At 71.1% G+C, this 54982-nt stretch carries 52 protein-coding genes and 4 tRNA genes (2 of these 56 cut by a window edge); 24 read left to right on the top strand and 32 right to left on the bottom strand.

The annotated features are described in order from the left end of the window. Together PV682_RS19345 and PV682_RS19340 are read right to left on the bottom strand one after the other, a co-directional pair. A protein-coding gene (locus tag PV682_RS19345; protein ID WP_319731448.1) for a hypothetical protein crosses the window boundary here: on the bottom strand, window positions 1–140 show its 5' portion. 55 nt of this gene lie to the left of the window's left edge; only the first 140 of its 195 coding nucleotides appear in the window; it begins with the start codon at window positions 138–140; its stop codon lies off the left edge, out of view. 8 nt (window positions 141–148) lie between these two features. Next, on the bottom strand, window positions 149–1000 hold the full coding sequence (locus PV682_RS19340; protein ID WP_319731446.1) for a helix-turn-helix domain-containing protein: 852 nt from the start codon (window positions 998–1000) through the stop codon (window positions 149–151). A 272-nt stretch (window positions 1001–1272) separates the two neighbouring features. Here PV682_RS19340 and PV682_RS19335 point away from each other — a divergent pair, with 272 nt between their 5' ends. From PV682_RS19335 to PV682_RS19325, 3 genes are all read left to right on the top strand, one after another. Further along, the gene (locus tag PV682_RS19335; protein WP_319731444.1) at window positions 1273–1932 is read left to right on the top strand and encodes an ATP-binding protein; all 660 of its coding nucleotides are present in this window, start codon (window positions 1273–1275) and stop codon (window positions 1930–1932) included. After that, window positions 1929–2324, top strand: a complete 396-nt coding sequence (locus PV682_RS19330; RefSeq protein ID WP_319731442.1) for a hypothetical protein — start codon at window positions 1929–1931, stop codon at window positions 2322–2324. Before PV682_RS19335 ends, PV682_RS19330 begins: the two co-directional genes overlap by 4 nt. A 79-nt stretch (window positions 2325–2403) precedes the next feature. Beyond that, window positions 2404–3366 (top strand): NaeI family type II restriction endonuclease, encoded by a 963-nt coding sequence (locus PV682_RS19325; protein ID WP_319731440.1) that lies wholly within the window; start codon window positions 2404–2406, stop codon window positions 3364–3366. Here PV682_RS19325 and PV682_RS19320 read toward each other — a convergent pair. The 5 genes from PV682_RS19320 to PV682_RS19300 form a co-directional block, all read right to left on the bottom strand. Beyond that, complete coding sequence (locus PV682_RS19320; RefSeq protein ID WP_319731438.1) at window positions 3363–4478, bottom strand: DNA cytosine methyltransferase; 1116 nt, start codon at window positions 4476–4478, stop codon at window positions 3363–3365. The two genes, PV682_RS19325 and PV682_RS19320, sit on opposite strands and share 4 nt — an antisense overlap. A 132-nt stretch (window positions 4479–4610) precedes the next feature. Next, a complete protein-coding gene (locus tag PV682_RS19315) occupies window positions 4611–5519 on the bottom strand; it encodes an NgoMIV family type II restriction endonuclease (RefSeq protein WP_319731436.1) in 909 nt (302 codons plus the stop codon). A 68-nt stretch (window positions 5520–5587) separates the two neighbouring features. After that, window positions 5588–5980 (bottom strand): very short patch repair endonuclease, encoded by a 393-nt coding sequence (locus PV682_RS19310; protein ID WP_319731433.1) that lies wholly within the window; start codon window positions 5978–5980, stop codon window positions 5588–5590. Window positions 5981–6265: 285 nt separating this feature from the next. Further along, window positions 6266–7282: an SEC-C domain-containing protein gene (locus PV682_RS19305; RefSeq protein WP_319731431.1), complete on the bottom strand. Its 1017-nt coding sequence runs from the start codon at window positions 7280–7282 to the stop codon at window positions 6266–6268. A gap of 185 nt (window positions 7283–7467) precedes the next feature. After that, complete coding sequence (locus PV682_RS19300) at window positions 7468–8943, bottom strand: glycoside hydrolase (protein ID WP_319731428.1); 1476 nt, start codon at window positions 8941–8943, stop codon at window positions 7468–7470. A gap of 263 nt (window positions 8944–9206) precedes the next feature. Between PV682_RS19300 and PV682_RS19295 the strand changes: the two genes are divergently transcribed. The 4 genes from PV682_RS19295 (at window position 9207) to PV682_RS19280 (ending at window position 12259) form a co-directional block, all read left to right on the top strand. Further along, window positions 9207–9992 carry a class E sortase gene (locus PV682_RS19295; RefSeq protein ID WP_319731425.1) on the top strand — a complete coding sequence of 262 codons (786 nt, stop codon included), beginning with the start codon at window positions 9207–9209 and terminating at the stop codon, window positions 9990–9992. 120 nt (window positions 9993–10112) lie between these two features. After that, on the top strand, window positions 10113–10424 hold the full coding sequence (locus PV682_RS19290; RefSeq protein WP_319731493.1) for a DUF6412 domain-containing protein: 312 nt from the start codon (window positions 10113–10115) through the stop codon (window positions 10422–10424). 130 nt (window positions 10425–10554) lie between these two features. Then, window positions 10555–11265: a YidC/Oxa1 family membrane protein insertase gene (locus PV682_RS19285; protein WP_319731423.1), complete on the top strand. Its 711-nt coding sequence runs from the start codon at window positions 10555–10557 to the stop codon at window positions 11263–11265. A gap of 136 nt (window positions 11266–11401) precedes the next feature. After that, window positions 11402–12259, top strand: coding sequence for a fumarylacetoacetate hydrolase family protein (locus PV682_RS19280; protein ID WP_319731421.1), 858 nt, complete (start codon window positions 11402–11404; stop codon window positions 12257–12259). 4 nt (window positions 12260–12263) lie between these two features. Here the strand turns inward: PV682_RS19280 and PV682_RS19275 are convergent, their stop codons facing one another. Further along, window positions 12264–12755 carry a heme-degrading domain-containing protein gene (locus PV682_RS19275; RefSeq protein WP_319731419.1) on the bottom strand — a complete coding sequence of 164 codons (492 nt, stop codon included), beginning with the start codon at window positions 12753–12755 and terminating at the stop codon, window positions 12264–12266. Beyond that, on the bottom strand, window positions 12755–13834 hold the full coding sequence (locus PV682_RS19270) for a Gfo/Idh/MocA family oxidoreductase (RefSeq protein WP_319731417.1): 1080 nt from the start codon (window positions 13832–13834) through the stop codon (window positions 12755–12757). Before PV682_RS19270 ends, PV682_RS19275 begins: the two co-directional genes overlap by 1 nt. Before the next feature lie 56 nt (window positions 13835–13890). Between PV682_RS19270 and PV682_RS19265 the strand changes: the two genes are divergently transcribed. The 5 genes from PV682_RS19265 to PV682_RS19245 all read left to right on the top strand — a co-directional run bounded on the left by PV682_RS19265 (window position 13891) and on the right by PV682_RS19245 (window position 18633). Further along, window positions 13891–14958 carry an ROK family transcriptional regulator gene (locus PV682_RS19265; RefSeq protein ID WP_319731415.1) on the top strand — a complete coding sequence of 356 codons (1068 nt, stop codon included), beginning with the start codon at window positions 13891–13893 and terminating at the stop codon, window positions 14956–14958. A 161-nt stretch (window positions 14959–15119) separates the two neighbouring features. Beyond that, entirely contained in the window at window positions 15120–16010 is an 891-nt protein-coding gene (locus PV682_RS19260; protein ID WP_319731490.1) for a hypothetical protein, read from the top strand. A gap of 257 nt (window positions 16011–16267) precedes the next feature. Next, entirely contained in the window at window positions 16268–17047 is a 780-nt protein-coding gene (locus PV682_RS19255) for an HAD-IIA family hydrolase (RefSeq protein WP_319731413.1), read from the top strand. Between the two features lie 143 nt (window positions 17048–17190). Further along, window positions 17191–17964, top strand: a complete 774-nt coding sequence (locus tag PV682_RS19250; protein WP_319731411.1) for a hypothetical protein — start codon at window positions 17191–17193, stop codon at window positions 17962–17964. A gap of 3 nt (window positions 17965–17967) precedes the next feature. Beyond that, window positions 17968–18633, top strand: coding sequence for a class F sortase (locus PV682_RS19245; RefSeq protein WP_319731409.1), 666 nt, complete (start codon window positions 17968–17970; stop codon window positions 18631–18633). A 306-nt stretch (window positions 18634–18939) separates the two neighbouring features. Here the strand turns inward: PV682_RS19245 and PV682_RS19240 are convergent, their stop codons facing one another. Together PV682_RS19240 and PV682_RS19235 are read right to left on the bottom strand one after the other, a co-directional pair. Beyond that, window positions 18940–19839 carry an ANTAR domain-containing protein gene (locus PV682_RS19240; protein WP_319731407.1) on the bottom strand — a complete coding sequence of 300 codons (900 nt, stop codon included), beginning with the start codon at window positions 19837–19839 and terminating at the stop codon, window positions 18940–18942. A gap of 115 nt (window positions 19840–19954) precedes the next feature. After that, a tRNA-Lys gene (locus PV682_RS19235) sits at window positions 19955–20028 on the bottom strand. A 185-nt stretch (window positions 20029–20213) separates the two neighbouring features. On the opposite strand from PV682_RS19235, the gene PV682_RS19230 reads away from it, so the two are divergent. From PV682_RS19230 to PV682_RS19215, 4 genes are all read left to right on the top strand, one after another. Further along, the gene (locus PV682_RS19230; RefSeq protein ID WP_319731405.1) at window positions 20214–21494 is read left to right on the top strand and encodes a peptidoglycan-binding protein; all 1281 of its coding nucleotides are present in this window, start codon (window positions 20214–20216) and stop codon (window positions 21492–21494) included. A 73-nt stretch (window positions 21495–21567) separates the two neighbouring features. Next, on the top strand, window positions 21568–22761 hold the full coding sequence (locus PV682_RS19225; protein WP_319731403.1) for an SPFH domain-containing protein: 1194 nt from the start codon (window positions 21568–21570) through the stop codon (window positions 22759–22761). A 208-nt stretch (window positions 22762–22969) separates the two neighbouring features. Then, window positions 22970–23488, top strand: a complete 519-nt coding sequence (locus PV682_RS19220) for a DUF3592 domain-containing protein (protein WP_319731401.1) — start codon at window positions 22970–22972, stop codon at window positions 23486–23488. 40 nt (window positions 23489–23528) lie between these two features. Beyond that, complete coding sequence (locus PV682_RS19215; protein ID WP_319731399.1) at window positions 23529–25220, top strand: AMP-binding protein; 1692 nt, start codon at window positions 23529–23531, stop codon at window positions 25218–25220. Here PV682_RS19215 and PV682_RS19210 read toward each other — a convergent pair. The 3 genes from PV682_RS19210 to PV682_RS19200 form a co-directional block, all read right to left on the bottom strand. Next, window positions 25186–25259, bottom strand: a tRNA-Lys gene (locus PV682_RS19210). The genes PV682_RS19215 and PV682_RS19210 overlap by 35 nt on opposite strands. A 114-nt stretch (window positions 25260–25373) precedes the next feature. Then, window positions 25374–26132 carry an IclR family transcriptional regulator gene (locus PV682_RS19205; protein WP_319731397.1) on the bottom strand — a complete coding sequence of 253 codons (759 nt, stop codon included), beginning with the start codon at window positions 26130–26132 and terminating at the stop codon, window positions 25374–25376. 264 nt (window positions 26133–26396) lie between these two features. Beyond that, entirely contained in the window at window positions 26397–27344 is a 948-nt protein-coding gene (locus PV682_RS19200) for a D-2-hydroxyacid dehydrogenase (protein ID WP_109363547.1), read from the bottom strand. 288 nt (window positions 27345–27632) lie between these two features. On the opposite strand from PV682_RS19200, the gene PV682_RS19195 reads away from it, so the two are divergent. Then, window positions 27633–28286, top strand: a complete 654-nt coding sequence (locus PV682_RS19195) for an aspartate racemase/maleate isomerase family protein (protein WP_319731394.1) — start codon at window positions 27633–27635, stop codon at window positions 28284–28286. A gap of 142 nt (window positions 28287–28428) precedes the next feature. Next, the gene (locus PV682_RS19190) at window positions 28429–29511 is read left to right on the top strand and encodes an LLM class flavin-dependent oxidoreductase (RefSeq protein WP_319731392.1); all 1083 of its coding nucleotides are present in this window, start codon (window positions 28429–28431) and stop codon (window positions 29509–29511) included. Between the two features lie 866 nt (window positions 29512–30377). Here the strand turns inward: PV682_RS19190 and PV682_RS19185 are convergent. Together PV682_RS19185 and PV682_RS19180 are read right to left on the bottom strand one after the other, a co-directional pair. After that, window positions 30378–30530, bottom strand: coding sequence for a hypothetical protein (locus tag PV682_RS19185; protein WP_319731390.1), 153 nt, complete (start codon window positions 30528–30530; stop codon window positions 30378–30380). A 127-nt stretch (window positions 30531–30657) separates the two neighbouring features. Beyond that, a complete protein-coding gene (locus PV682_RS19180) occupies window positions 30658–32532 on the bottom strand; it encodes a putative bifunctional diguanylate cyclase/phosphodiesterase (RefSeq protein ID WP_319731388.1) in 1875 nt (624 codons plus the stop codon). Between the two features lie 330 nt (window positions 32533–32862). On the opposite strand from PV682_RS19180, the gene PV682_RS19175 reads away from it, so the two are divergent. Then, window positions 32863–34137, top strand: coding sequence for a M6 family metalloprotease domain-containing protein (locus tag PV682_RS19175; RefSeq protein WP_319731386.1), 1275 nt, complete (start codon window positions 32863–32865; stop codon window positions 34135–34137). Between the two features lie 91 nt (window positions 34138–34228). Here PV682_RS19175 and PV682_RS19170 read toward each other — a convergent pair. The 7 genes from PV682_RS19170 to PV682_RS19140 form a co-directional block, all read right to left on the bottom strand. Next, a tRNA-Lys gene (locus tag PV682_RS19170) sits at window positions 34229–34302 on the bottom strand. Then, window positions 34293–34871: a bifunctional DNA primase/polymerase gene (locus PV682_RS19165; protein WP_319731384.1), complete on the bottom strand. Its 579-nt coding sequence runs from the start codon at window positions 34869–34871 to the stop codon at window positions 34293–34295. Before PV682_RS19165 ends, PV682_RS19170 begins: the two co-directional genes overlap by 10 nt. Before the next feature lie 198 nt (window positions 34872–35069). After that, a complete protein-coding gene (locus tag PV682_RS19160) occupies window positions 35070–35450 on the bottom strand; it encodes a hypothetical protein (RefSeq protein WP_055719337.1) in 381 nt (126 codons plus the stop codon). Between the two features lie 130 nt (window positions 35451–35580). Further along, window positions 35581–36915 carry an AAA family ATPase gene (locus PV682_RS19155; RefSeq protein WP_319731381.1) on the bottom strand — a complete coding sequence of 445 codons (1335 nt, stop codon included), beginning with the start codon at window positions 36913–36915 and terminating at the stop codon, window positions 35581–35583. Further along, the gene (locus PV682_RS19150) at window positions 36912–38501 is read right to left on the bottom strand and encodes a hypothetical protein (RefSeq protein WP_319731379.1); all 1590 of its coding nucleotides are present in this window, start codon (window positions 38499–38501) and stop codon (window positions 36912–36914) included. The genes PV682_RS19155 and PV682_RS19150 overlap by 4 nt, the downstream gene beginning before the upstream one ends. Continuing rightward, window positions 38492–39655 carry a hypothetical protein gene (locus PV682_RS19145; RefSeq protein ID WP_319731377.1) on the bottom strand — a complete coding sequence of 388 codons (1164 nt, stop codon included), beginning with the start codon at window positions 39653–39655 and terminating at the stop codon, window positions 38492–38494. The genes PV682_RS19150 and PV682_RS19145 overlap by 10 nt, the downstream gene beginning before the upstream one ends. Continuing rightward, window positions 39606–40547, bottom strand: a complete 942-nt coding sequence (locus PV682_RS19140) for a phosphatase PAP2 family protein (protein ID WP_319731375.1) — start codon at window positions 40545–40547, stop codon at window positions 39606–39608. The genes PV682_RS19145 and PV682_RS19140 overlap by 50 nt, the downstream gene beginning before the upstream one ends. 189 nt (window positions 40548–40736) lie before the next feature. On the opposite strand from PV682_RS19140, the gene PV682_RS19135 reads away from it, so the two are divergent. After that, a complete protein-coding gene (locus PV682_RS19135; RefSeq protein WP_319731372.1) occupies window positions 40737–41330 on the top strand; it encodes a histidine phosphatase family protein in 594 nt (197 codons plus the stop codon). A 559-nt stretch (window positions 41331–41889) separates the two neighbouring features. Here PV682_RS19135 and PV682_RS19130 read toward each other — a convergent pair. Beyond that, window positions 41890–43350: a hypothetical protein gene (locus PV682_RS19130; RefSeq protein ID WP_319731370.1), complete on the bottom strand. Its 1461-nt coding sequence runs from the start codon at window positions 43348–43350 to the stop codon at window positions 41890–41892. Window positions 43351–43634: 284 nt separating this feature from the next. Here PV682_RS19130 and PV682_RS19125 point away from each other — a divergent pair, with 284 nt between their 5' ends. Both PV682_RS19125 and PV682_RS19120 read left to right on the top strand, forming a co-directional pair. Beyond that, window positions 43635–44024, top strand: coding sequence for a hypothetical protein (locus PV682_RS19125; RefSeq protein WP_055725090.1), 390 nt, complete (start codon window positions 43635–43637; stop codon window positions 44022–44024). Between the two features lie 121 nt (window positions 44025–44145). Continuing rightward, the gene (locus tag PV682_RS19120; protein WP_319731368.1) at window positions 44146–45009 is read left to right on the top strand and encodes a spermidine synthase; all 864 of its coding nucleotides are present in this window, start codon (window positions 44146–44148) and stop codon (window positions 45007–45009) included. 119 nt (window positions 45010–45128) lie between these two features. On the opposite strand, the gene PV682_RS19115 is transcribed toward PV682_RS19120, so the two are convergent. From PV682_RS19115 to PV682_RS19100, 4 genes are all read right to left on the bottom strand, one after another. Beyond that, window positions 45129–46580, bottom strand: a complete 1452-nt coding sequence (locus PV682_RS19115; RefSeq protein ID WP_319731366.1) for a GH1 family beta-glucosidase — start codon at window positions 46578–46580, stop codon at window positions 45129–45131. Window positions 46581–46812: 232 nt separating this feature from the next. After that, window positions 46813–47721, bottom strand: coding sequence for a carbohydrate ABC transporter permease (locus PV682_RS19110; RefSeq protein ID WP_319731364.1), 909 nt, complete (start codon window positions 47719–47721; stop codon window positions 46813–46815). Window positions 47722–47731: 10 nt separating this feature from the next. Then, a complete protein-coding gene (locus PV682_RS19105; RefSeq protein ID WP_319731362.1) occupies window positions 47732–48745 on the bottom strand; it encodes a carbohydrate ABC transporter permease in 1014 nt (337 codons plus the stop codon). A gap of 5 nt (window positions 48746–48750) precedes the next feature. Further along, window positions 48751–50088, bottom strand: coding sequence for an ABC transporter substrate-binding protein (locus PV682_RS19100; protein ID WP_319731360.1), 1338 nt, complete (start codon window positions 50086–50088; stop codon window positions 48751–48753). Window positions 50089–50438: 350 nt separating this feature from the next. Here PV682_RS19100 and PV682_RS19095 point away from each other — a divergent pair, with 350 nt between their 5' ends. Further along, a complete protein-coding gene (locus PV682_RS19095; RefSeq protein ID WP_319731358.1) occupies window positions 50439–51485 on the top strand; it encodes a LacI family DNA-binding transcriptional regulator in 1047 nt (348 codons plus the stop codon). Between the two features lie 20 nt (window positions 51486–51505). Here PV682_RS19095 and PV682_RS19090 read toward each other — a convergent pair whose 3' ends face one another. Next, window positions 51506–51736 (bottom strand): hypothetical protein, encoded by a 231-nt coding sequence (locus PV682_RS19090; protein ID WP_319731356.1) that lies wholly within the window; start codon window positions 51734–51736, stop codon window positions 51506–51508. Between the two features lie 249 nt (window positions 51737–51985). Here PV682_RS19090 and PV682_RS19085 point away from each other — a divergent pair, with 249 nt between their 5' ends. After that, on the top strand, window positions 51986–52771 hold the full coding sequence (locus PV682_RS19085; RefSeq protein WP_319731354.1) for a serine/threonine protein kinase: 786 nt from the start codon (window positions 51986–51988) through the stop codon (window positions 52769–52771). Between the two features lie 24 nt (window positions 52772–52795). Here the strand turns inward: PV682_RS19085 and PV682_RS19080 are convergent. The 3 genes from PV682_RS19080 to PV682_RS19070 all read right to left on the bottom strand — a co-directional run. Further along, window positions 52796–52868: transfer RNA gene (locus PV682_RS19080), tRNA-His, on the bottom strand. 111 nt (window positions 52869–52979) lie between these two features. Then, complete coding sequence (orn, locus tag PV682_RS19075) at window positions 52980–53582, bottom strand: oligoribonuclease (protein WP_319731352.1); 603 nt, start codon at window positions 53580–53582, stop codon at window positions 52980–52982. A gap of 202 nt (window positions 53583–53784) precedes the next feature. Beyond that, a protein-coding gene (locus PV682_RS19070; protein WP_319731350.1) for a helix-turn-helix domain-containing protein crosses the window boundary here: on the bottom strand, window positions 53785–54982 show its 3' portion. It continues 47 nt past the right edge of the window; the window shows 1198 of its 1245 coding nt (coding positions 48–1245); the start codon falls outside the window, past its right edge; the stop codon is at window positions 53785–53787.

Here is a 54982-nt window from a genome sequence, read left to right as displayed (position 1 = left end):
AGTGCGTCCCGGCTGTCCGTGATGAAACGGTCCTCTTGGCCACGCACGGCGACATATGCGTTCCCTGAGCGATCGGTCCCTATACGGAAGCAGGCGTTTCCTTCTCCGCAGAACGGCTCTTCCCACTGGATCTCGGGCATGCTGACTCCTACAGCTCGCGTACGACGGTTCGGATGAAGGCTCTTGTGTCGTCGGGAGACAGCGCAAGCTGCTCCATCCGTTCCAAGTGGGAACGATATTTTGCCAGTTCGTCTTCCCCGTAAAGGAAGTCCGGGCCGTGGGAGTTGTCAATCTGCACGGTGTCCAGTTGCTCTGTCGGACCTTCGGCGTACAGAACAGTTTGCCCAGCACCGGGGAAGGCACCGTGTGTGAAGGGAATCGCCAGCAGGGTCACGTTGCTTTTCTCGGACTGGTCCAGCAGGTGCTGGAGCTGTGCGCGTGCGACGCGGGGGCCACCGAACTGCATGCGCAGTGCGGCCTCGTGGACGATGCCGATGTAGGGCACAGCGGTCCCACCGGCTAGTACTTCCTGGCGGCGGCTGCGATGCGCGAGCCGTAGCGCCACTTCGTGCTCGGGCAGGTTGGGGAGGACGGCGCGGAACACCTCCAAGGCGTAGTCCGTGGTCTGAAGGAGCCCGGGGATGTGCACCGTGCACGCCGTTTGCATCCGGATCGCTCGTGCTTCGAGCTCGGCGATGTCCATCAACCCCTGAGGCAGGGATCCTCGGTACTGCTCCCACCAGTTCTGAGATCCGGTGTCGGCCAGTTCGACCAGCGCGTTCACGTAGGTGGGGTCGGTGTGGTGGCAGTGCTGTGCAAGGATCCGCAAACGTTCTTCACTGATGTTTCGGACGCCGGACTCCATGTTGGAGATCTTCCCTCGGTCCACGCCGAGGAGGTTCGCCGCCCGCTCAGCGGACATGCCGGCGGTTGCCCGCATCTTGCGCAACTCGTGGCCGAGGCGCTTTTGCCGCTGGGTGGGTACTGCCTTCGGGGGCATGCCGTTCCTTCCATGTGCGCTCAGACGCAGTCTGCCTTGCGGCTCGCACCGGAGCCACGATCTAGCTAATTTATCGAAGTCGATGGCAATTTTACCAAGACGGCTCTACGTTGGGCACTGAGCTGCTCACGGGCAGCGAGCAGAAGTGCATCGCGCATGCCTGCCTGGTTCCTCTTGCCCTGGAGGAGGTGGGCTTGCGTCAGGGAGACAGGCCACTGCTCGCCTGCACGATCGGCGGCGGGAGAACTGCTGTGCACCCAAGGAGGTCGCTCATGGATCACGACAACTGTTTGCCGCGCTCGGAGCTCCGGATTCCCTTCGAGGCGACACCGAGAGAGGTTCCCGCTCTGCGCCGGATCCTGCGCCAGCATCTGACCCACTGGGGCCTGCTCGGTGTGGCGGAACCCGCCTTGCTGTGCGTCAGTGAGCTGGTCACGAATGTGATCAAGCACGTGGGCGTCGGAGTGTCCGGTCTACTCGCTGTCTCGATGAGTGACACGAACCTTCGTCTGGAGGTGCAGGACCCGTCAGTTGACAAACTTCCGGCGCTGCCCGGCCGAGTGGAGGACGAATCCGAGGGAGGGCGCGGCCTGGCGCTCATCGACATGATGTGCGAGAAGTGGGGTGTTCGTCTGACGGAAGCCGGAAAGGTGACGTGGTGTGAGCTGGCCACGGCACTCACATCTCCGCATGGGCATGTGCGTGATCACCATGTTTCACGCGCTGATGAATTGCTGACGTCCTACAGTGCGCGAACTCCCCGCTACGTCGGAACGGTGGAAACCTCCGTGGTCCGATCGGCAGAGGAGGCGGTAAGGATCATCGCTGACCTTTTGCACTGGATTCGGGCACATGGGTTGGACCCGGAAAGCACTTTGGAAAAGGCGCAGGAGTGCTTCGAAGGGGCAGCCTTGATGAGGCGATCAGGATGAAGCGCAACAACGATTCCGGTTCCTTCGGAACTGCGAGTGACTTCAACATCGGGTGGCGTGACCCTGATTCGCTACGGGTGCTCTGCCAAGTGGCGGGAGAAAAGGGAATCCTGAGCGGGGTGGAGGTACTTCCTCTCGCGACTGGCATTTTGAAGAGGGAATTCCTCGTGACAGTGACCGTTGAGGAGGGGCTTGTTCTGGCATCGGCCCGGTTCACCTGGGATGAAGTGAAGCCCCCCGATGACCTGAGGGGCATCGAGGCTGCTCGCTACGTACTCGACCGAGTCGACGGGATTGCGCGGCGTACGACGACCGAGCTGAAGGCGTACACGTGGCTGCGCGTGGCGTCGGAGCTGGAACAGGTGCGCATGCTTCTCGAACGGAGCGAGTGAGCCGAACGCTCCGTCCGACGGGGCATCCTGTAACTCGAAACTATGGAGGTGGGCCACCCCGGCGACTTAGGGTGGTTGCATGCCAGTTGTTGAGGATGCCCTGTTCGACGAGCCGAACGACTTTAAGGCCCACGATCCCAGCTCGACGCGGGAGAGCGACGAGGGCGGAGCGGTTGAGCGCGTTGCGCTGTGGTTCGAGGGACATGCTGACCTGGAGAACCGGTTTTCATCTGCCCTCAGACAAGCCTTGGACGAAGTATTGGACGGTCAGCGGACCGGAAGGTACGACGTCGACGCTTTGGAGAAGACAGAAAAAACCTATCTAGGTACTAAGGTCGAGATCATCTGCCGCACTGCATTTGACCTTGGTTTTGGGAACAAGATGGATTATCGAGTGTGTGGTCATGAAGTGGACGCGAAGTTCTCCCTGGACGGCAGATGGATGATTCCCCGCGAAGCGATGGGGCATATCTGTCTCCTTATGGCGGCGAACGACAGGAGATCCAGCTTCAAGGTCGGCCTGGTCCGAGTTTCGGAGGATGTTCTCACACAGGGCGGCAATCAGGATGGAAAGCGAAATATATCCTCCTCGGGCAAGAGGATGATCAGATGGATAATCGAAGAGGGGAAATTGAAGCCTAATCTACTTTTGGGTCTCGACCCGACTGTTCGCGAGGCGCTGAGTCGGGAGCCCGCCGGGCAGAACAGAGTCGATCTTCTGTTCGGAATGGTACACAGACGCATTATTGACAGGAATGCGGTTCTGACGGTTGCCAAGCAACTGGATGCGGCGAAGCGTGTGCGGGATGCTCGAAAGAGGCTTGCGCCAGATGGCGTAGTGATTCTGGGACATCAGAAAGAAAGCCCGAGAGTGGCGAAAGCGCTAGGTCTGGAGGTGCCGGAAAAGGGGACTTGGATTGCAACCCGCTTGATTCCGGCACCAATCGACGACGGTCGCCCACAGGTTTGGATCGATGGCGTTTCTTATGTGGAGGCGAGGTCGGACGAAAAACCACAACCGGCCCCTGCCGTCGACTGTTAAGCGCTCAAGATGTATGGCTTGATCTGGCGTGCGATTGCCTCAGCGAGAACAGTTGGGACGGCATTTCCGATCTGCTTGGCGATCTGGATCTTTGTGCCACACCATTGATAGGAATCGGGAAAAGTTTGAAGCAAGGCTGCTTCTCTGTGTGTGATCGGGCGATCGACGCGATATCCGTTCGGCCCTGGCTCCCATTGGGGGTGCAGGTATTGCCCCTTCTCGGGCTTGTAGAATTCAGTTCGAATGGTGAGCGAAGGCTCGGTCCATTGCATGCGGCCCATGACGTCGGTAGTGCCGGTGGGCTTGTTCTTCCAGCAGTTGGGAAGAAGTTCTTCCGGTAGGTTGAACCGCCCACCGCCCGGAGGGATCTGAGCGTATCGGAGCAATGAAATATCGGTCGGGGTCCGTCCGATGTGCAAGTCCTCGCTCTTGTAGATGCCCGGTACTGTTTGGCCGAAGAATGACACAGTTGACTCGGGCAGTGCCTTGACGGCGGGTACATCGAGCAGTTGCTTCCCTGCGAAAGCCTCACGAACGGTACGCCAACTCTTCAGACCGATGGGGTTTCCCTGGCCGTGCGTCGCCTCGGGCAGGGGAATTTTTCCGATCCGAGATCCGATCACGATGGTTCGTTTGCGACGCTGAGGCGCACCGTAGTCGGCTGCCAGCAGCAGTCCGTAGGACAGTTCGTAACCTTCGAGCAGGCCGCCGCGGCGGACCTCGGCCTGGAGGAGGGAAAACTCGGAGGACTTGAGGAAGCGATCGACGTTCTCGATGACGAAGACCATGGGGCGGGCATGCCTGACGAACCGGATGTACTCCTTCCACAGCTTGTTGCGCGGATCGTTCACATCCCGGGTGCCCAGGTTCGAAAAGCCCTGGCAGGGGGGGCCGCCGATGATCACGTCCGCGTTCGGGATCTCACGATCCTTGATCTCTTGGATGTCGCCCCAACGCATGTGAGATTCACCGAAGTTGGCGGCGTAGGTAGCAGCCGCATGAAGGTCCCATTCGACAGCCATGACCGGTTTGTACCCCTTTGCGGCCATGAAGCCGGAGGTCATACCACCGCAGCCTGCGAACAGGTCGATCATGGAGATGCGCTTAGCCATGCTGGACAGGTTAATCCCAGGTGCTGACAGTGGGTGTTGATGCGGGTGGTGAAATTGAGCGCGCCGGGTGGTAGAGGCGTGCGACGGAGCATCCGGCCGACTGGAGTGGGAGTGTGAGAAGAACCACGCTCGTCACAGTGTCGCGATGTACCTACGCAGCTCGTCGTAGTCACGGATCCGCCGCTGATCGCGCAGGCGCCTGAAGTTGTCGCGGATGGCCAGCCGAGACTTGTGAGTCGATCCGGAGCAGTACTCGTCTATTGCGTCGGACAAGGCGGGCAGGTGCAGGTGGTAGACGCAGTCGATGTCGCCTGATCCGCGCCCCAGCAGTGCCAGCATGGCAGGGCGGGGCTCCATGGTGACTGCGGCGAAGTGAGGCATCCGGCCCCTTCTCAGGGCGGCCATCTTCACTCCCTGGCTTCTGCAGTCCTGGGCCCTGTCGGTCCGGAGAGTCCACTTCAGGGACAGGCCCGCTACCAGGTGTCGCATCGGTGTTGCCTCGTCGAGGCCGTTGGTCAACTTGCGAGCGATGGTTACATCGAGTTTGAGTAGGGATTCTTCGCCCTGGAGATTAAGAAGCTCAATTCGACGCTCTTCCGATGCCGCAACTTGTTGACGAATCGATTCGAGGTGTCCCATCAGCTTGGTCAGTACCGCCTCGTCGAGTCCTGCGCTTGCGGAGTATGCTTCAAGTTCCTTTACTGCTTTTGTCACCTCTTTGGTCATGTCGCTTCGGAGGTCGCGTGCAGCGGTCAGGTGTGTGAATTGCTCGAATTCTGAAAATGACTTCTCCGGTTCGACAGTGAGATGAGGAGAATCCGCCTTGAGGGATTCTTCGAGGTCGGCGGACAGGAGGCTATTCATCAAGGTGCCCACGGCCGTTTTCTGGTCGCGCTGATCAGGGGGAATCGCGTCGGGGGAAATTCCCATTACCTCGAAGAAAATTTTTCCCAAGGCGATCGATCCGGGATCATTTTTGTCCGATGTGTTCGGCCTTCCGTCGCGATATCCGCAAAGTGAATCGATGAATGGAGCGGGCATGATCCCTCTGTCGTGATCTTTAGGAGTGCGATTTTTCCGGACTTTTGCTTTGCGACTTCTTGGGCGACCTATTTTGCGTGCTTGAGATCTGAATTAACTCTCCATTCTTCCGTGATGATGGATGCGATCGAATCGGGAATTTCGTGCTCCCAAAATCGAAGGACGACCCATCCTGATGATCTCAGGTGTTCAGTCGTTTCGTGATCACGCATCATGTTCTTGTTCAACTTTGCGCGCCACCACTCGGCATTTGACTTCGGGTGAGTCGCATGCTCGGGGCACCCGTGCCAGAAGCAGCCGTCGAGGAAGACGGCGACCTTCGCTCGACTGAAGGCAATGTCGATGCTTCGCCGAGGCATGCCGGGTACGGGAAAGTTGACTCGATAGCGCAGCCCTGCTGCATGAAGCAACTTGCGCACCGCGACCTCGGGCGCGGTGTCGCGCGAACTCTGTCTGCGCATTCGGGCAGAGACGGCGGGAGAGGAGGGGACAGCACCATGCACAAGGACAGTGTGCCGGCGTGCCCACTCTTGTCGTGAGCGGCTTTGACGTTGCGCAAAGGGGCCCAACGAGCCGTGTCACGGGCTCTGCGCATCGCTGCGGCCGTGGCCTTGCGCGCTGCCCTCGACTCGGCTCACTTCGGCACGAGGGAGAAGTGAGCCGATGGAGTGCGTGTGTTTGCGCAGTGGGGACACGCCGAGCGGGCTTAGCGGGTAGCCGGTCAGAGTGTGTTGTAACAAGACGGCTCAAGCACCCGTTCCGTGACACTCTCCGTACGCGCTTCCCGACCCGCACCAGCACTCCGCCCCCCGCTGCGGCGGCCACGCCACCGCCCGCCCCCGTGCCGCCAGCGTCGTCGCGTACTGCGGCAGGAGCGTCGGGTCGGACGGGGACGTGCCCTCGGACGCGGCGAAGGCCTCGTAGGAGGGGACCGTGCCCGTGACGATGCCCAGGTTGGGGGTGCCGGAGGCGGCGAGTTCGCGGAGGGAGGACTCTATGGTCGCCAAGTGGGCTTCGTGGGAGGGGTATTCGGCCGCGAGGGACGGGTACGCCGTGAGGAGTTCGGTCAGTTCCGCGGCCGGCCAGTGGAGGATCGCCACCGGGAACGGGCGGGACAACGCCTCGCGGTAGGCGCCGAGTTCGGCGCGGAGGCGGGAGATCTCGGCGGCGAGTTCGTCGGGGTTCTCCGAGCCCAACGACCAGACGCGCTTGGGGTCGTGGAGTTCGTCGAGGGAGACCGGCGAGGTGTGGAGGGTGTCGGCGAGCTGGTCCCAGTCGTCGTGGGCCGCGCCCAGCATGCGGCGTACCCGGTGGCGGCCGAAGAGCAACGGGTGCGTGGAGTACGGGGGTTCGGCGCCGTCCGGCAGGAGGAGGCGGGCGCCGTCGGTGAACGTCGCCTCCGCGGCCTCCAGTTCGTCGTGGGCCTCCAGCGCCTCCGCGACGATCACCCAGGGCGCCGGGTCGCGCGGGGCGGACGCGCGGATGCCGTCGATGATCGCGCGGGCCTCGGCCTCGTGGCCGTACTCCCAGAGGTTGGCGGCCTTGAGGGCGCGGGTGAGGTGCGGGGCGTCCAGGGAGTCCGGGGTCGCCAGCAGGCGGTCGTACAGAGCGGTTGCCGCGGGGCGGTCGCCGGCCAGTTCCAGGTGGGCCGCCGCCCGCAGCAGGAGCGGTTCCGCGTCCTCCGGGTGGAGGGCCACGGTGCGTTCCAGGCGGGCGGCTTCGGCGGTGTGGTCGACGTTCTCGGCGGGCGTGTCGGGGCGCATGGACGACACGGTACTGCCCGCCGGTGACAAAGGTGAGGTATCCGCAGGCCGGGGGTCCGTACCCCGGCCCACGGCAGTACCCCGTACCCAGGTACAGCAGTACCCCATACCCAGGTACAGCGGAGCGCGTCATACCTCCGGGGTACGGGTGCGCGCCCCCACACCCCGTCCCTCTCAGGTATCCCCTACACGACCACCCCGTCGATCTGGAGCGTCTGCACCGACTTTGCCGCGAACGGCACCGCGACCGTCTTGCCGGACACCCGGATGTCCGAGCGGGCCGTGTAGAGGTCGCCGCCGCCGGTCGTGAGCGTGCTCCAGCGCGGTACGACACCCCCCGAACCCCCGGAGACGGTGGTGAACCGGGAGAGGTCGAAGGTCAGGGTCTGCGCCGACGTCGCCGTGTTCGCCGCGACGATCACCAGCCGGTTCGCCGACCGGTCGAGCGCCGCCACCGCGTAGCTCACGCCCGTGTCGAGGATCGTCATACCCGGCCGGATGTGCCGGCTGAACTGGGCCATGACGTAGTACTTCGTCTGTACGGCACCGGGCGTGAGCGTCGCGGCGTCGTACGCGATCATCGCCCAGTTCGACGAGGGGTCCATGACCTGCCAGTACACCCACGCCGTCGGGTGCAGCCAGCGGAAGTCGGAGAGGAGGTTGCTGGCCATGGACATGCCGGTGCCGTCGTTGTCGCCGGTCTCGGAGTTCCACAGCTTCTTGCCGGACGTCGTCACGACGTCCGTGTAGAGCAGGTCCCTCCGCCCGCCGGACCCCTGATACCCGTGCACGTTGACCTGGTTGACGTACCCCTTGGTCGTCGACGAGAACGCGTTCCACGTGCTGCGTGCCGTGTCGTAGTTGGTCTCGTCGCTCGCCGAGATCCGTACGCCGGTCAGGCCCCGCTTGTCCAACTCGCTGCGCATGTAGGGGAGTACGGCCGCCTGGACGGCCGCGTCCATGTGGCAGCCCTCCTGTGTGCCGGTCGCCGTCCACCAGTTCGACGCGGGCTCGTTGAAGGGGTCGACCGTCGCGAAGTTCACGCCCCAGTTGTTCCTGGCGTACAGGGCGACCGCCGCGAGGTGGGAGGCGTGCTGGCGGTAGTTCCACGTCGTGAGGTTGTTGCCGCCGCCGGCCGCGCCGGACGGGTTGTGGTTCGAACACATCCACCACATGGGGGAGTTGGCGAACAGCTCGGTCGTCGCGCCGCGCGCGACGGCCTTCTGGAGCATGGCGCGCTGCTTGGCGTCCGCCGTCCACTTCCACGCCGAGGAGGCGGGGTCCTCGTTGTTCCAGTCCTGCCAGTAGCCCTCGATCTGCTTGAACGCGGGGATGTTGGGCGAGGCCACCATCGACTCGCCGTTCACCGAGTTCGAGCTGCACGCGCCCAGGTTGTAGCGCGCGATGTTGAGGCCCAGGCCGGGCAGCGAAGTGCCGTTGTACGTCGTCGACTTGGTGGTGAAGAAGATGTCGGCGAAGTCGTCCCGGGCGCCGAAGACGTTCGCCCACCAGGCCAGGGACGTGCCCCAGCCCTCCCAAGTGCCGTACGTGGAGCCGGGGTTGACGGAAATCGTCGCGTCGGCGTGGGCCGTGCCGGTGGCCAGGGCGGTGCCGAGGAACGCGCCGCCGCCGGCCGCGAGCAGTGTCCTGCGTCGGATCATGGCTACTCCGGTTCGATCGTCGTCGATCGACGGTTGTGGGGAGGGTCCGGTCGTCCACCGGCCCCGTGGGGGTGCGACAGGAAGCATCAGGGGTGCCGTGCCGTGTTGTCGAGACATACGACAGCCCTTTCACAAACCGATGGAAGAAGGGTTCGACCGGACGAACGCGACGCCGTGAATGGGCAGGTCTGGAGAGTTTGGTCCCCATCGCTTATGGTCCCGGCACCCCGGATCGGGGCCTGACGTGGCGGAGGTGGTCCCGCGTGCCGAATCCCGTCGGCCGGTACGTCGTGCAGCACCGCGTCCTGCGCCGGCGCGCCCGGCGCCGGAGGTTCCTGTGGACCGGCGCCGAACTCCTCGTCACGGCCGGGGTGTTGGGGCTGCTGCTCGTCGTCCACCAGCTCTGGTGGACCAACCAGGAGGCCAGGCAGGGCGCCGAGCGCCAGGTCCGGGCGCTGGAGCGGCAGTGGGGGAGCGGGCGGGAGCCGTCCCCGGGCGACTCCTCCGAGGCGGACCCCTCCGCCGACTCCGGCCGCGGTTCCGGTTCCGCCGGGGGGCGTCCGGGCCGGTCTCCCGGAGGTACTACCCCCCGACACTCCCAGGCGTACGCCGTCCTCGTCCTGCCCCGCATCGGTGTCCGCGTCCCGATCGCCAAGGGCATCGACAAGCGGGGCGTCCTCGACAAGGGGTACGCCGGCCACTACCCCGGCACCCGACAGCCCGGCGCCCGGGGCAACTTCGCCCTCGCCGCCCACCGCAACACCCACGGCGAGCCCTTCCGGCACCTCGACCGGCTCCGGCGGGGTGACGCCGTACGGGTGGAGACCGCGTCCACCGTCTACACGTACGCCGTCGACCGCATCCTGCCGCAGACCTCGGCCCGTGACTCCGGAGTACTACGCCCCGTACCCCGCTCGATCGTCCACCCGGGGTACGGGTACGACATACCTGGGGCGTACGTCACGCTGACCACCTGCACCCCGGAGTACACGTCCCGGTACCGGCTGGTGGTGTGGGGGAAGCTGGTGTCCAGCGAGCGGCGGGGGTGACCGAAAAAGATCGTCCGGCGCGGGAACCTCAGGGGGAGCCCGTTCGTCTTCAGGGCACAGACACCGATCAGGCTGCCTGGCCGAGCCCGGCCGGGCCGAGCGACAGAGGGGGAGTGGATGATGGAGCGATTGCAGAACCGGTTCCCGGTACGCGCGTTCGCCTCCCTCCTCGTCCTCCTCGCCGGCGCTCTCCTCCTCGACACCGGCCCCCTCTCCGTCACCCTCGCCGTGGCCGCCGCGATCGGCTCGGCGTTCGCCCTCTGCCGCCTCCTCGCCGCCCGCTGCGCACCCCCCGTCCCGGGCGCGCGCATACGTACGGCGATCCGGGACAGGGCCCGCCGTACGGCCTTCCTGCCGCAACGTGACCCCGACGCCTCGGGCCGCTCCAGGCCCAGGGCCCCAGGGCTCGCCCTCCGGACGACCACCGCGTAGGGCACCCGCAGGTCACAGGCCGGGCGGCGAGAGAAGTCCGCCCCCTCCAGTGGGACACGCCTGCCCGCGTGCGTCGTCATGCCGCCCCACCACTCCCGGCACGACGAGACCCCCGGAGGGCTCACCCACCATGTCCGTCCTCGCGTCCCTGGTCGAGCGGTTCGCCGCCCTGCTCGAACCCCTCTTCCACGCCTCCGCGGCAGCCGCCGCGATCATCCTGCTGACCGCCCTCGTCCGCCTCCTCGTCCACCCCCTGTCCCGGGCGTCGGCGCGCGGGCAGAAGGCGCGCAAGGCACTGCAACCGAAGATCGCCGAACTGAACAAGAAGCACGGCAAGGACCCGGAGCGCCTCCAGAAGGCGGTCCTGGAGCTGCACGCGAAGGAACAGGTGTCCCCGCTCGCGGGCTGCCTGCCGAGCCTGATCCAACTCCCGGTGTTCTTCATCCTGTTCCACCTCTTCTCCCGCCCGACGATCGGCGGCGAGCCCAACGGCCTCCTCGAACACGAGCTGCTGGCCGCGCCGTTGGGGAAGCGGTGGACCGACGCGCTGGGCGGCGGCGGCGGCCTGTTCGGCCCGGCGGGCCTCGTCTACCTGGGCCTCTTCGCCCTCGTCGCGGTCGTCGCCTGGTTCGGGTACCGGCAGGGCCGGCGCACCCTGAGCGCGAGCGTGCCGGCCGCCCCGGGCAGCGAGGTCCCGGGCCTCGGCGCGGTCACCCGGGTGATGCCGTACCTGTCGTTCTTCACGCTGGTGAGCGTCGCCGTCGTCCCCCTGGCCGCCGCGCTGTACATCGTGACGAGTACGGCGTGGGGGACGGCGGAGAGGGCGCTGCTCCACAGGTGACGCACCCGCCGTCACGGCGGTCCAGCACGTGAACGGGGTATTGCGGACTGAACGGAGAGATCGGAGGATTCGAGCAGACATCGGAGGGCTGGGGTCACCGGAGACGTACCACCAGCGAGGGAGAGGTACTACGGCCATGAAGCTGCTGCGCGTCGGTACGGCGGGGGCGGAACGCCCCGCGGCGCTGGATACCGCTGGAGTACTACGGGACCTCTCCGGGCTCGTGGACGACATCGACGGCGCCCTCCTCGCGGACGGGGCGGCCCTGGCGCGGGTCCGGGACGCCGTCGCCGGCGGTGGACTGCCCGCGATCGACGCGGACGCGGAACGCGTGGGGGCGCCGGTCGGCCGGATCGGGAAGATCGTGTGCATCGGCCTCAATTACCACGACCACGCCCGGGAGACCGGCGCCGAGCCGCCCGCGGAACCGGTGGTCTTCTTCAAGGCCGCCGACACGGTCGTGGGTCCTTATGACACGGTTCTCGTGCCGCGCGGTTCCGTGAAGACGGACTGGGAAGTCGAATTGGCGGTCGTCATCGGCCGTACCGCCCGCTATCTGGAATCCGCCGAGGAAGGGCTCGCGCATGTCGGCGGTTACGCGGTGGCGCACGACGTGTCGGAACGTGAATTCCAGCTCGAGCGGGGCGGCACCTGGGACAAGGGAAAGAACTGCGAGACGTTCAACCCGCTCGGGCCCTGGCTCGTGACCGCCGACGAGATTCCCGACCCGCAGAACCTCACACTGAAACTCTGGGTCAACGGAGAACAGAAGCAGAACGGCACCACCGCCGAACAGATATTCCCGGTGGGTGAGGTCGTGCGCTATGTCAGCCAGTTCATGACGCTCTACCCCGGCGACGTCATCAATACCGGTACGCCCGCCGGGGTCGCGCTGGGAAGGCCCGAGCCCAAGCCCTATCTCCGGGCCGGTGACGTGGTGGAGCTGGAGATCGAAGGGCTCGGGCGGCAGCGGCAGGAATTCAAGGACGCCTGAGCCGTCAGTCCTTCCCGAGGAATTCCTCCAGCGCCTCGACCACGAGTCTGTGGTCCTCCAGCTGCGGGAGCCCCGACACCGTCACGGCCCCGATCACGCCCACTCCCTCCACGGTGACGGGGAACGAGCCGCCGTGCGCCGCGTACGTGTCGGGGTCGAGGCGGGACGATTCCTCGAAAGTCGTCCCCTTCGCCCTGAATTCCGCGCCCACCCGATAGGAAGCGGAACCGTACCGCTCCACGACCCGGCGTTTCCGGGCGATCCAGGCGTCGTTGTCGGGGGACGAGCCGGGCAGCGCGGCATGGAAGAGCTGCTGTCCGGCGCGGTGGATGTCGATCGCCACGGGAGCCTCGCGCTCACGGGCCAGTCCGACCAGGAGGGAACCCAGCGCCCAGGCGTCCTCGTAAGTGAATTGCCGGAATACCAGACGCCGTTCCTGGGATTTCAGCTCATCGAGCGTGGGGGTGATTTCCAGGGCGGGCTTCTCGTTCACCATCACAGGTTCACCGTCGATCCGTCTCGTGCCGAACGGCGGGCCGCCTCCAGGACGTCGAGGGCGGTGGCCGCCTCGGTGGCGGGCACCGGGTTCGGGCCGCCGCCGGTCAGTGCCTCGGTCACCGCAGCGTAGTAAGCGGGGTAGTCCCCAGGCAGGGTCGGCACGGCCCGCCCGCCCCCGGTCGACGGCGACTCCCCGGAGCCGACCCGCCCCCACAGCTCCTCGGGCTCCACGCCCCACCCGGACCCCGGCCGCGCACCCTCCCGCAGCGCCGCCTCCTGCGGGTCGAGCCCGTATTTCACGAACCCCGCCTTCGACCCCAGCACCCGGAAACGCGGCCCCAGTTGGGCGGTCGTCGCGGACGCGTACAGGTGGGTGCGGACGCCGTTCGCGTGCGTCAGCGCGATGAACGTGTCGTCGTCGGTCTCGGCGCCGGGCCGGCGGACGTCCGCCTCCGCGTACACGGACGTCACCGGACCGAACAGCACCAGCGCCTGGTCTACCAGGTGACTACCCAGGTCGTACAGCAGACCTCCGATCTCTGCCGGGTCGCCGGACTCGCGCCAGCCGCCCTTCGGCAGCGGACGCCAGCGCTCGAAGCGGGACTCGAACCGCCATACGTCACCGAGTTCGCCGTCCGCGAGGAGCTTGCGCAGCGTGAGGAAGTCGTTGTCCCAGCGGCGGTTCTGGAAGACGGACAGCAGCAGACCGCGCTCCTCGGCGAGCGCCGCCAGCGCGCGGGCCTCCTCCGCCGTTCCCGCGATCGGCTTGTCGACGATGACCGGCAGCCCCGCGTCGAGCGCGGCGGTCGCCAGCGGGACATGTGTCCTGTTCGGGGACGCGATCACCACCAGGTCCAACTCGCCCGCCCGCGCGAGGAGTTCGTCCGGCGTCGCGACGACCCCGGCACCCGGGTGCTCGGCGCGCGCCTGCGCCTGGCGGTCCGGGTTCGAGGTGACGACCGTGTCGAGTGTCAGGCCCTTCGTCGTGCCGATCAGCGGGGCGTGGAAGACGGAACCCGCGAGGCCGTAGCCGATCAGGCCCACGCGGAGGGGGTTCGCAGCAGCGCCAGTACTCATGCCGTCCACTTTGGCAACGCTGTTGCCAAAGTGCAAGCGCGGGCGAGAATGGAGCCGTGAACAGGACGAACGACCCGGGGCGTACGACGGGCACCAACCTCCTCGCCGTGCGCGGGCACAACACCGCGCTCGTGCTCGACCTGCTGCGCACGGCCGGCGCCGACGGGATCAGCCGCCTCGAACTCGCCGAGCGGACCGGGCTCACCCCGCAGGCCGTCAGCAAGATCACCGCGCGGCTGCGGGAGGAGGGCCTCGCGGCGGAGGCCGGCCGCCGCGCCTCCACCGGCGGCAAGCCCCGCACCGTCCTGCGGCTCGTCCCCGAGGCGGGGCACGCCGTGGGGGTGCACCTCGACCGGGACGAACTGCGCGTGGTCCTCGTCCGGCTGGACGGGCGGGTTGCCGCCGAACGGTGTACCCCGCTGGACCTGGGGGCGGGTACCTCCGAGGTTGTAGACGGTCTAGTACGTGAGGTGCGGGGAGTCCTCGCGGAGGGGGTCGTGGGACTTCTGGGGGTGGGGGTAGCCCTTCCGGGGCCGCTGGACCATACCTACGGGGTACTCGGCCGTGTCACCGGCTTTCCCGACTGGGACGGCTTCCCCCTGCGTGACGTCCTCGCCCGCGAGCTCGGCGTCCCCGTCGTCGTCGACAAGGACACCAACGCCGCCGCCCTCGGCCTCTCCGCCGCGGGCGAGGGCGGCTCCTTCGCCTACCTCCACCTCGGCACCGGCCTCGGCGCGGGGCTCGTCATCGCCGGCACGGTCCACCGGGGGGCGCGCACGGGCGCCGGGGAGTTCGGCCACCAGGTGATTCTCCTCGACGGCCCGCCCTGCCCCTGCGGAAAGTCCGGCTGCGTCGAGGTCCTGTGCCTGGCCGCCCTCGACCGCGGGGACCCGCAGGAGGCGGCCCGGCTGCTGGGCGTGGGCGCCGCGAACCTCGTCGGACTCCTGGACATCGACCGGGTCCTGCTCGGCGGACGCCGGGTCGAACAGGCACCGGAGGTGTTCGTGCGAGGGGTCTCCGCCGAGGTGGGGGAGGTGCCGGTGCGGCTCGCCGACGGCGGGTCGCGGGGGGTCGCGGTGGGGGCGGCGCAGCTGCGGTTGGCGGAGGTGTTCGGGCGGGGGTAGGGGGAGCCGTAGCTCCGGAGGTGTAGACGGCTAATACCAACGCCCCCACGCAGCCGTACGTGACTCGTGTGTATGTCGGATGAGCTGAACGGGCGGACTCCGGCACCCCACCGGAGCGCCGAGGCCCTCAACCCGGCGTACTCGGGCAGGCTCACGTGACCATGCGACCCTGCCTGTCCCACGCCCGCCGACTCGCCGGGGCAGCCCTCGCCCCCGCCCTCCTCGGCCCCGCCCTCCTCTCCACCCCCGCCGCCGCCCTCGCCCCGGCAGCCCTGGCCGGTCTCCGTGTAGCTCCGGCCCCGGCAGCCCCGGCCGCTCTCCGCGTAGCCCCCGCCCCCCTCTCCGCGTACGCCGTCGAAGCTCCCGCCTGCGCCGGCCCCGACGCCCGGGACTTCCCGCTCGCCGCCCGGCTGCGGGGTGGACCTGAGAGCTACGAGTCCGGGGGCGGGTACGGGGTCTGGTACCTGGACCTGGTGAACAGCACCGGGCGGGACTGCGCCGGGGTGCACCCGGTGGTCGTCCTGGTCGACGGGCGGCGGGAGTTGAAGGCGGGCCAGGTCCATCTGGAGTTCTACGACGGTGAGCGCCCCCGCGCGGTCCGGTTCGAGGAGACGGACGCGGACGAACTGGTCGGGCCGTTCGTCGAGGGGGACGCGGACGGCGCCGGTGAGGAGGGGGGCGCGGGCGCCGGGGGCAGCGGCTTCGCCGGGTTCTCCGTCCCCGCGCACCGCACCCTCACCGTGAAGCTCCGCCTCTCGTTCACCTCCGACGCCGTCACCAACGACGTCACCGCCCACGCCGCTGTCGTGCAGCGTCGGGGGGACGACGGGGAGTGGGTCGGTCAGTCCGGCGGCTACCGGTTCACCGTCGAGGGGATGACCGGTTCCAGCTCGACCTACGCCCCGCGGGGGACGGGGGCGCGTACCGAGGAGGGCCGTGAACTCGCCGGTACGGGGGCCGGGCCGGTCGTGGTGGGGGCGGCGGTGTTCGCCGGGGGCCTTGTCGCGGCGGGGGCGGGAGTCGTCGTCGTACGCCGGAGGCGCTACCGGTAAGGGGGGCGGCGCGTCGTACCGTCCGGCCGTCCCTCCCCGGTACTACGGGGCGTCCCCTACCTCCCCAGTACCCCCTACCTCCGAGCCCTCGCCCCTCACCCCCTCCCTCTCAAGTCCCCCCCATCCACCCCGCCCCGCAACCCACCGGCCATTCCCAGGAAATCCACCCATTCCCTCAAGATCCGACCTGTGCTTAGGGTGGGCCCCACGACGCACTCACGGTGCGTTCGTGTACGGCACGGCAGGAGACCCCGCACATGGCAGACCGCAAGCCCATCGAGTCGTGGCTCACCGACATGGACGGTGTGCTGATTCACGAGGGTGTCCCGATCCCGGGGGCCGACGCGTTCCTGAAGAAGCTGCGGGACTCGGGCAAGCCGTTCCTGGTGCTGACGAACAACTCGATCTACACACCCCGCGACCTGCACGCCCGGCTGCGGCGGATGGGCCTGGACGTGCCGGTCGACAACATCTGGACCTCGGCGCTCGCGACCGCGAAGTTCCTGGACGACCAGCGGCCGGGCGGCACGGCGTACGTGATCGGCGAGGCCGGTCTGACGACCGCGCTGCACGACATCGGGTACGTGCTGACCGACCACGAGCCGGACTACGTCGTCCTCGGCGAGACGCGGACGTATTCCTTCGAGGCGATGACGAAGGCGGTCCGGCTGATCAACGACGGCGCCCGGTTCATCTGCACCAACCCGGATGAGACCGGTCCCTCCACAGAGGGACCCCTCCCCGCGACCGGCGCTGTGGCCGCGCTGATCACGAAGGCGACCGGCAAGCAGCCGTACTTCGCGGGCAAGCCGAACCCCCTGATGATGCGGACCGGGCTGAACGCGATCGGCGCGCACTCCGAGAGCAGCGCGATGATCGGCGACCGGATGGACACGGACGTCCTGGCCGGCATCGAGGCGGGCATGCAGACGTACCTGGTCCTCACGGGGCTCACCCAGCCCGAGCAGGTGGAGAACTTCCCCTACCGCCCCTCGAAGATCGTCGACTCGATCGCCGACCTCGTCGAACGGATCTGAACCACCCCGGCGCCCGGAACACCGCCGTTTCCGGGGTGCCTGGACCCACCTCGGGACCCCCACCCGGACGGAGTAGCCCACCCCTACTGAGGGTGCGGGATCCGACCCCGTGGGGGAGCCTCCAGATATCTGGAGGTTTCACGATGGGTTCACCACGCTTCACGCTCCGCACCGGTGTCCTGGTCGCCGCCCTGGCTCTCGCCCCGGTCGTACCTGCGGCGTACGCGGCGGACGGGGACCGGAGCGTCTCGGTGGTCCCGTCGACGCCCGTGGCCGGCGGTGAAGTAGCTCTCAAGGTCAGCGGTTGCACGGGGAAGACGGCGAAGGCTGTGTCCGGCGCCTTCGTCTCGGACGCCCGCCTGATCGGCACCGACGGCACCCTCGTCGGCGAGACGAAGATCCGCTCGATGACCGAGCCGGGCGCGTACGCCGTGACGATCACCTGCGCGGACATCGAGATCAAGGGCAGGATCACGGTCGCGGGCCCCGGCGCGACCCCGCACGCCACCCCGGTGGCCCCGGTCCGCGCGGGCGGCGGAGGAGCGGCGGACCTGCTCGCGAACCGGGTGGAGAACCCGGCGCGGACCCTGCCCCACCCTCGGACCCTGGCCCAGCCCCGCGCCACCGCCCCCAACACCGCGCACGCCGTAACCGGCCTCACCCTCGCGGGCCTCGCCGCCCTCGCGGTGCTGGCCCTCCGGGGGGTCCTCCGCAGACGCGGAGCCACCGCAGCCGCCGTGCCCACCGCCGTACTCGCCGTGCCGCCCGCTGGGCTCACCGTGCCGCCCGCCGTACCTGCCGCGTCCGGCGTACCCCCTACCCCCACCCCCGTACCCACCGCCTCCGGCACCACCCCCGCACCCACCGCTCCCGGCGTCACCCCCACACCCCCCGACGCCACCCCCCGAAAGCCCTGACCGGTGTCCGACCACCCCCGCTCCTCCCACCCCACCCGCCTCCTCACCGGCATCGCCTGGGCGCTCCTTCTCCTGGGCCTCTGGCTGTGGGGCCGCGAGGTCACCGAGGTCCCTGGCGGAATGTCCGCCCCCACGACGGGCGACATAGCGGCGGTGGGACGTCCACCGGAGCGGCAACTCCCGCCCGCCGCACGTCCGTTGACCAAGGCCCTCCCGCAGCGCATCGACATCCCCGAACTCGGCGTACAGGCCCCCGTGGTGGCCCGCGGCCTCGACGCGAGCGGCGCGATCGACCCCCCGCCCTACGACCAGGCCGGCGTCGTCGGCTGGTACGCGGCCGGCGTCACCCCCGGCGCGCGCGGCACCGCGCTGCTGGTGGGGCACGTCGACACCGAGACCCGCCCGGCCGTCTTCTACAAGCTCAGCACGGTGATGGCGGGCGAGACGGTCCGCGTGGTGCGCGGCGACGGAAAGGTCGCCGAATTCACGGTGGACGACGTGGAGGTCGTCCGGCGCGACCGCTTCGACGCCCAACGGGCGTACGGCACAAGGGAGTCGGGGCGCGCGGAGCTACGGCTGATCACCTGCGGCGGCACCTTCGACCGGGTCAGCCGCAGCTACACGGCGAACGTGATCGTCTCCGCGTACCTCACGGGTACGAGGCCCTGAACTCCCGTACCCCACAAGGGACTACACCTGTCCCGGCCGGCGGCCCGCTCCCCCGAAACCGCCGACCGGGCAGGTCCTCGACCGCGCGCGCTCGGGCTGCGGGAGAAACCCGGCGACCGGCGCGGGAGGCTTGTGGAAACCTCGGTGGGTTTGTGTGCAGGCCGGGGGCTGGGGCCGTCTGTGAAGAGTAACGGAGTGGCACCGCAAGGCCGTAGAGCCGAGGAGGCCGAGGTGTCCGAGGAAGACTGTAGAACGGATCAGGGCCCCGGGCCTAGGTGCTTTTGACGCCAAGTCCCGACGCCGTGACTAACCGTCATCCCCGCAGGTGTCGCGCCACGTGTACGACGGCCCGCGCGGGTGCCGGGGCGGTCGGGGCGCCCGGTGGTCCCCCAACTCATGGTCACCCAAGGTCTGTTCGATGATGGAACGAGCCACCGAGTCCAGCGGCAGCCGGTTGCGGCGGGCGTATCCGCGCAGGACGTCGAACGCCTCGTCCACACTTACCCGCCGGCGTTCGGCCAGGATCCCCTTGGCCTGCTCGATGTGTACCCGGCTGGTCAGCGCGTGCTGCAACTGCCCGGAGAGCGTGCGGAATTGATCGTGCGCACGATGGTTGTACAGCCCCAGCGCGGCGGCGTCGGCGATCGACTGGGCCGTCACGACGGAGGCGGAAGCCCCGACCGGCCCCGAAGCCCCGACCGCCCCCGGAGCGTCGGTTGCTCCCAGCGCCCCGACCACCCCCGGAGCCCTCATCACCCCCGAACTCCCGCCGGGAACCTGACGGTTGGCGTCGAAGACATTGAGCGCCCCGAGAGGCGACCCCCCACGCCGTAAAGGCACCGCGAACGTCGTACCGATCCCGTGTCGCAGCGCGACGGACGTGAACTCGGGCCACCGGGCAGCGACTTGAGGGCTGCGCAGGGAGACGGGCAGGACGGGCCGCCCGGTGCGGTGACTCTCCGCGCAAGGTCCGCCACCCCGCTGCGCCTTGAGCAGGACCACCGCGAGCCGCCCGCTGCCGCCGGCCGCGAGCGTCTCGCCCCCGTCGCCGACCAGTGTGATCCCGACGGCCCTGGCGGCCAGCAGTTCGGCGCACCGGGCGGAGACCAGCCGTAGATGGGCGGCGGTGTCGAAGCCGTCGGCGAGGGTGTCGGCCGCCTCCAGCAGAGCCGCCGCCAACCGGCCTTCCCGGGTGGTGTGTTGCATTCCGCGCTCCCCTTCCGGCCGCCTCCTTTGGCGCGGTCTACCCCGGCGGGCGGTGCCGTAACAGCCCGGGAACGCGGAAAAGCCCCTCGATCACTCGGGAGGCTTCTCCGGTCTGTGCGCCGCCAGGGACTCGAACCCCGGACCCGCTGATTAAGAGTCAGCTGCTCTAACCAACTGAGCTAGCGGCGCCTGCTGACGTCGTAACTCTACAGGACGCCCGGGGGTGATCCCGACCGTCCGAACGCCCGGTCGAACACCCGAGTACTACCCGGTTACATCATTCGGACCGTCAACATGCGAGCCCGGGTGACAGTTGAGAAGCTGGCGAATGTGCACGGAAGTGGATATGTCCGGCGGAGTGTGAGGGGCGTCTCATGGAGACTCCGGTATTCGAGGAGATCGATCCCGCGAACGACTGCGGCTGCACCGGCTGCGTACGCCGCAGACCGATCGGCCCCGGCCGCCCGGCGCTCGCCGTCACCCCTCGCGCGGTGATCGTCGTGGCCACCGCGTCGGCCGCCACCGCGGCCCTCGGCGCCGCGCACGCGCCCCCCGCCGAGGCCGCGCCCCAGAGCGCCGCCCGCGCCGTTCCCGCAGGTGGCGAGCCCGAGACCCCCCAGGGCGGCGCGGCCCCGCTGCACGGTCCGTCCGGCCGCCCGGCGACCCCGGTGAAGGCCCCGGCCACCACCCGCGCCGACATCATCCGGCGCGCGAAGCAGTGGGTCGCCGCGAAAGTGCCGTACAGCATGACCGCGTACTGGTCGGACGGCTACCGGCAGGACTGCTCCGGGTTCGTCTCGATGGCCTGGAACCTCCCCGGCAACGAGTGGACGGGCACCCTCGACCGCTACGGCGTCCGCGTCGCCAAGGAGGACCTCCAGCCCGGCGACATCCTCCTGTTCCACAACCCGGTCGACCCCCAGAAGGGATCCCACGTGGTGATCTTCGGCGGCTGGACGGACTACACCCACAGCTACTACATCGCGTACGAGCAGACCCGCCCCGGCACCCGCCGCCAGGCCACCCCCTACGCCTACTGGACCCACTCCGACCGGTACGTCGCCTACCGGTACTCAGGAGTGACGGGTACTACGGGTACGGGGGGCGCTCAGACCGACGGCGCCACCCCCTTCCCGGGCCGCTCCTACTTCGGCCCCGGCGCGAACAACGCACACGTCACAGCGCTGGGACAGATGCTCGTCGAGCGCGGGGCGAAACGTTTCTATACGACAGGTCCCGGGCCCCGCTGGTCCACCGCCGACCGGCGCGCCACCCAGGCGTTCCAGCAGGCCCAGGGCTGGCGGGGCACCGACGCGGACGGCATCCCCGGCCCCGACACCTGGGCCCTGCTGATCACCGGCAAGGGCCGCGACATCGTCACCGGCACCCCCGGCCCGCCCGCCCCCGCGACCGCCGTGCCCGCCTTCCCGGGGCGCGCGTACTTCCGGCCGGGCGCCGAGAACACGTACGTCACCCGGCTGGGCGAACAGCTCGTACGCAAGGGGTACGGGAGGTACTACGGCACCGGACCCACCCCCCGCTGGGGTGACGCCGACCGGCGTGCCGTCGAGGCGTTCCAGCGCGCCCAGGGCTGGCGGGGAGCCGCCGCCGACGGCTATCCGGGCCCCGAGACCTGGAGGCGCCTCTTCTCCTGACCCTGTCGTGGGCGCGGACGACGCGCGGACCGCAGAAACGTTGACGCATCTGGCGCGGAGGCTGGAGGCAGACATGAGCAGGACGACCACTTCACAGACGCCTGGTCCCGGAGGGCCGGCGGAGGAACGGCCGGAGGGGACGCCCGAGGGGGCCCCTCGCCCCACCCGGCTGATCCAGAACGAGGCCACCACCGAGATCCCCGTACACCTCCTCTTCCGGGACGACCCCGAGCCTGGTCCTCTGGTATCGGTGGACCAGGCGCTGGTCAGCCGTACCCCGGGCGGTACTCCCCGTAGTGCTCCTCCCCGTAGTACTCAAGGACCACAGCCCCCCACCCCTCGCCTCAGACGTCCCGGCCAGGGCACCCCCCGTCCGGCCGCCCAGGTCGACCCCGCCCTGGTGGAGCGCCCCGCGCGGGTCCTCCCCGGAGCCGTCGGTGTCCTCGCCGGCACCTGCGGCGCCGCGGGCTGCGTCGTCACCTCCTGGTGGGCCGGCGTCCTCCCGCACCTCGTGTCCGAGGCCCTCCACCTTCCGATGTACACGGGGACGGGCCTCGGCCTCGCCCAGTGGGCCGCCTACGCCGGGTCCGGGGCGCTCGGCCTGTTCGGGTTCGGCGGGCTCGCGCGCGGCCGGACCGGACGGGCGTGGGTGCTGGGGCTGTTCGGCCGGTACCGGGGGACCGTCCGGCGTACGGGGCTGATGTGGGTGAACCCCCTCCTGCTGCGCCGCCGGGTCGACGTACGGCTGCGGCACTGGCGCAGTGAGCCGATGCCGGCCGCCGACGGCAGCGGGGTCGCGCTGCGGGCCGTCGTCCTCGTCGTGTGGCGGGTGCGCGACACCGCGCGGGCCACGCTCGGGGTCGAGGACCATGAGACCTACCTGCGTGAATGCGTCGAGGCGGCGCTCGCGCGGATCCCGGTGGAGATGCCGGGCGCCGGGCGCGGGCCGGTCGAGACCGCCGGGGACGCGCTGACCCGGCTGGTCGCGGCGGACGCGGGGGCCATCGGCCTTGAGGTGTACTCCGTCCAGCCCGTCCGGGTCGAGTACGCCCCCGAGGTCGCCGCCGCGATGCACCGCCGCCGGATCGCCGCGCTGGACGCGCAGCACCGGGCCTCGGTCCTCACGTCGGTCGTCGACTCGGTGGAGGACACGGTCACCCGGCTCACCATGCGCGGTCTGGTCGAACTGGACGACTACGAGCGCAAGGCGCTGGTGAAGGACCTCACCGTGGCGTTCTGCGCGGGGCGGGGGGAGACCGGAGGGTGACTGCTCCAGGGGGAGCCCCGGAGCGGTACCGGGGAGGTAGTACCGAGGGGGTACGTCTGAAGGGGTAGCTCCGAGGGTGTAGTCCCGAGGTATCGCCCGGAACTCTGAGCTTCCCCTGAGGCAACCCGTAGTACCTCAGGGGTACGTTCCCGACACGTGCACCGACCGGCACGCCTGTGCACCGACCAGCACACCCGGGGGAACCACCATGGACGTCATCTTCTACCTCGTTCCGTCGCTCATGCTCGCCGGCGCCCTCGCCATGGCCGCCACCGTGGTCCTCCGCTCCCGGCGCATCAGCGCCGCCTGGAACAGCGGCTTCACCGCCGAGGGCCGCTGTCTGCGCACGTACACCACGACCAGGAGCGACGCCGGCGAGTACCACCGCACCCGGACGACCCTGCACCATGTCTACGAGTTCACGGCCGCCGACGGCCGCCCCGTCCGCTTCGAGGAGAAGAACGGCCCGGGGACCGTCATCGAGGGTGACTACGTCACCGTCCACTACACCCCCGAGCACCCGGAGCGGGCGACCGCGCTGCCGCCCATGCGGGGCCGCCTCATGGCCGAGTCCGGCGTACTGCTCGCCTTCCTCGGGGTGTTCGCGGCGATCTGCGTCGCCTTCATGATCGGTGTGCACACCTTCTTCGACCTGGCCGACGGAGTCTTCGGCAGCGGCCCGGACGACCTCCCCGCCGATTCCCCGACCGACTTCCCCACGCCGTGACCATCGTCATCTGACGGTACGTCAACTACCGTGCTCCGCCATGGAGTCCACGGAGCGCGCCGCCACGACCGCCGAACTCGTCGCCCGGGGCTGGGCCGACCACCGCCCGGCCCTGTGGTGGCGGGACACCGTCCTCACCCACCACGACCTCGCCCGCGAAGCCTCCACCCGGGCGGCCCTGCTCACCGCCCTGCTCCCGCCGGACGCACCCCCGCACCTCGGCGTACTCCTCGACAACACACCGGAGTTCGTCCACTGGCTCTCGGCCGCCGCCCTCGCGCGAGCCGCCGTCGCCGGCATCAACCCCACCCACCGCGGCCCCGACCTGGCCCGCGACATCCTCCACACCGACTGCGCCCTCCTGATCACCGAACCGTCCCAACTCCCGCTCCTGCGCGGCCTGGACCTCCCCGGCGTCCGCCTCCTGGTCACCGGGACGGACGAATACGGCGCCCTCCTGGGGCAGTTCACGGCAACCGCCCTCCACCGCGGCGCCGCCGAGCCCACCGACCGCCTCCTCCTCTACTTCACCTCCGGCTCAACAGGCGCCCCCAAGGCGGCAATCTGTACTCAGGGACGCCTCGCGGCGGCCGGCCACCGCCTCGCCGAGCAGTTCGCGGTCGAGGAGGACGACGTCCACTACCTGTGCATGCCGATGTTCCACGGCAACGCCGTCATGGCCGGCTGGGCCCCCGCCCTCACCGCCCGCGCCGGCATCGCCCTGCGCTCCCGCTTCTCCGCCTCCGGCTTCCTCGACGACGTACGCCGCTACCGGGCCACGTACTTCACCTACGTCGGCCGGGCGATCCAGTACGTCCTGGCCACGCCGCCCCGCCCGGACGAGGACCGCGACCACCGGCTGCGGCTCGGCTTCGGCACCGAGGCGGGCGCCGTCGACGCGGCGGCGTTCCAACTCCGGTTCGGCACACGGCTGGTGGAGGGGTACGGGTCCAGCGAGGGCGGGGCGGCGATCCAGTGGGCGCCCGGGACGCCCGCCGGCGCGGTCGGTCCGGCCGTGCCCGGTCTCGTCGTACGGGATCCGCAGACGCATGCCGAATGCCCGCCCGCCGTCTTCGGGCCGACCGGCGAACTCCTCAACGGCACCGAGGCGATAGGGGAGTTGGTCAACCATGGCCCCAACCCCTTCGAGGGGTACTGGCGCAACCCCGCCGCCGAGGCGGAACGCCGGCGCGACGGGGCGTACTGGACCGGCGACCTCTTCTACCGCGACGGGAACGGCTACCTCTACTTCGCCGGACGCGGCGACGACCGCATCCGGGTGGACGGGGAGAACCTCGCGGCGGCGCTGATCGAGTCGATCCTCGCGCGGTACGACGGCGCCGACGCCGTCGCCGTGTACGCGGTGCCCGACCCGGTGACCGGGGACCAGGTGATGGCGGCGATCGCCGGGAGGTTCGAGCCGGAGTCGTTCGCCGCGTTCCTGAGCGCCCAGCCCGACCTGGGGACGAAGATGGCGCCCCGGTTCGTGCGGGTGCTGGAGCGGATGCCGGTGACGGCGACGAACAAGATCCAGCGGGCGCGGCTGCGGCGGGAGGGCGTGGAGTGCGGGGACCCGGTGTGGGAGCGGGTGCCGGGGGAGGGGGCGTACCGGAGAGCTACGGGTACTACGGGTGGTACGACGAGTACGGCCGGGCATGCCGAAGGGCCCTTCGCCGGAGCGAAAGGCCCTTCCGATGTGCGCCGCCAGGGACTCGAACCCCGGACCCGCTGATTAAGAGTCAGCTGCTCTAACCAACTGAGCTAGCGGCGCGTGACTCTCGCCGGTTTGTCCTGCTTTTCCCGGCGACAGAGAAAATACTACCTGGTCCCGAGGGGTGCTCCTGACCACGGGCGGGGCCCCTTCGGGAACCCCGCGGGAACACCCTCAGATCGCCAGCGACAGCAGCAGCGGCGTCGCGTGCCGGTGCAGCCGGTCCGCCGCCTGCCTCAGCCGGTGCGCGTCCGAGACCGGCAGGGACAGCGCGAGGCACCCCACGGACGAGCCGTCGGTGATCGGCACGGCCGCGCAGACCGTCCCCACGGCGTACTCCTGGAGGTCTAGTACGGGACTACTCGGGGGCTGGGCCTCCAGCCGGGACAGCAGCAGCTTGTCGCTGGTGATCGTGCGCGAGGTGAGGCGGGCCATCTTGTGGCGGGAGAGATGGTCCCGGCGCCCCTCGCGGTCCAGCTGCCCCAGCAGGCTCTTGCCGATCGCGGTCGCGTGCGCGGAGTACCGGAAGTCCACCCACTCGTGCACCACGGGAGTGGTAGGTCCGGCGGCGTACTGGTCGACCCGTATCTCGCCGTCGACGTACCGGCTGATGTAGACCGCCGCGCCGACCGAGTCCCGCAGTCGGTCCAGGGTGTGCTGGAGCTTCTCGCGCAGGGCGCTCTCCCGGTCCTGCGCGGAACCGAGGTGGGTGAGGACGGCGCCCGTCACGTACGCCCCGTCCGTAGTCCTTTCGACGTACCCCTCGCGGCGGAGCATCCGCAGCAGCGGGGTCAGTCTGCGGTCGCCGAGGCCGGTGCGGCGGGCGAGCGCGGTGTCGGTGACGCCGTCGGAGTGCCTGGCGATGGTCTCCAGGACCCAGAGCGCCTCCCGCGCGGAGTGGTACGGCGTGGTCGGCTCGTGCTTCAGCGCCACGGTTTTCCCCCTGCGGTCGCTTTCAGGCCGTGATCCGGGTAGCGGATCTCCTCCACGATAACCGCCAACCGCCGGATACGGAGGGGGTGTTGACGAGAACGTGGGGTGACCGTAGGGCCTCCCACGTGCGGCAACGTTCGATCGGCATATGCCTTTGACATGAACCGGAGCCCGGACCTGCATACTTGACGTGGGCACGCCTGGCGGTCGCGCGGTCGCACCGCGTGCTCCGAGCGGAAATATCTACGGCAGCGGCGGCGGGTGTCAGTGGCCGGGGACGTACCCGCGGGCCTTGTCCACCACGTTCACCAGCCGTCTTCCCGCCTCCCTGCGTTCCCACAACTCCACGAACTGCGCGGCCAGCCGGTCGTGCTGCCCCACGAAGGCACCGCCCGCCCGGGGCGTCACGAGCAGATCCGGTACGTCCCACAGCGGGCTGTCCCGGCCGAGCGGCTCGCGCGCGAACACGTCGAGCGCCGCCCCCGCGATCCACCGCCGGCGCAGCGCCTCGGCCAGCGCCGCCTCGTCGACCAGCTCGCCCCGGGCCACGTTCACGAACCGCGCCGACGGCAGCATCACCCCGAACCGGCGCGCGTCGAACATCCCCCGCGTCGCCTGAGTGAGCGGCGCCGCCGCGACGACCCACTCGGCCCGCGCCAGCAGCCGGTCCAGGTCGCCGGGGCCGTGTATCCCGGTCCTCGGCACCCGCCCCACCAGCGCCACCCCCACCCCGACGGCCTTCAACGCCCGCGCGACGGTACGCCCCACCGGACCCGCCCCCACGACTACCGCCCTGGTACCCCCTACCCGTAGTACTTCCCGGGGACGCCACTCCCGCGCCCGCTGCGCCTCCCACGCCCCCGGCAGCCCCTTCGCCATCGCCAGCACCAGCGCCACGACGTACTCCGCGACCGCGTCCTCGAAGACGCCGCGCGCGTTCGTCACGACCGTGTCCGACGAGGTCAGCGCCGGTCCCAGGACCCGGTCCACGGGGACCCCGGCGACATGCACCCACGCCGGTCGCGCGCCGTCCCCGGGCCAGGCGTCCCGTAGTACTCCGGTACGGGTGTCCCACACCAGGAGGACGTCCGCCTCCGGCAGGCGTGCGGCGAGGGAGTCGGCGCCGGTGTGCACGATCCTGGCCCGGCCGGTCAGGCGGCCCAGCCGGGGGAGCGGGTCGGCGTCGAGGACCAGGAGGGTGGGGGCGGGCATGGCACCTCGTGACCTGGCTCGTGCCGGTGGGTGGGAACACGCTGGCACCGCCGCCGGGTGGCGTCAACAGGGCCGTACGGATGGCTGCGGGGGATGCGGTGCGGGGGTCGGCGCCGTACGGGGTACCCGGCGGAGGGAGGCGGCCGGAACGGGACGGGTGACCCGCAGGGCTCGTACCCGGGTACTACCCGGGTACGACCCGGGCCGTACCGGCGCCTCGTGCCGCAGGAAGCGCAGGACAGCACAGGACAGCAGCGGAAGCCGACGCCACGAGGAAGGACCCCCACCATGACCGCACTCGGACTGCTCGTCCCGGGTGAGGACGCCGAGGACGACTACCCGCGCCTCGAACAGCTCCTCGGCAGCGACGTACGGATCGACCTGATCCGCGCCGACCCGGCCGGCGACCCGCCCGAGCGGCTCGCCGCGCGCACCGAGGAACTGCGGCTCGCCGGGGCCGACTCCGTCGTGTGGGCGAGTACGACCGCCGCCGTGGCCGCCGGGTGGGAGGGGGCGCACGGGCAGGTCAGGGTGCTCGCGCGGGCCGCCGGGCTGCCGGCGTCGTCCACCGCGTTCGGGTTCGTGCACGCCGCCCGGGAGCTGTCGGTGAGCCGGGTCGCCGTGGTGACCGCGCACGGGGACACCGCCTTCACGGAGTTCCTGCGGGCGGGCGGGGTGAGCGTGGTCTGCACGGCGCCGCTCGGCGAGAACCTGGCCGCGTCGGTCCACCCCGCCGCGCACGAGGACGCGCAGGCGCTGCTCCTGCCGGACACGGACCTGCGGGCGGTGGCCCGATTGACCGCGCTGGAACGCCGGTTGGGCAAGCCCGTCCTCTCGGCCCACCAGGTCGCCGTCTGGGAGGCGCTGCGCCTGACGGACCGGCGCGTCAACGCGCCCGAGCTGGGTGTCCTGTTCACGCGTGAGCCGGTGGTGCAGGTCTGACAGCGGGATCGGACCGGAGTACTGACCGGGTAGTACCGGAGGGGTAGCGGCGGGACGGAGAGCAGAGCCGGCGGGAATAAGCGGAGACAGTCTCCTGTTATCGCGGGGAAGGCAGTCGACGACGCGACGCAGGAGGCAATCGGTGGACGAGATCCGCGGCACGGTTCAGGGCGAGGCGCCCGTACCCCTCTCCGTACTGGACCTGGTGACCGTCGGCAGCGGGCGGACGGCGGGCGACGCGCTGCGGACGAGCGTGGAACTGGCGAAGTACACCGAGCGGCGCGGGTTCCACCGGTACTGGGTCGCCGAGCACCACTCCATGCCGGGCGTCGCCTCCTCCTCGCCGGCCGTCATCCTCGCCCACCTCGCCGCCCACACCGGGCGCATCCGCCTCGGCTCCGGCGGCGTCATGCTCCCCAACCACGCGCCGCTCGTCATCGCCGAGCAGTTCGGGACCCTGGAGGCGCTCGCGCCGAACCGGGTCGACCTCGGGCTCGGGCGGGCGCCCGGTACGGACGGGGCGACTGCCGCCGCGCTGCGCCGCACCGACCGGCTCCACGAGGGCGCCGACGACTTCCCCGAGCAGCTCGCCGAGTTGACGCGCTTCCTCGACGACGACTTTCCCGACGGGCACCCCTACTCCCGTATCCACGCCATCCCCGGGCCGGTCCAGGGCAGCGCGCCCGGCGGGGTCCAGTCCCCGCACCGGCCGCCCGTCTGGCTCCTGGGCTCCTCCGGGTTCAGCGCGCGCCTCGCCGGGGTCCTCGGGCTGCCCTTCGCCTTCGCGCACCACTTCTCCGCGCAGAACACCGTCCCCGCGCTCGACCTCTACCGCGAGTCCTTCACGCCCTCCGCGGTCCTCGACGCGCCCTACGCCCTCATCGGCGTCTCGGTCCTCGCCACCGACGACCCGGCCGAGGCCCGCCGCCAACTCCTCGCCGCCGGGCTCAACATGGTCCGCCTGCGCACCGGCCGCCCCGGCCTCTTCCCCTCCCCCGAGGAGGCCGAGGCCCACCAACTCACCGACATGGAAGCCGACTTCATCAACTCCTGGAACTCCAACGTCATCCACGGCCACGCGGACGAGGTCCGCGCCGGCCTCGACGACCTCCAGAAGCGGACGGGAGCGGACGAGCTGATGCTGACCAGCCACGCGCATCGGGGGGAACTGCGGGTGCGGTCGTACGAGTTGATCGCGGATGCGTACGGGTTGCCCACGGAGTGAGGGGGGACGGGGCGGTGCTCGGCGTCGCCTCAGCGGTGACACGGATCGGCGTCGCGCCGCTGACGCGGTGACGTCCGGGGCGTGGAGTCGTGTCGGCGGTGCGGCGGTGGGCGAAGTGGCGCCCGGTGCCGCACCGTTGGTGCCCGACCGGGGAGGGGCACGTGGCACTCTCCCCACACCCCACCGGGTGAGGTCCCGGCGGCGCGGGGCCGGTGTCGCGCCGAACTGCGCTGAATCTGAGGAGACGTTGAGGCCGAGGGGCGGAGGTGGCGCCGGGCGCGGCGTGTCGCCCCGCGAGGTCGGCCCCGCCTGCCCGGCAAAGTCGCCGCCGAGGCGCGACGTCGGGTGCGCAGGGCATCTGCCTCCGCGCCCCAAGCCGCTCTCGCCGTGCGTGGGACGTCGTCCGGTGGCCCGCCAAAGGAACGCTGCCCGGCGCGAGTTGATGCGAGACACCTGCCGGGAAGCCGGTGCCGTCTCGGGGTGAACGTGGTCGACGGGGCGCCACCAGCAGTGCATACCGGGCGAGTTGACGCGAGACCATTGCCAGGGCGCCGCTGCCGTCATGGGGCGAACATATCTGGCGAAGCGCCACCCACAGCGTGTCCGGAGCGAGTTGACGGGCGATTCCTGCGGGAAGTCCGTGCCGTACGGGTCGAGCGTGGCCGACGGCCAACCCCGGGAGCCCCGCGTTCCCGGCACCGATCGCGGAGCGTGATGCGGCGCCGTCCCGGCAATCCCTCGATGAGCAGCGTGAGTTGTGAGAGGCGGGCGGCGTGAGGCGGGGCGTACACGGATGGTTGGCCGAATAGCTCCCGACGCCCGCCGACAGGCCGGGAACGCCGACGCCTCACCTGCACGCAGAGGCCTCACCCGTACGCCGCCAACTCCCCGACCCCGACCGGCACATCGGCCGCACCCGAGCCCAGCTCCCGCACCAGCCAGCCCCCTCGGCAGAGCAGCCGGACACGACTCCCGCGCCGACCACCCTCCCGCACCGCCCGGCGGGCCCCGATCCTCACCCTCAACTCCCGCTCCGGCACACCCCCTTCACCGACCACCCGGCACAACCGCCGCCCTGACCTGCCGACGCACCCTCACCCTCGACTTCCGCACCCCCGGCAGTAGCCCATCCCGACGCCCCCGCCCCTAAGGCCGAACAGCCCGCCCCCGAACCTCCCCGTTCTTCCCGGGCCCCTCCGCCCCACCCCCGTGCAACTCCGCGATCCGCTCCGCCGACACCGGACGGGAGTACAGCCACCCCTGCCCCGTATCGCACCCGATCCGCCTCAACCGCGCTGCCTGGGAAGCCGTTTCGACGCATTCGGCGGTGACCGTGAGGCCCAGCCGGTGGGCGAGGTCGATCATGGCCTCGACGACGACCTCGTCGGCGGGATTGGGCGGTGCGCCGGAGCCGTCGTACTGGAAGCCGCGGACGAAGGAGCCGTCCAGCTTCAGCACCGAGACCGGCAGACGGCTGAGGTAGGCGAGGTTGGAGTACCCCGTCCCGAAGTCGTCGATGGCGATGCGGACGCCCATGTCGCTGAGGGCCTGGAGGGCCTGGAGGGGACGCCCGGCGGACCCCATGACGGCGGACTCGGTGAGCTCCAACTGGAGGAGCCCCGGCGCGAGTTCGGTCTCCGCGAGGATCTCCGCGACGTCCGCGACGAGGTCGGAGTCCCACACCTGCCGGACGGCGACGTTGACGCTGACGAAGAGGGGCGTCTCGTCGGGGTGGTCGAGCTGCCAGCGCCGGGCCTGCCGGCAGGCGGTCGCCAGCACCCAGCGCCCGAGCGGCACGATGGAGCCGTCCTCCTCGGCGAGCCCGACGAACCGATTCGGCGGCAGCAGCCCGAACCGGGGATGGTCCCAGCGCACCAACGCCTCGACGCCGCGCAGCCGTCCGTCGGACATCCCGACCAACGGCTGGTACTCCAGCACGAATTCGCCCCGCTCGATGGCGGGTCGCAATGTGGAGGCGAGCGCTTGACGGGTCATCAGGTGGGCGTTGCGCTCGGGATCGAACAGCGTCCACCGGGACTTCCCGTCGACCTTGGCCCAGTACAGCGTCGTATCCGCCGCCTGGACGAGGCCGGTTGCCGTCGTGCCTGCCGCGTGCCGCTCCACGACCCCGATGGAAGCGGTGACGTTGAGCCGCTGGCCGTCCAGGTCGAACGGCGCCTGAAGGGACTTGAGGACGGCCTCCGCCAACTCCGCGAGCTGGTCGGTGCCGGTGGAGTCCGCGACGAGGAGCGCGAACTCGTCCCCGCCGAGCCGCGCGACGAGCGGCGCCGCCGCTCTGGCCCGACCAGCCTCCTCCGCACAGGAGTTGAGCCGGTCGGCGACGGCGGCGAGCAGCCGGTCGCCGACCCGGTGCCCGAGCGTGTCGTTGACGGCCTTGAACCCGTCGAGGTCGAGGTAGCACAGCCCGATCCGCCCGGTGCCGCCCCGTTCGTACGCGTCGGGCTCCAGCGCGGCCGACAACCGCTCGAAGAACAACGCCCTGTTGGGGAGCCGGGTCACCGGGTCGTGCATCTGGAGATGGCGCAGCCGCGCCTGGAGTTCGCGCCGCGCGCTGATGTCGGAGACCGACAGCAGCACCCCGGGCGTGTCGCCGCCGAGGGGCGACACGGTGACCCGCGCCCACACGGCCCGCCCGTCGGGCTGCTTCAGCCGCCTGGCGCACCGGAGTTCGGCCTGCCGGCCGCACAGCACCTCGCGGTACGCGTGCCAGGTGCGCGCGTCGGACGCGAGGTCGAGGAGGTCGGCGGCGACCCGCCCGACCAGGCCCGCCGGGTCGGCCCCGAGGATCTCCCCGAAGGCCGCGTTGACGGAGACGATCAGCCCCTCGCGCCCCACGACGGCCATGGCCGAGGGGGACGCGGCGAAGACCGCCTGATACGCGGACGGGCCGAGGGCGCCGTTCAGCCCTCGGGCACCATCCGATGCCAAAGTGTCACTCTCTGTAACGGCGGACCGGTCGAGGTCTGCCGCGGGCGTCGGCCCTTCGGACGTTCCGCTCACCGCTCGCTCCCGCAGTGCACTCGATCTCTGTCCGCGCAGGAAAGTGTCAGGAAAGTGTGCCGATCATAGAGGCTGGGCCCGGACCACCGCAGCCACTGCCAAGTGTCCATGACCTACCCACTCTTCTGACAGATCGTTTCTGCCCGCAGCGGGACCGGTTCTGCGGACCTAGGACCACATGTGACGTTCCGTGAGTGTTCCGGGGTGTCGCGGGTCCCCCGGTATGTCATACCGCTCACTCTTCCGGGGCAGGCAAACAAGGCGCGGTATGACAAACCCGTACAGGGTGGGTGGAGGTGTTCCCAGAACCGCCCGCCTCCGGAGGTCCCCGTGCCGCGTCCGCTCCCGCGCCCTCGACTGCGCAAGTCGGCGGCCGTGTGCACCACGCTCTGCGCGCTCGCCGCGACCTCCCTCGCAGGCGCCCCCTCGGTGGCCGAACCCTTCTCCACCGCGCCCTGCGCCCTCACCCGCACCACCGCCCACCACTCCGAGGGCCTCGACACCTGGAACGCCGCCTATCCACGACCGGCACGCTCCCTCGACGCGGTGATGGTCTTCCTGTCCTTCCCCGACAGCCGCCCCCTCACCACCCCCGCCGAACTCGCCGCCGACCACTTCCCGGCCACCTCCGACTTCTTCCGCCGCGCCTCCTACGGCCGCTTCACGCTGCGCGCCCACCCCGGCGAGCGGTGGATCCGCATGCCGAAGCCGTCCACGGCGTACGCCATACAGCGCGACTGGAACGCCGAGCACCGCGCCGCCTACCTGCGCGACGCGCTCGCCGCCGCCGACCCCGGGATCGACTTCGCCCGGTACGACGTCGTCTACTTCGTCGCCGATCCCGACGCGCCCGGCGTCGACTCCGACGCGACGAAGGTGGTCAACCTGGATGTCCCTCTCAGGGCTGACGGGGTCGACATCCGGCGCGTCGTCACCGTCTTCGAGCAGCACCCCCCGGACCGGCTGGTCCTCGCGCACGAGACCGGCCACGTCTTCGACCTCCCCGACCTGTACCACCGGCCCGCCGACGGCAAGGGCGACTGGGACACCTACGTCGGCGACTGGGACCTGATGGGCAGCCAGTTCGGGCTCGCGCCGGACCTCTTCGGCTGGCACAAGTGGAAGCTGGGCTGGCTCCAGCCGCGCCAGGTGATCTGCGTACGGGAGGCCGGTACGACCCGTCTCACCCTGGAACCGCTGGGCGCCGGGCCCGGCGTACCCGTCACCCGCGCCTCCGGCTCGCCGGCCTTCGGGCTCGGCAACGGGACGAAGCTCGCGGTGGTGCGCACCGGCGCGGGCAGCGCGCTCGCCTTCGAGGCGCGCGGCCCGGTCGGCGACGACACGGCCGCCTGCCGCGCCGGGGTCCTCGTCTACCGGGTCCGCAGTACGGCGGACTCCGGGCGCGGCCCCGTCGAGGTCGTCGACGCGCACCCGCACAGCGAGGCCTGCTGGGAGCGCTCCGTGTACCCGCCGCTCGCCGACGCGCCGGTCGGCACGGGCGAGAGCTTCACCATGCCGGCCGTACCGGGGGAGCGGGCCGTACGCCTTGAGGTGGAGGGGCGTACGGCGTCCGGGGCATGGACGGTGCGGATCACGCCACGGTAGTCCCGCACTACCTCTCAGGTAGGGGGTGCGCGCCACGAACGGGAGGGCATGGATAAGGCCCCCCGCTTCCACGAGGGGCCTTGCCGTCAAGTGCGCCGCCAGGGACTCGAACCCCGGACCCGCTGATTAAGAGTCAGCTGCTCTAACCAACTGAGCTAGCGGCGCCTGCTGACGTCGTAGACCTTAGCACCCTGATCGGGAACCGGCGAAATCGATAACCGTACGGCCGCCCGCGCGGCCCGCACCGCCGCCCACATCAGCACCTCCGCCCCCGGCAGCCAGGGGTGACGCGTGTCCGGCGCGACCAGCCAGCGCGCCGCCGAGGTGGCCTCGCCGGCGACCGGCGGGACGGTGATCGCGTCGCCGGGACCGTGGCACAGCAGCGGCGGGAGACACGCCGTACGGCGGCTGCCCCACTCCTCCCAGGACAGCAGCGAGGGCAGGCGCTGTGCGGTCCCCGGGGCGGCGAACAGCAGCATCCGGCCCCGGAAGACCGCCACCGGGCCCGTGCCCTCCCCCTCGCCCCACAGGCGGTCCAGCATCCGCCGGCCGAAGACCGCCGCCGTGCTCACGACGTCGAAGACCGCGCCGCACGACAGCACGACCGGCGCGTCCGGCCGCTCCTCCCAGAAGGACAGCAGGCTGCGCGGGTGCGCCCCCGCCGAGGCCAGCCACGCCGCGCCGTCCGGGGTCACCCCGCCGATCTCGTCACATTCGTCCCAAGAGCCGCTCATGGGCTAAAGGTCTACCGGGGGTGAGCGCAAGATCCCGGAGAGTTGCGGGAAACGGGGACAGGAGAACGACCGGGGCGGTATCTTGCCCCGCTGGCATATGCCGGACGGATGAGGGCCCCGCGGAGTGAAGGGTCGTACCGGTGTACGGCCCCCTCGCGCGCGCGTACGGCCGATCGCGATCCCCCGGTGAGCCGCGCTCTAGATGGGCTCCACCCGGCTGTGGCTCTCCCCGGCGTTCTCGCCCTCGCCGCGCAGCAGGTCGCGCCCGAACTCCACGACCTTGCGCGCGTAGTCCTCGGTCCACTCCGCGCGCTCCGCGATGTCCGCGGGCGTCAGCCGGTCGAACCGCCGGGGATCGGCGAGCTGGGCCGCGGCCATGGCCTGGAACTCCGACGCCCGGTCCGCGGCGGCCTGGAAGGCCTGGGCGAGCTCGCTCGCGCGCGCGAACAGCTCAGCGGGGTCGTCGATCGACTCCAGGTCGAAGAAGTGCTCCGGGTCGGCCGCCGCCTGGGCGGGCTCGAAGAGCAGGGGCGCGGGGCGTGGCCGCGGTTCGTTCCGACGCGGCGTGGGCTCCGCCATGTCTTCTCCTCCTCGTACGGTGCGATTCCGGACCACCCACCATTGTCCCCCGCATACGCAAGAGGCACTCGGACGGCGACCCCGAGAACCAACGCGCGAGGAGTGACGGGTGTTCCCGCGCGCGAGCGCGTCAGGGCTTCCACCGCACCCGGTGCTCCGCGAGATGCCCCAGTACGGCATGGTTCGCCTCCCAGCCGTCCGGAAACTTCACCAGAGTCCCCAACTGCACCGGCTCCGTGGACGGGTAGTCGTCCAGCAGGTCGCTCACGCCCTCCCGGCACACCACCACGCACGCGTGCCGGTGGCGGGACGTCAGCACGCACAGACGGCCCGTCTCCAGGTGGAAGGCCGTCGCGTCGGGGCGGCCCGAGAGGGGGTGCAGGACGACGGTGACGTCGAACTCCATGCCCTGGAGGCGGTTCGCGGTGTCCACCGTGACGCCGCTCACGCCCAGGTCCGCGAGCGCCGCGCGGACGGCCGCCGCCTGGTCGCGGTGGGCCGTACCGACGGCGATCCGCGCGGCCGTCACGGGCGCCGGGACGGGCGAGGACTCGGACGTCGCCGCACCGCCCCGGTCCAGCACGCGCCGTACGACCATGGCGACCGCGCGGACGGCCTCCGGGTCGGTGCGCGGGGTGTGGCGCGCGGGCAGCTCCAGCAGGCCCCAGCCGGACTCCGCGGCCTCGTCGACGACCCGGTCGGGCCCGGAGCCGTCGGAGGGCACGGCGAACGTCAGGCGCCGGTCCCCGTGCGCGGTGCCGCTGCGGAACGGCGTGTACGGGTAGAACGCGTCCGACACCAGCGGCGCGGCCGACGCCGGGAGCCGCCAGGACACCGGCAGGCGGTGCTGGGGCAGCCCCGGGTTGTGCGCCAGCAGCGTCGTCACCGCCGACGCGGACGGGTCGTACGACAGCCCCGCCCACTGCTCGCTGCCGACGATCGCGAAGGGGTCCAGCTGGCCCGGGTCGCCCACGAACAGCGCCCGCTCGAACAGCCCGGCGACGGCCAGCAGCCCGTCCGAGCGCATCTGGTACGCCTCGTCCACGATCGCGTGCCGCCACGGCTCGTCGACCTTCACGTGCGCCCACTTCGCCGCCGTCGAGATCACCACCGGCAGCCCCGCGAGATCCGCCGCCTTCGCCGACGTCCGTACGGCCGGCAGCTCGTCCAGCGCCTTGTCGTACGCGTCCGGGTCACTGCTGTGCAGCCGCCCCACCGGCAGCTCGGGCGCCTTCTTCGCGAGCCGCAGGACCAGGTCGTCCACCTGCGCGTTCGTCTGCGCCACGACCATCAAGGCGCGCCCCGCGTCCGCGAGTTCGAGGGCCGCCCGCACGACGAGGGTCGACTTCCCCGCGCCCGGGGGCGAGTCGACGACGACCCCGCGCGCGGTGCCGTGCAGCGTGTCGCGCAGGATCGCGTCGGTGGCCTGGGCGGCGGCCGTACCGGGGTCGAAGGCGGTGGTCACAGGACGTCCTCCTCGGTCACCGGGTCGGCCGCTTCGAGCACCGGCTCGCCCGGCGGGCCGCCGTGCGTCCACGGCGTGTCCTCCGGATCGGGGAGCTTCGCGCCCCCGCGCTGCTCGTGCTCGAACGTGGTCCAGCAGAGGCGGTCGCCCTTCTCGGGCACCGAGCCCTGGTCGGGCTCCTTGCCCCGGCCCATCCTGTCCAGCAGGCGCAGGGTCAGGACGCCGTCCGCCTCGGCGGCGACGAACTCGGCGGACTGGGGCTTGCCCGCGAGGGAGCGGTACACCTTCGCGCGCTCGCCCAGGTGCGGACGGTCGTCGGTGCGGACGGTCACCAGCGGGCGCGGGCGCGGGGAACGGCCCTCGCTGTAGGCCATCTCGACGTCGACGACCTCGCCCGCGAACGCCTCGCCGGCCAGCCGCCGGCCGGCCATCACCAGCGGGTCGTCCAGGGCCTGTTGCGCGTCCAGGCGGGCCTGCTCGCGCTCGCGCGTGGCCAGCTTGTTCGCGGCCGTCACGGCGTCGTCCCGGCGCGGCTGCGGCGGCTCGCCCGCGCGCACGCGGTCGCGGTGACCGGTGAACGACCAGCGGTCGCGCGTCCACCGCTCCTCGACGTGCGCCCCCGGCGGCAGCTCCCGCAGCAGGTCCAGGCCCCGCCACACGCGCTCCCAGGTCGGCAGGGTCCGGCTCAGCACCAGCTCCCGGACCCGCTCCTCGGCGACGGCCAGCGCCCCGAGCCGGTCGTCGGCCTCCACGCCGTCCTCGGCGACGATGAACGCCGTCCGCGCGCGGTCGTAGCGCTCGATCGCCGGGGCGAGCAGCTTGTTGTCGAACGCCGGGTCCGTCGCGGGTCCCGCCGGGGGGTGCGTCAACTGGCCGTCGTCGTCCCGCGCCAGCTCGATCCGCAGCGCCTCCCGCGCGCCGGACGCGCCCTCGGGCGGGTCGATCCACGCCAGCAGCGACCCCAGGTGCTGGTCCTCCAGGCTGGACTGTCCCGTCGCCCAGTGCAGCGCCAGGACGTCCGTCAGCGCCAGCAGCAGCGAGGAGCCCGGCACCCGCGCGCGCTCCGCGTAGTGGGTCAGCCAGCGCCCCAGCAACGGCACGCGCGGGGGCGCCGGATAGGGCGCCTGAGGGTCCTGCTCCGCCGTACGCCTGAACCGCATCGACCGCCCCAGCAGGCGCAGCAGGTCCACGCCGCCCCGGCTCGGCACGATCAGCTGCGGCGCGTCCGCGCACAGCTCGACCTCGACCTTGACGCGCTTGCCGGTCTCCGGGTCGGTCTCGCCCCGCTCGGCCGCCTCCACCAGGTCGCCGTACTCGTCGATGTACGGCAGGACGACGTCGGCGAGCCGCGACAGGAACGCGAACCGCAGCTCCGGGTTGCGCGGCTGCGGTACGACTAGCAGGCGCGGGGCGTCACGGTCCGTCCCCACGAGCGCGCCGAGCGGCGCCCCCGCCTCACCGCCCGTGATCAACGGGACCAGCACCATGGGGCGTTCGGACAGGTGCCGGTGCAGGACGGTCGCCGTCGGCTGGGCGCGGCCGGTGGAGTCGGCCTCCAGGCGCGCGAGGGTGAAGATCAGCGACATGGGGTCACCTCGCGGGAGAGGCTCGCCGGGCCGCCGGGTACCGCCCCCGCCAGCGCCTCCGCGCGCAGCTCCGCCGCCCTGCGCAGCGCCGCCACGGCCGGGTCGTCCGGGTCGCCCTCCTCGCCGCGCGCGGCGGCCAGGACGTCCTCGACCCTGCTCAGGCCGCCCAGCTCCGCCCGGATCGAGCGGCCCAGCGTCGTGACGGCGCCCGCCGCGCGGGAGCGGGTGCGGCAGTGGAAGGCGAGTTCGCAGGTGGCGAGGCACTCCGGCGAGTACGTCGCGGGCACCGACTCGACGGCCGCCGTGAGCTCCTCGGCGGGCAGGGACGGGGCGAAGCAGGTGCCCTCGGGGAGGCCGGCGGCGATGTCCTCGATACGGGTGAGGCGGGCCAGTTGGCGGGCCGTCACCGCGCGCTGCTTGCGGACGTCGACCGCGGACGCCGTGGGGAGGTTGGAGAAGTTCCTCGGGCAGACCAGCAGGACGCTGTGGCGCACGCGCGGGGGCACCGGCAGTTGCGCGGCGACCTGCTCCAGCGCCAGCACGTACACCGCGGCCTGCCGGGCCGCCGCGCCCACCTTCGCCGGGTCCGCCGAGCCGTCCAGCATCGGGAACGACTTGATCTCGACGACCGTCCACGCCCCGTCCGGGTGCACCACGACCGCGTCGGGCTCCAGGAAGGCGGGCGACCCGGCGACGTCCAGCGCGAGCATCGGATGGTCCAGCAGCGTCCACGTCCCCGGCGCCGAGGCCGCCTCGCGCAGGGCGAGCGCCGTACGCGCCGTACGCCCCTCGGGGCCCGCGGCGGTCAGGTCCGGGACGGCGGCCGAGGTCGGCGGCTCGGCGGACGCGTCCAGCGCCGCGTGCGCCAGGCGCAACAGTTCCGCGCCGCCGTCGGCCTTGACCTTCGCCTCGAACGCGTTCCCGCGCGTCAGCGCGAACTGGGACTGGCCGAAGACCGCGGGCGAACCCAGCGCGCTCGCCAGCGCCGTCTTGTCCACCCCCGCGCCGTCGAGGAGCGCGCGCCGCCCGCACCCCGGGTTCGCGGCGAGCGCCGCGAGGGTGCGGGCGTCCAGCGCCTTGGCCGGGACGTCGGGTCCGCGCAGCTCAGCGAGCTGGTGCCGGAGCGCCGTCCCCCGCGTCCGCGGAGGAGGCACTCGGCTCGGCTCGGGAGTCGCGGGGCCGGGAGAAGTGCTCACCCGTCGAAGTCTGGCATCCGCCACTGACAATCGGGGTCCGTGGTGCCCCCGAGGCGGCTGCGACACGCGTCGTGACCGGCAGGAAACGGGACTTGAGCCGGTCGGCGCCGCGCAGCACGAACGGCGTCAGCAGCAGCCCGGCGCCCATCACGGCGGCCCCGGCGACCGCGTCCAGGAAGTAGTGGTTCGCCGTGCCCATGACCACGATCGTCGTGATCAGCGGATAGGCGACGCCGGCCGCCTTCGTCCAGCGCGACCCGCCGAACCGCCACAGCATCACCCCGCACCACAGCGCCCAGCCCACGTGCAGGCTCGGCATCGCCGCGTACTGGTTCGTCATGCCGCCCAGCCCGCGCGGGGCGCTCGCCTCGCCGCCCCACCAGCCGTACGAGCTGTACTGCGCCATCGTGTCCACGAAGCCGTGCCCCGCCTCCAGCAGCCGGGGCGGGCAGGTCGGCAGCAGCGTGAAGCCGATCAGGCCCATGAACGTGGACGTCATCAGCCACGTGCGCGCCGCGCGGTAGCGCACCGTGCGCGAGCGGAACAGCCAGACCAGGATCACCGGGGTCACCACGTAGTGCAGCGACGCGTACCAGAAGTCCGCCGGGACGCCGAGCCACGCCTCGCGCGTGAACAGCCGGTTCAGCGGGTGCTCCGCGTTGATGTGCAGCGCCTTCTCGACTCTCAGGATCGCCAGGCCGTGGTCCACGGCCTGCGACACGTCCCCGCGCGCGAGGAGGCGGCCCGCCGAGTAGCACGCGTACACCAGCACGATCAGCGGCAGCTCCGTCCACCAGCGCAGCCGCCCCGGGGGAGCCTCCTGGGTGCCCGGTGTCTCGGTCTTCGGCATCCGATCGCCTCCCCTTCCGATTCGTGGTGGACACGCCGTACGGACGTGTCACTTTACGGCGTATGTGCGCGCCCGGCCCCGGCGCCCTCGGCCTGTGAAGACGTCGGGATCGCCCACCGGGTTGCCCTGATCCACGGTGCGCGATGATGGAGAAGTTCCGCTCCTGTTTTTCTCCCGGAAAGGTCCCTCATGGCACCGCGCATCCTGCTGGCCCGGCATGGACAGACCGCCTGGTCGCTGTCCGGGAAGCACACCGGCAGGACCGACGTCCCCCTCCTGGAGGAGGGCCGCCGGGGCGCCAAGCTGCTCGGCGAACGGCTGCGCAGGATGCCCTACGACGGTCTCACGGGAGTCGAGGTCCGCACGAGTCCGCTGGCCCGCGCGCGCGAGACGTGCGAGATCGCCGGGTTCGGGGAGCGCGCCACCGAGTGGGACACGCTCATGGAGTGGCACTACGGCGCGTACGAGGGGCTCACGCCCGCCGAGATCCAGGCCGTCCGCCCCGGGTGGCTCATCTGGCGCGACGGCGTGCCCGACGGGGAGAGCATCGCGGAGGTGACCGCGCGCGCGGACGACGTCGTCGCCTGGGCGCGCGACGCCGACCGGGACGTCCTGGTCTTCGCCCACGGGCACATCCTCCGCTCCATAGGAGCCCGCTGGCTCGGCCTGCCGCTGGACTTCGCAGCCCGGATACGCCTCAACCCGACGTCGCTGTCGGTGCTGGGCTGGGCCTACGGCGAACCGGCGATCGAGAGCTGGAACGACCTGGGACACCTTTCGTAGGTACCCCGGGGTCCGCCGGTCATCCACGGCACCCGCGCGCGAGCCGGCCGGGCCGGGACCGCCCTGACGCTGATGACAGCACCCGCGCGCAGGACGCCGCCCGGCCCCGGAGGTCCGCCGCGCCGAACAGCACCCGCGCGCAGGGTGGCCAGGGTGAGCCCGGGGCCGATGACGGCGGCAGCGCCCGCGCGCGAGGCCGCCGCTGGAAAACGGGCCCCCGCGCGCGACACCGCCACCGAACCCCCGCCAAGGCCGCCGTCCCAGCCAGCGGGCCCCCGCGCGCGACGCCGCCCCGATCCCGCCTGCCCGAGTTTCGCCCCCGAGAGCGGCCCCCCAAGAGAGGCCCCCGCGCGCGCGACACCGCCAAGGCGGGCCCGCACGACCTGGTGACCGACGCGGAACGGCCCCCGCGCGCGACACCGCCTGCCTCGGGGACGGCAGTCCGGTTTCAGGTCCCGAGCGGCCCCCGCGCGCGCGACACCGCCATCCCCGGCCACGACTCCACGGCCGGCAACGGCCCTCCCGCGCGCGAGACCCTGCGGAAACGCACCCCCGTGCCTCACCGCCCCCTCTGGCGCGGCACCCGGCGCTCCAGGAACTCCGAGACGTCCGCCGCCCTGCGGTGCGGCAGCAGGACGCGCGCGGTGTCGCCCAGCATCGCCCGGATCCGGGACGACTGGACCTGGTCCAGCAGCTCCAGGACGCGCAGGCCCGCGCGGGCGGCCTCGTCGGGGCGGCCGTCGCGCGCGAGGTCGTCGGCCAGCTCGGCGGTGTAGAGCGCCATGTTGCGGCTGAAGGCGGGGTCCTGGAGGTCGGCGGCGTCGCTCGCGCGGCGCGCGGCCCGCGACCAGTCGCCCAGGGCGGACCAGCACTGCGCCTCCAGGCTCGCGAGCTCGGCCTCCCCGTAGAAGCTCATCCACTCGGGGTCGGCGTCCGAGGGGCCTCGCTCGTACAGGGCGTGCGCGCGCGTGAGCGCCTGGGTACAGCCGGTCGGGTCGCCGAGCCCGGCCCAGCCGCCGGCCTCCCTGAGGGACAGCAGCGACAGCAGCCGGTCGGAGCCCAGCGGGCGCGCGACACGCTGGGCGGCCTGCGCCGCGCGCACCGCCTCGCGCGGGCGCCCCGCGTCGCGGGACAGGAACGCCGTGTTGCAGAAGGCGTGCGCCTCCAGCGCGCGGTCGCCGGTCATCCGGGCGGTCGCCAGCGCCTCCGCGTAGTGCGAGCGGGCCTCCTCGTACCGCCCGGAGTCGTGGGCCAGCCAGCCCACCGAGATCGCCAGTTCCCCGGCGCCGGAGTACAGCCGGTCCGCCGTGGCGCGGCGGGTCGTGCCGGCGTCCAGCAGCGCGTACGCGGCGCGCAGCGGCTCGGCGGCGCGCCGGTACAGGCTGTCCGCGCCGTGCCGGTCGTCCAGCAGGCGGATTCTGCGGACCGCTTCCTCCAGGGCGCTCGCCTCGCCCGCCCCGGCGCGGCGCGGGGGCCGTCCGGAGGCGTGCGCTTCGGTGGCGAGGCCCAGGGAGCCCAGCGAGACGGCCGCCACGGTGGCGCCCCCGCCGGTCATGAATGCGCGACGCAGCACGTCGCTCTCCTCGTGGTCGTGGTGCGTGTCGTACGGGTCCTGCGTGTCATACGAATGACCCGCCGCGCGCGGTTCATCCGCCCCCCGCGCGGACGCGGTGGTGTGTACGGGGCTCGGGATGTGCGCGCGGGGCGCGTTGCCCGGGTCGCGCGCCCCGCGTCCGCGTACGGACGCGCGGGGGGCGAAACCCAGGTCGGTGAGCGTGCGGCCGGGGAACATGTGCAGGAACACCCGTTCGTACGCGTAGTTGGGGCAGCGGATCTCGCCCGCTTCGACCCGCCCGATGTAGCGCGCGTCACAACTGACCCGCTCCCCGATCTCCCGCGCGGCGCGCCGCACCAGAGCGGCGAACTCGGCGGGCGAGCGCTGTCCGCGCAGGCGCCGGAAGGCGTGGTTGGGGCGTGCGGGCCGGTCGGGACGGGGTGAGGTCACCGTTGACGACGCCATGGCCGGGTCCTCTCGTGCGAACCGTCGAACCATGCCGGTTTCAGGGAGGATTGGCCGAGTAAAGCCCTGTATCGGGCTGTAACGGCCGTATCCAACTGTTTCCGGCGGGCAAGAACGTACCTGCTGTTCCGGGGTCGCCACACAGGATTTGGCTACAAACCGGATATCTCATGCGCGATCTGCCATGAAGTGCCATCCTTTGCGGCTGACTTCCGCCGTAGCCGTTGACGCGGTGGCGCGTTGAACGCTGTGGACTGCAATCGGGCTGCGCGGTGGAGGCCGGCATGGAGACCAGCCAGAGCAACGACCCCTGTACGACGCCGTCGGCGGCGCCGTGCGATCTCGTGACGGTGCCGACGCGCCAGGGCCTGGAGGCGGTCGACATCCTCCGCCGCGGCGCCTGCGACGCGGTCGGCCCCGTCCTGCACGACGACGACGGCCGCACCCTCGGCTTCCTCGTCCCGCCCGGCACGGCGGCTGCCTGGGACGTCCCGGGCAGCACCTGCACGGAGACGAACGGCCGGGGCCTGCGCCTCACCCCCGAACCCCCCGTCGAGGGTTCCGACTGGCTCCTGCCGCCCGGCGGCAGGGACCTCGCGACGGACCCCGCGCAGCTGCGCCGGGCACTGGGGGAGGCGGCGCGACTCATCGAGGCGGCGGACAGTTGCCGGTGAACGGCCACTGGGGGAGGGGAAACGGTCCTTCAGGGAGCGCCTGGCTCCTCCCGGAGCCGAGTTATCCACAGGCCGGGCGGTGGCGGCGGCACGTGTCGGCCCGGGCTGCGAGGATGGGGGCATGGCGAAGGGCAAGGGCGGCCGGCGGGGCGCCGACGAGGGTGTGGTCGAGGAGGTCGACGGCGGGGTCGCGCGGCTCGTGCCCGACCGGGACCGTACGCGGGCGTGGACGCTGCTGATCGACGGGGCCCCGCAGTCGCACGTGGACCTCGACGACCCGCGGTTCCTGTCGTTCGAGTACCAGCGCAGGCTCGGGCACGTCATCGACCTCGTCGCGCCGCCGGGCAAGCCGATCCACGCCGTGCACCTCGGCGGCGGCGGGCTCACGCTCGCGCGGTACGTCGCCGCGACGCGCCCCCGGTCCACCCAGCAGGTCGTCGAGCGGGACGCGCGCCTCGTCCAGTTCGTGCGCCGCGAACTCCCGCTGGACCCGGCGGCCCGGATCCGGATCCGCTCGACCGACGCGCGCGAGGGCCTCGCGAAGGTCCCCGACGGCTGGGCGGACCTCGTGATCGCCGACGTCTTCAGCGGCGCGCGGACCCCGGCCCACCTGACCTCGGCGGAGTTCCTGGACGAGGTCCGCCGCGCCTCGCGCCCGGGCGCGGTCTACGCCGCGAACGTGGCGGACGGCCCGCCCCTGACGCACCTCCGCGCCCAGATAGCCACGGCGGCCTCCCGCTTCGCCCACCTCGCCCTCCTGGCCGACCCCACGATCCTGCGGGGCAAGCGCTTCGGCAACGCGATCCTCGCGGCCTGCGACACACCCCTCCCGATCCCCGAACTGACCCGCCGCTCCGCCACGGACCCCCACCCCGTCCGCATCGAACACGGCCGCCCCCTCACCGACTTCACCGGCGGAGCCACCCCGGTCACGGACGCCTCGGCGACCGCCTCCCCGGCCCCACCGGAGTCGGTGTTCCGCTGACACCCCGGTACGAGCCGCCCGCCCCCGGAGATCGCGACGCACACGGACGGGGTGCGGCACGCCCCCTCCCCGTGCCGCACCCCGCGTACCCGTAGTACCTCCGGGCCACCCCCGAGGTACTAGACCCCGCCCCCGATCTCCCCCGGCGCCCCGTCGGCCCCCGGCAGCACACCGGTCCGGGCCACCTGCCCGTACCACTGCGCACTCGACTTCGGCGTCCTGGCCAGCGTCGCGTAGTCCACGTACACCGCCCCGAACCGCTTCCCGTACCCGTAGGACCACTCGAAGTTGTCGAGCAGGGACCACAGGTAGTACCCGCGTACGTCCGCCCCGTCCGCGAGGGCGTGGCGGACGGCGGCGAGGTGGGCGTGGAGGTAGGAGATCCGCTCGGGGTCGTGGACGCGCCCGTCGGGGTCGGGCTTGTCGTCGTAGGCGGCGCCGTTCTCGGTGATGTAGAGGGGGAGTCCGGGCGCTTCCCGGGTGTAGCGCATGATCAGCTCGTGGAGCCCGGTCGCGTCGATGGTCCACCCCATCTCCGTACGCTCGCCCGGGGTCTGGTGGAAGGCGACGTCGTCGGCGCCGGGCCAGGGCGTGTGCTCGCTGGCCCCGTGCCCGTCGGCCCGCCGCGCCTTCGCCGGGGTCCCGCCCGCCGAGACCAGCGTCGGGGAGTAGTAGTTGAGCCCGAGCGCGTCCAGGGGCTGGTTCGCGGCGCGCAGATCACCGTGCTGGACGAAGGACCAGTCGGTGACGGACGAGGTCGCCGCCAGCAGACTGTCCGGGTACGCGCCGTGCAGGATCGGCCCGTGGAAGGTCCCGTTCGCCAGGTCGTCGATCTTGCGGACCGCCGCGAGGTCGGCCGGGTCCTGCGAAAGCGGCCGTACGACATGGGAGTTGAGGCTCAGCGCCACCGAGTTGCGGGCCGGCATCACGGACCGCAGCGCCGAAGTGGCAAGCCCATGGCCGAGGTTGAGATGGTGGGCCGCCTTCAGCGCGGCGGCCGAGTCGGTCCGCCCGGGCGCGTGGACCCCGGACCCGTACCCCAGAAAGGCGCTGCACCAGGGCTCGTTGAGAGTGATCCAGTGCTCCACCCGGTCGCCGAGCGCCTCGCCGACGATCTGCGCGTACTCCGCGAACCGCAGCGCCGTGTCCCGCGCCGGCCAGCCCCCCGCGTCCTCCAGCTCCTGCGGCAGGTCCCAGTGGTAGAGGGTGAGCGCCGGTTTGATCCCGGCCGCGAGCAGCTCGTCCACGAGCCGCCGGTAGAAGTCGAGGCCGACCTGGACGGCGGGCCCGCGCCCGGTCGGCTGGACCCGCGACCAGGAGACGGAGAAGCGGTACGAGTTGAGGCCCATGTCCGCCATCAGCGCCACGTCGTCGCGGTAGCGGTGGTAGTGGTCGACAGCGATGTCACCGGTCTCACCGGCGGCGGTCTTGCCCGGCGTACGGCTGAAGGTGTCCCAGATCGACGGGGTTCGGCCGCCTTCCCGTACCGCCCCCTCGATCTGGTACGCGGAGGTGGCGGCGCCCCAGAGGAAGGTGGAGGGGAAGGAGACGGGGGTAATGGGCTCAGACATGGAAGCGCTCCCATAGGTGGTCGTCGAGACCGACGGAGAGTGGCGGGGGGATGGTGGGGGGATGGTGGGGGTGAGCCTGCGGGGTACTGAAGTGGGGGGCAGGAAAGGCGAGTTGGGTCGAGGAGGGTCAAGAGGCCGAGGGGCGCGGGGAGTTGGCCGTACCCGGACCGGCGCGCGGTGGCTGCCGCCGGCTCGGATACCCGGGCCAACCCCCTCGACTCCCGTTCTCCGCTCAGCCCTTGACCGCTCCCTGCATGATCCCGCCCACGATCTGCTTGCCGAAGACGGCGAAGACGATGAGCAGGGGCAGGGTGCCGAGGAAGGCGCCCGCCATGATGAGGGACTGGTCGGGGGTGTAGCCGCGCCCGAGGCCGGCCAGCGCGACCTGGACCGTCGGGTTGCCGGTCTGGCTCAGGACGAGGAACGGCCACAGGAAGTCGTTCCAGGACTGGACGAACGTCAGCATGCCCAGCACGGCCATCGCCGGCCGCGCGGCGGGGAACACGACGTGCCAGATGATCCGCCAGCTGCTCGCCCCGTCCACCCGGGCGGCCTCGATGATCTCGTCGGGCAGCGCCTGGATCAGGTACTGCCGCATGAAGAACACCCCGAACGCGCTCACCAGCGACGGCAGGATCACGGACTGGAGCTGGTCGGTCCACTCCAGCTCGGCGACCAGCATGTACAGCGGGATGATGCTGAGCTGGGGCGGCACCATCATCGTGCCGATGACGATCAGCATCAGCGCCCCCCGCCCCCGGAACCGGAGTTTGGCGAACGCGAACCCGGCGATGGTGGACAGGATCACGATGGTGACCGACGAAGTCCCGGCCACGATCGTGGTGTTGAGGAACGCCTTGCCGAGGTTGGCGTCGGTCCACGCCTTGTCGAGGTTCGAGAAGAGGTTGGAGCCGAACCAGAACGGGGGCGGCGTCTGGGCCAGCCGGCTGTTGTCGCGGGAGGCGGCGATCGCGGTCCAGATCAGCGGGGCCAGCGAGAAGAACGTGAACACCGCGAGGATCAGGTAGGCGATCGGGCCGCCGTGCAACTGCCCTCCCGCTCGGCCCGACTTGGCGAACCGGCGGCGCGTGGGCTTCGGTGCCGTCTCCTCCGGGACGGGCTTGGGCAACGTCGTCGTCACCGTCGTACTCCTAACTGCCACTGCTGGCGCGCAGGCGGCGCGAGATGACGTAGTTGACGATGCCGATCACGATGAGGATCAGGAACATCGTCCAGGCGATCGCCGAGGCGCGGCCCAAGTGCTGGTTGACCCAGCCCTGTTCGTACAGATAGAGGCCGAGCGTCTGGAACTGGTGCTCCCCGCCGCCGGACGCGCCCACGTTCGGGTCGAACAGCAGGGGCTCACCGAAGACCTGGCTCGCGCCGATCGTGGAGACGACGACCGTGAACAGGATCGTCGGCCGCAGCGACGGCAGCGTGACGTGGATGAACTGCTTCCAGCGGCTGGCGCCGTCCAACGCGGCTGATTCGTAGAGGTCGTTGGGGATCGCCTGCATCGCGGCGAGGTAGATCAGCGCGTTGTAGCCCGTCCACCGCCAGATGATGATCGTCGAAACGGCGATCTGGGAAGGCCACTTGTCGTTCTGCCAGTCGACAGGACCCAACCCCACCAGGTCCAGGCCCCAGTTGATCATCCCGTAGTCGTGCCCGAAGAGCAGCACGAAGACGAGCGCTGCGGCGGCGATCGACGTCGCGTACGGCGCGAGGATCACCACGCGGTAGAAAGTCGAGGCGCGCAGGCGGTAGTTGAGGATGTGCGCGATGCCCAGCGCCATCAGCAGTTGCGGCACGGTCGAGATGATGCCGATCGTCAGCGTGTTCTTCGCCGCGTTCCAGAAGAAGTCGTCGTCGAAGATCCGCGTGTAGTTGCGCAGCCCCACCCACTTCATGTCGGTGGGCGCGGTCATCTCCACCTGGTGCAGCGAGGCCCAGCCGGTGTAGATCAGCGGGAACAGGCCGAAGGCCAGGAAGAGCAGGAAGAACGGCGAGACGAACGCGTACGGGCTCCACTTGAGGTCGCGCTGCCAGCGTCGCGAAAGCCGGGCCCGGCGCTTCCGCTCCGCCTCGGAGGGCTCACCGGGCGCGGGGCGGCCCGGGGCCGCGCCCCCCTTCGCGGGGGGCGCGGCGGTGTCGTGACTGGCCATTCGGGTCACTTGTCCAGGTTGTTGTCGATGGTCTTGGTGGCGGTGTCCCAGGCCTCCTGGATCGACTTGCCCTTCGTCACCAGGAACACGCCGTTGTCCGTCATGCCCTGCTGGATGATCTGGTCCTTCGGGCCGATCGGCTGCACCGACACCTTCTTGGCGGCCTCGGTGAAGATCTTGCCGATCGGCGCGTCACCGGTCATCGCGTTCTTGCCGTTGAGGACCTGGGGCGAGGTGTACGCGCCGGGGGTGCTCGGGATGCTGCCCTGGACGGCGAAGAGCTTGGCCTGCTGCTCGGGCTGGGTCAGCCAGGTCACCAGCGCCTGGGCCTCCTTGGCGTGCTTGCTGGCCTTGGGGACGGCGAGGAAGCTGCCGCCCCAGTTGGCGGACTTCGGCGCCTGCGCGACGTCCCACTTGCCGGCCGAGTCGGGCTTCGACTTCTCCTTGAGGGTGCCGAGCATCCACGGCGGGCAGGAGACCGCCGCGAACTTGCTGTTCGCGATGGTCTGGTCCCAGTTCTTCTGGAACTGCGTCACCGGCTGGACCAGGCCCTTCTGGGCGGCGTCACCGGCGATGTCGAACGCGGCCCGCACCGCCGGGTTCTTCTTGTAGACGACCTCGCCGGCCTTGTCGTAGTACTTCTCCTCACCGCTGCCGACGATCGCGTTGAACAGCCCGCCCGGCGAGTCCATGAAGTAAGTGCCGCTCGGCGCCTTGGCCTTGTACCGCTCACCGACGCTGACGACCTTCTTCCAGTCCCCGGCCCACAGCTGGCTCACCTGGTCGCGGTCGGTGGGCAGCCCCGCCGCCTGGAAGAGGTCCTTGCGGTAGCAGATGCCCATCGGGCCGACGTCCGTGCCGAGCGCGATCGTCGTGCCGTCCTTGGTCGTGCCCTGCGCCCACTTCCAGTCCAGCCAGTTGCTCTTGACGACCCCCTCCGCCTTGCCGATGTCCTCGAACTTGTCCGCCTGCGTCGCGACGATCTCCGCGATGTTGCCGACCTCGATGGCCTGGACGTCCATCAGACCGGCGTTGGTGGTCAGGTGGTTGAGCAGCGCCGGGTAGTAGTTCTCGTTCCGCTCGACGACGTTCTCGGCGATCTTGATCTCGGGGTGGAGCTTCTCGTACTCGGTGTAGAGACCGGCCTGCTTGAAGCCCATGGTGCCGAAGAGGCCGAGGGTGATCGTCGTCTGCCCCTTGCCGCCACCGCCGCCGGACGACGCCGACGGGTCGCTGGATGTGCTGTCGCCGTCGTCGGCACAGCCGGCCAGCAGCCCGGCGCCCAGCGATACGGCAGCCGCCAGGACCACCACCCGACGGGAGGTTCGGGAACGTGCTCGCATTGCGTCCTCCTGTTGCCCTGACGTGCCGACCCCCCGGCCAACGTGCATGGTTGGGCCCGTTCTTTTCTCGCTGCGGCTCGGGCGGGGAACGTGCGGGATGTGTATGTGTCAGGTAGTGTGGGAGCGCTCCCACAAGTGATGTGTTGAAGAGTCGTCGGTTCCGGCGGGGGTGTCAAGGGCGTCGACGCGGAGAGATGCGTTCAGTTATCGGGCCGTTAACTGAAAGCGGGGCAGGTCGGTTTTCGGCCGGACGGGTCCCGCTGGCGAGGGCGAGGTGCGGGCCGTTTCATGTCAGGACAGGGCTGTTAGATTCCAGGCCAGTGCGTAGCGATCGAGGGAAGGCGGGGCCCATGGCAACCCACGGAGCGCGGGGCCGCAGCGGTGGCCGGCCGACCCTTGAGGAGGTCGCCGCGCGCGCGGGGGTCGGCCGGGGCACCGTCTCCCGCGTGATCAACGGCTCCCCGCGGGTCTCCGACGCGACCCGCGCCGCCGTCGAGGCCGCCGTCGCCGAGCTGGGGTACGTCCCTAATACCGCCGCCCGCGCACTCGCCGCGAACCGTACCGACGCGATAGCGCTCGTCGTCCCCGAGCCCGAGACGCGCTTCTTCTCCGAGCCGTACTTCTCCGACATCCTGCGCGGCGTCGGCGCCGAACTCTCCGACACCGAGATGCAGTTGCTACTGATCTTCGCGGGCAACGACCGGGAGCGCAAACGCCTCGCGCAGTACCTCGCCGCGCACCGCGTCGACGGCGTCCTCCTCGTCTCCGTGCACGCCGACGACCCCCTCCCCGACCTGCTCGCCCAGCTGGAGATCCCCTCCGTCATCAGCGGCCCCCGCTCCGCCGCCGAGACCCTGCCGTCCGTCGACTCCGACAACTACGGCGGTGCCCGCAGCGCCGTCGAGCATTTGCTGTCGCGGGGGCGGGAACACGTCGCGCACATCACCGGCCGGCTGGACGTGTACGGCGCTCAGCGCCGCCTCGACGGGTACCGGGACGCGATGGAGGACGCGGGCCGGGAGCCGCTCGTCGAGGCCGGTGACTTCACGGAGGAGAGCGGCTACCGGGCCGCCCAGCGCCTCCTGTCCCACACCCCCCTGCTGGACGCCGTCTTCGCCGGCTCCGACGTCATGGCCGCCGGCGCCCGCCAGGCCCTCCGCGAGGCCGGACGCCGTACCCCTGAGGACGTAGCTCTCGTGGGGTACGACGACTCCGCCATCGCCCGCCACATGGACCCGCCCCTCACCAGCGTCCGCCAGCCCATCGAGGAGATGGGCCGCCACATGCTGGACCTCCTCCTCACCGAGATCGCGGACCGCCGCCCGGCGGTGTCGCGGGGGCTGGAACGGAGGCAGATCGTGGTGGCCACGGAACTGGTGGTGCGGGCGTCCTCTTGAGGGGGTGCCGGCAGCGGGGCTCACCAGCGGCCGGGCGGGGGCGGGGGCGGCGCGGACGGCGGGCGCCGGGCGGCGCGGCCCGAGGACTTGTTGGTGACGAGCCAGATGACGCCGAGGATGACGGCTCCGGCGACCCAGAGGAAGATGACGAGGCTGGAGGCGATGGCCGTGCTGACCTCATTGACCGTCTGACACGACTCGCTCGCCCCGCACTTCTCACCGTCCCGGGGACCGGTACTGATCACGCTCACCAGCCACACCAGCATCAACGCGTTGAACCCCAGAATCACCCACGTGAGCGCCCGCCACCGGGGCCGATGTCTACGACGGGGACGTGTACGCGGCGCCACGGGCGGAGGCGTAGGACTGGTCCATCCCTGGCACGACATGGCGAGCCTCCCAACCACGCGAACGGCTCATACTCCGACGGTACGCCCCCCGCTGGACCCCGGCAGTTTCTCGATGGACGCCCCCGTCGGGCCCCTGGGACACTCCCCGGCATGCCTCGACATCCCCTCCTGGACATCGACGACGTACCCGTCCCCCTGGAGAGCTACCTCCCCGGTATCGGTGAGGTCTTCCGGCGCTTCGCCGCGCCGGCGCAGGACTCGGGGTGTACCTCCTACGGGGTACGCCTTCCGGGGGGTGAACGCTGGTTCGTGAAGACCCCGACCACTCCCGAGGCGTGCGGCACGCTGGAGCGGGCCTGGCGCTTCCATCGGGCCGTGCGGCACCCTGCGATCGTGCCTCAGGTCCACAGGCTGGGGGCGGCGGTGGTGATGCCCTGGCGGGACGGCGGTCTGCTCTACGCCCCCGAACACCGGGCCAGCTTCCGCCGGTTGCCGCTGCCCGAGATCCACCGGGCCCTGGACACCCTCCTGGACGCCCACCTCGCCGTGGAGGCGGCGGGCTGGCAGGCCGTCGACTTCTACGACGGCGCTCTCCTCTACGACTTCCGCCGCGAGGCGCTGCATCTCATCGACCTGGACGAGTACCGCCCGTCCCCCTTCCGCCTCGACGCCGACCGCCTTCCCGGCTCCCGCCGCTTCATGGCACCGGAGGAGTGGCGCAGGGGCGCCAGGATCGACGCCCGGACGACGGTGTACGTCCTCGGGCGGGCGCTGCGGCTGCTGCTGGACGCGGGGGACGGCGAGCGCGCATGGCGGGGGACCCCGGCGCAGTCGGCGGTGCTGGAGCGGGCGACACGGGAGGCGCCGGGGGAGCGCTTCGCGGACGTACGGGAGTTGGCGGCGGCCTGGCGTACGACCGAGGGCCGACCCGCCTGAGCGGATCGGCCCTCGATACTTCAGGGTGAGTGACGGGACTCGAACCCGCGGCATCCTGGACCACAACCAGGTGCTCTACCAGCTGAGCTACACCCACCATGTCCGGCGTTGGAGTGTTTCTCTCCGACCGGCCGAGAAAAAGTGTACAGGGTCCGAAGGGGTGCTCGCGCACGGGTTTCGCGGCGCCCCTTCAGAGGGGACCTGAGGGCTAGCTCGCAGGTAGGACGTGCCGTGCCGCGATGGACTTCGCCGTGTCCGAGTCGGGGCCGGGCTGGGGGACGAAGATCGCGTCGCGGTAGTAGCGCAGTTCCGCGATGGACTCGCGGATGTCGGCGAGCGCGCGGTGGTTGCCGTTCTTCTCCGGGCTGTTGAAGTAGGCGCGGGGGTACCAGCGGCGCGCGAGCTCCTTGACGGAGGAGACGTCGACGATGCGGTAGTGGAGGTAGGACTCCAGCGCGGCCATGTCCCGGGCGAGGAAACCGCGGTCGGTGCCGACGGAGTTGCCGCACAGGGGTGCCTTGCCGGGCTCCTTCACGTGCTCGCGGACGTACGCGAGGACCTGCGCCTCGGCGTCCGCCAGCGTCGTACCGCCCGCGAGTTCGGCGAGCAGTCCGGACGAGGTGTGCATCTGACGCACCACGTCCGGCATCGTCTCCAGCGCCGCGTCCGGCGGGCGGACGACGATGTCGACCCCCTCGCCGAGCACGTTCAGCTCGGAGTCGGTGACGAGGGCGGCAACCTCGATGAGCGCGTCGTCGGACAGCGAGAGGCCGGTCATCTCGCAGTCGATCCACACCATGCGATCGTTCATGCGTCCACCCTAAGGCTGACATCCACCGATCGGGTGTACCGCGACCTGGGGTAGCTCCCCGGTAGTACCCGGGTACGACCCCGGAGCCACGGACCGGCCCGTACCCCGGAACCCCCGTACCCCGGGACCCCCGTACCCCGGAGCCACGGAAGACCGGCCCGGAAGGGGAACCCCCTCCGGGCCGGTCGACCGATCGGTATGGTCAGCCTCCGCTGCGCTGCCCCGGCAGGGCCGCGCGGGCGGTGGCGTACGGATCCCGGTCCCGGTCGCGGGAGACCGCGTGGTCCGGGGAGAGCCCAGCAGCCGCGGGGGAGCCGACGGACGCCGTACGGCGGGCCTGGAGCGGGACCGGCGCCTCGGAGTGCAGCCCCGGGGACGGCGGGCCCAGCGGGGCCGGCGCGGGATCACTGTCCAGCGGGCGTTCGCTCTGCGGCCGGCGGGCCCGGTACGCGGCCCGGTAGGCGGCGGGCGACGACCCGAGCTGCCGGCGGAAGTGCCCGCGCAGCGCCACCGGCGAGCGGAAGCCGCAGCGCCCCGCGACCTCGTCCACCGAGTAGTCGGACGTCTCCAGCAGCCGCTGTGCCTGGAGCACCCGCTGGGTGATCAGCCACTGGAGCGGCGCGCTGCCGGTGAGCGAGCGGAACCGGCGGTCGAACGTGCGCCGGCTCATGTACGCGCGCGCGGCGAGCGTCTCCACGTCGAACTGTTCGTGGAGGTGCTCCAGCGCCCAGGAGACGACCTCGGCGAGCGGGTCGGCCCCGATCTCCTCTGGTAAAGAACGGTCGAGGTAGCGCTCCTGACCGCCCGAGCGGCGCGGCGGGACGACGAGCCGGCGGGCGAGCGCGCCGGCCGCCTCGTTGCCGTGGTCCGTGCGCACGATGTGCAGGCACAGGTCGATCCCGGCCGCCGTGCCGGCGGACGTGAGGACGTCGCCGTCGTCGACGAACAGCTCTCTCGGATCGACGTGCACCGACGGATAGCGTTTCGCCAGGGTCGGCGCGTACATCCAGTGGGTGGTCGCCGGACGTCCGTCCAGCAGCCCGGCGGCTGCCAGGACGAAGGCGCCCGTGCAGAGCCCGACGATGCGGGCTCCCTCCTCGTGCGCCCGGCGCAGTGCGTCGAGCGCTTCCTCGGGCGGTGGCGCGGTGATCGAGCGCCAGGCCGGTACGACGACCGTCCCCGCGCGGGAGATCGCCTCCAGGCCGTGTGGCGCGGTGAGTTCCAGGCCCCCTGTGGTCCGCAGCGGGCCGTCCTCGCCGGCGCACACCAGCAAGCGGTAGCGCGGTACGCCGGCGTCCTGGCGGTCGATGCCGAACACCGACAGCGGTATGGAACTCTCGAATATGGGGCCGCCGCTGAACAGCAGCACCGCGACGATCTCCTTGCGGCGGCGCCCGGAA

Source organism: Streptomyces niveiscabiei, assembly GCF_033794345.1.
Classification (GTDB): domain Bacteria; phylum Actinomycetota; class Actinomycetes; order Streptomycetales; family Streptomycetaceae; genus Streptomyces; species Streptomyces niveiscabiei.
The sequence above is the reverse complement of the archived record's forward strand: the minus strand, read 5'-3'. Positions and strand labels throughout refer to the sequence as shown.

Excerpts from the sequence above, each read along its gene's own strand:
- PV682_RS19125 (WP_055725090.1), top strand. The coding sequence starts at position 43,635 with ATGGAGACCAGCCAGAGCAACGACCCCTGTACGACGCCGTCGGCGGCG.
- PV682_RS19280 (WP_319731421.1), top strand. The coding sequence starts at position 11,402 with ATGAAGCTGCTGCGCGTCGGTACGGCGGGGGCGGAACGCCCCGCGGCG.
- PV682_RS19195 (WP_319731394.1), top strand. The coding sequence starts at position 27,633 with ATGACCGCACTCGGACTGCTCGTCCCGGGTGAGGACGCCGAGGACGAC.
- PV682_RS19325 (WP_319731440.1), top strand. The coding sequence starts at position 2,404 with ATGCCAGTTGTTGAGGATGCCCTGTTCGACGAGCCGAACGACTTTAAG.
- PV682_RS19255 (WP_319731413.1), top strand. The coding sequence starts at position 16,268 with ATGGCAGACCGCAAGCCCATCGAGTCGTGGCTCACCGACATGGACGGT.
- PV682_RS19095 (WP_319731358.1), top strand. The coding sequence starts at position 50,439 with ATGGCAACCCACGGAGCGCGGGGCCGCAGCGGTGGCCGGCCGACCCTT.
- PV682_RS19310 (WP_319731433.1), bottom strand. The coding sequence starts at position 5,980 with ATGCGCAGACAGAGTTCGCGCGACACCGCGCCCGAGGTCGCGGTGCGC.
- PV682_RS19270 (WP_319731417.1), bottom strand. The coding sequence starts at position 13,834 with ATGAGTACTGGCGCTGCTGCGAACCCCCTCCGCGTGGGCCTGATCGGC.
- PV682_RS19120 (WP_319731368.1), top strand. The coding sequence starts at position 44,146 with ATGGCGAAGGGCAAGGGCGGCCGGCGGGGCGCCGACGAGGGTGTGGTC.
- PV682_RS19320 (WP_319731438.1), bottom strand. The coding sequence starts at position 4,478 with ATGGCTAAGCGCATCTCCATGATCGACCTGTTCGCAGGCTGCGGTGGT.
- PV682_RS19300 (WP_319731428.1), bottom strand. The coding sequence starts at position 8,943 with ATGATCCGACGCAGGACACTGCTCGCGGCCGGCGGCGGCGCGTTCCTC.
- PV682_RS19115 (WP_319731366.1), bottom strand. The coding sequence starts at position 46,580 with ATGTCTGAGCCCATTACCCCCGTCTCCTTCCCCTCCACCTTCCTCTGG.
- orn (WP_319731352.1), bottom strand. The coding sequence starts at position 53,582 with ATGAACGATCGCATGGTGTGGATCGACTGCGAGATGACCGGCCTCTCG.
- PV682_RS19275 (WP_319731419.1), bottom strand. The coding sequence starts at position 12,755 with ATGGTGAACGAGAAGCCCGCCCTGGAAATCACCCCCACGCTCGATGAG.
- PV682_RS19220 (WP_319731401.1), top strand. The coding sequence starts at position 22,970 with ATGGACGTCATCTTCTACCTCGTTCCGTCGCTCATGCTCGCCGGCGCC.
- PV682_RS19315 (WP_319731436.1), bottom strand. The coding sequence starts at position 5,519 with ATGCCCGCTCCATTCATCGATTCACTTTGCGGATATCGCGACGGAAGG.
- PV682_RS19260 (WP_319731490.1), top strand. The coding sequence starts at position 15,120 with ATGCGACCCTGCCTGTCCCACGCCCGCCGACTCGCCGGGGCAGCCCTC.
- PV682_RS19160 (WP_055719337.1), bottom strand. The coding sequence starts at position 35,450 with ATGGCGGAGCCCACGCCGCGTCGGAACGAACCGCGGCCACGCCCCGCG.
- PV682_RS19305 (WP_319731431.1), bottom strand. The coding sequence starts at position 7,282 with ATGCGCCCCGACACGCCCGCCGAGAACGTCGACCACACCGCCGAAGCC.
- PV682_RS19100 (WP_319731360.1), bottom strand. The coding sequence starts at position 50,088 with ATGCGAGCACGTTCCCGAACCTCCCGTCGGGTGGTGGTCCTGGCGGCT.
- PV682_RS19150 (WP_319731379.1), bottom strand. The coding sequence starts at position 38,501 with ATGTCGCTGATCTTCACCCTCGCGCGCCTGGAGGCCGACTCCACCGGC.
- PV682_RS19200 (WP_109363547.1), bottom strand. The coding sequence starts at position 27,344 with ATGCCCGCCCCCACCCTCCTGGTCCTCGACGCCGACCCGCTCCCCCGG.
- PV682_RS19285 (WP_319731423.1), top strand. The coding sequence starts at position 10,555 with ATGTCCGTCCTCGCGTCCCTGGTCGAGCGGTTCGCCGCCCTGCTCGAA.
- PV682_RS19140 (WP_319731375.1), bottom strand. The coding sequence starts at position 40,547 with ATGCCGAAGACCGAGACACCGGGCACCCAGGAGGCTCCCCCGGGGCGG.
- PV682_RS19230 (WP_319731405.1), top strand. The coding sequence starts at position 20,214 with ATGGAGACTCCGGTATTCGAGGAGATCGATCCCGCGAACGACTGCGGC.
- PV682_RS19335 (WP_319731444.1), top strand. The coding sequence starts at position 1,273 with ATGGATCACGACAACTGTTTGCCGCGCTCGGAGCTCCGGATTCCCTTC.
- PV682_RS19105 (WP_319731362.1), bottom strand. The coding sequence starts at position 48,745 with ATGGCCAGTCACGACACCGCCGCGCCCCCCGCGAAGGGGGGCGCGGCC.
- PV682_RS19085 (WP_319731354.1), top strand. The coding sequence starts at position 51,986 with ATGCCTCGACATCCCCTCCTGGACATCGACGACGTACCCGTCCCCCTG.
- PV682_RS19250 (WP_319731411.1), top strand. The coding sequence starts at position 17,191 with ATGGGTTCACCACGCTTCACGCTCCGCACCGGTGTCCTGGTCGCCGCC.
- PV682_RS19165 (WP_319731384.1), bottom strand. The coding sequence starts at position 34,871 with ATGAGCGGCTCTTGGGACGAATGTGACGAGATCGGCGGGGTGACCCCG.
- PV682_RS19240 (WP_319731407.1), bottom strand. The coding sequence starts at position 19,839 with ATGCAACACACCACCCGGGAAGGCCGGTTGGCGGCGGCTCTGCTGGAG.
- PV682_RS19330 (WP_319731442.1), top strand. The coding sequence starts at position 1,929 with ATGAAGCGCAACAACGATTCCGGTTCCTTCGGAACTGCGAGTGACTTC.
- PV682_RS19130 (WP_319731370.1), bottom strand. The coding sequence starts at position 43,350 with ATGGCGTCGTCAACGGTGACCTCACCCCGTCCCGACCGGCCCGCACGC.
- PV682_RS19135 (WP_319731372.1), top strand. The coding sequence starts at position 40,737 with ATGGCACCGCGCATCCTGCTGGCCCGGCATGGACAGACCGCCTGGTCG.
- PV682_RS19225 (WP_319731403.1), top strand. The coding sequence starts at position 21,568 with ATGAGCAGGACGACCACTTCACAGACGCCTGGTCCCGGAGGGCCGGCG.
- PV682_RS19215 (WP_319731399.1), top strand. The coding sequence starts at position 23,529 with ATGGAGTCCACGGAGCGCGCCGCCACGACCGCCGAACTCGTCGCCCGG.
- PV682_RS19290 (WP_319731493.1), top strand. The coding sequence starts at position 10,113 with ATGGAGCGATTGCAGAACCGGTTCCCGGTACGCGCGTTCGCCTCCCTC.
- PV682_RS19340 (WP_319731446.1), bottom strand. The coding sequence starts at position 1,000 with ATGCCCCCGAAGGCAGTACCCACCCAGCGGCAAAAGCGCCTCGGCCAC.